General features: G+C 60.1%; 52 protein-coding genes and 5 tRNA genes. 29 read left to right on the top strand and 28 right to left on the bottom strand.

Annotated features, from left to right (window positions below; all coding sequences use genetic code 11):
- Positions 1-463: 463 nt before the first annotated feature.
- Positions 464-697: a hypothetical protein gene (locus ACFSYH_RS14695; protein WP_377468177.1), complete on the bottom strand. Its 234-nt coding sequence runs from the start codon at positions 695-697 to the stop codon at positions 464-466.
- The gene (locus ACFSYH_RS14690) at positions 694-2,019 is read right to left on the bottom strand and encodes an inorganic phosphate transporter (protein ID WP_377468184.1); all 1,326 of its coding nucleotides are present in this window, start codon (positions 2,017-2,019) and stop codon (positions 694-696) included. The genes ACFSYH_RS14695 and ACFSYH_RS14690 overlap by 4 nt, the downstream gene beginning before the upstream one ends.
- 308 nt (positions 2,020-2,327) lie before the next feature.
- Here ACFSYH_RS14690 and ACFSYH_RS14685 point away from each other — a divergent pair, with 308 nt between their 5' ends.
- Positions 2,328-5,003 (top strand): DEAD/DEAH box helicase, encoded by a 2,676-nt coding sequence (locus ACFSYH_RS14685; RefSeq protein WP_377468174.1) that lies wholly within the window; start codon positions 2,328-2,330, stop codon positions 5,001-5,003.
- A gap of 229 nt (positions 5,004-5,232) precedes the next feature.
- Here ACFSYH_RS14685 and ACFSYH_RS14680 read toward each other — a convergent pair whose 3' ends face one another.
- On the bottom strand, positions 5,233-5,514 hold the full coding sequence (locus ACFSYH_RS14680; protein WP_377468172.1) for a hypothetical protein: 282 nt from the start codon (positions 5,512-5,514) through the stop codon (positions 5,233-5,235).
- Positions 5,515-5,520: 6 nt separating this feature from the next.
- Positions 5,521-6,810 (bottom strand): aminotransferase class I/II-fold pyridoxal phosphate-dependent enzyme, encoded by a 1,290-nt coding sequence (locus ACFSYH_RS14675; RefSeq protein WP_377468170.1) that lies wholly within the window; start codon positions 6,808-6,810, stop codon positions 5,521-5,523.
- Between the two features lie 516 nt (positions 6,811-7,326).
- Here ACFSYH_RS14675 and nrdD point away from each other — a divergent pair.
- Together nrdD and nrdG are read left to right on the top strand one after the other, a co-directional pair.
- Entirely contained in the window at positions 7,327-9,567 is a 2,241-nt protein-coding gene (gene nrdD / locus ACFSYH_RS14670; protein ID WP_377468168.1) for an anaerobic ribonucleoside-triphosphate reductase, read from the top strand.
- Between the two features lie 11 nt (positions 9,568-9,578).
- On the top strand, positions 9,579-10,184 hold the full coding sequence (nrdG, locus tag ACFSYH_RS14665) for an anaerobic ribonucleoside-triphosphate reductase activating protein (protein ID WP_377468165.1): 606 nt from the start codon (positions 9,579-9,581) through the stop codon (positions 10,182-10,184).
- Positions 10,185-10,250: 66 nt separating this feature from the next.
- On the opposite strand, the gene ACFSYH_RS14660 is transcribed toward nrdG, so the two are convergent.
- From ACFSYH_RS14660 to ACFSYH_RS14630, 7 genes are all read right to left on the bottom strand, one after another.
- Positions 10,251-10,592 (bottom strand): flp pilus-assembly TadE/G-like family protein, encoded by a 342-nt coding sequence (locus ACFSYH_RS14660; RefSeq protein WP_377468163.1) that lies wholly within the window; start codon positions 10,590-10,592, stop codon positions 10,251-10,253.
- Positions 10,593-10,666: 74 nt separating this feature from the next.
- Positions 10,667-11,050 carry a TadE family type IV pilus minor pilin gene (locus ACFSYH_RS14655; RefSeq protein WP_377468161.1) on the bottom strand — a complete coding sequence of 128 codons (384 nt, stop codon included), beginning with the start codon at positions 11,048-11,050 and terminating at the stop codon, positions 10,667-10,669.
- Positions 11,051-11,052: 2 nt separating this feature from the next.
- Positions 11,053-11,244 (bottom strand): DUF4244 domain-containing protein, encoded by a 192-nt coding sequence (locus ACFSYH_RS14650; RefSeq protein ID WP_377468159.1) that lies wholly within the window; start codon positions 11,242-11,244, stop codon positions 11,053-11,055.
- 176 nt (positions 11,245-11,420) lie between these two features.
- Complete coding sequence (locus ACFSYH_RS14645) at positions 11,421-11,918, bottom strand: type II secretion system F family protein (protein ID WP_377468157.1); 498 nt, start codon at positions 11,916-11,918, stop codon at positions 11,421-11,423.
- Positions 11,915-12,544 (bottom strand): hypothetical protein, encoded by a 630-nt coding sequence (locus ACFSYH_RS14640; protein WP_377468155.1) that lies wholly within the window; start codon positions 12,542-12,544, stop codon positions 11,915-11,917. The genes ACFSYH_RS14645 and ACFSYH_RS14640 overlap by 4 nt, the downstream gene beginning before the upstream one ends.
- A gap of 173 nt (positions 12,545-12,717) precedes the next feature.
- On the bottom strand, positions 12,718-13,878 hold the full coding sequence (locus tag ACFSYH_RS14635) for a TadA family conjugal transfer-associated ATPase (RefSeq protein ID WP_377468153.1): 1,161 nt from the start codon (positions 13,876-13,878) through the stop codon (positions 12,718-12,720).
- A complete protein-coding gene (locus ACFSYH_RS14630) occupies positions 13,865-14,599 on the bottom strand; it encodes a hypothetical protein (RefSeq protein WP_377468150.1) in 735 nt (244 codons plus the stop codon). The genes ACFSYH_RS14635 and ACFSYH_RS14630 overlap by 14 nt, the downstream gene beginning before the upstream one ends.
- Positions 14,600-14,783: 184 nt before the next feature.
- Here ACFSYH_RS14630 and ACFSYH_RS14625 point away from each other — a divergent pair, with 184 nt between their 5' ends.
- Positions 14,784-15,593 carry an HAD family hydrolase gene (locus tag ACFSYH_RS14625; protein ID WP_377468147.1) on the top strand — a complete coding sequence of 270 codons (810 nt, stop codon included), beginning with the start codon at positions 14,784-14,786 and terminating at the stop codon, positions 15,591-15,593.
- A gap of 1,461 nt (positions 15,594-17,054) precedes the next feature.
- Here the strand turns inward: ACFSYH_RS14625 and ACFSYH_RS14620 are convergent.
- Together ACFSYH_RS14620 and ACFSYH_RS14615 are read right to left on the bottom strand one after the other, a co-directional pair.
- Positions 17,055-17,213 carry a hypothetical protein gene (locus ACFSYH_RS14620; RefSeq protein WP_377468145.1) on the bottom strand — a complete coding sequence of 53 codons (159 nt, stop codon included), beginning with the start codon at positions 17,211-17,213 and terminating at the stop codon, positions 17,055-17,057.
- 18 nt (positions 17,214-17,231) lie between these two features.
- A complete protein-coding gene (locus tag ACFSYH_RS14615) occupies positions 17,232-18,602 on the bottom strand; it encodes an L-lactate MFS transporter (RefSeq protein WP_377468143.1) in 1,371 nt (456 codons plus the stop codon).
- Between the two features lie 589 nt (positions 18,603-19,191).
- Between ACFSYH_RS14615 and acs the strand changes: the two genes are divergently transcribed.
- Together acs and ACFSYH_RS14605 are read left to right on the top strand one after the other, a co-directional pair.
- Positions 19,192-21,186, top strand: coding sequence for an acetate--CoA ligase (gene acs / locus ACFSYH_RS14610; RefSeq protein WP_377468141.1), 1,995 nt, complete (start codon positions 19,192-19,194; stop codon positions 21,184-21,186).
- 98 nt (positions 21,187-21,284) lie between these two features.
- On the top strand, positions 21,285-22,166 hold the full coding sequence (locus tag ACFSYH_RS14605) for a hypothetical protein (protein WP_377468139.1): 882 nt from the start codon (positions 21,285-21,287) through the stop codon (positions 22,164-22,166).
- Positions 22,167-22,311: 145 nt separating this feature from the next.
- On the opposite strand, the gene ACFSYH_RS14600 is transcribed toward ACFSYH_RS14605, so the two are convergent.
- Both ACFSYH_RS14600 and ACFSYH_RS14595 read right to left on the bottom strand, forming a co-directional pair.
- Positions 22,312-23,295: a methyl-accepting chemotaxis protein gene (locus tag ACFSYH_RS14600; protein ID WP_377468137.1), complete on the bottom strand. Its 984-nt coding sequence runs from the start codon at positions 23,293-23,295 to the stop codon at positions 22,312-22,314.
- Positions 23,295-23,825 (bottom strand): PAS domain-containing protein, encoded by a 531-nt coding sequence (locus ACFSYH_RS14595; RefSeq protein WP_377468134.1) that lies wholly within the window; start codon positions 23,823-23,825, stop codon positions 23,295-23,297. Before ACFSYH_RS14595 ends, ACFSYH_RS14600 begins: the two co-directional genes overlap by 1 nt.
- Positions 23,826-24,210: 385 nt before the next feature.
- Here ACFSYH_RS14595 and mshD point away from each other — a divergent pair, with 385 nt between their 5' ends.
- The 3 genes from mshD (at position 24,211) to ACFSYH_RS14580 (ending at position 28,638) form a co-directional block, all read left to right on the top strand.
- Positions 24,211-25,185, top strand: coding sequence for a mycothiol synthase (mshD, locus tag ACFSYH_RS14590; protein ID WP_377468132.1), 975 nt, complete (start codon positions 24,211-24,213; stop codon positions 25,183-25,185).
- A gap of 86 nt (positions 25,186-25,271) precedes the next feature.
- Positions 25,272-27,581 (top strand): RNA degradosome polyphosphate kinase, encoded by a 2,310-nt coding sequence (locus ACFSYH_RS14585; RefSeq protein WP_377468130.1) that lies wholly within the window; start codon positions 25,272-25,274, stop codon positions 27,579-27,581.
- Positions 27,582-27,588: 7 nt separating this feature from the next.
- Positions 27,589-28,638, top strand: coding sequence for an NUDIX hydrolase (locus ACFSYH_RS14580; RefSeq protein WP_377468128.1), 1,050 nt, complete (start codon positions 27,589-27,591; stop codon positions 28,636-28,638).
- 221 nt (positions 28,639-28,859) lie between these two features.
- Here the strand turns inward: ACFSYH_RS14580 and ACFSYH_RS14575 are convergent, their stop codons facing one another.
- The 4 genes from ACFSYH_RS14575 to msrB form a co-directional block, all read right to left on the bottom strand.
- Entirely contained in the window at positions 28,860-29,882 is a 1,023-nt protein-coding gene (locus ACFSYH_RS14575) for an inorganic phosphate transporter (protein ID WP_377468127.1), read from the bottom strand.
- Between the two features lie 5 nt (positions 29,883-29,887).
- Positions 29,888-30,508, bottom strand: a complete 621-nt coding sequence (locus ACFSYH_RS14570; RefSeq protein ID WP_377468126.1) for a DUF47 domain-containing protein — start codon at positions 30,506-30,508, stop codon at positions 29,888-29,890.
- A gap of 431 nt (positions 30,509-30,939) precedes the next feature.
- On the bottom strand, positions 30,940-31,623 hold the full coding sequence (locus tag ACFSYH_RS14565; RefSeq protein ID WP_377468125.1) for a hypothetical protein: 684 nt from the start codon (positions 31,621-31,623) through the stop codon (positions 30,940-30,942).
- Positions 31,624-31,740: 117 nt separating this feature from the next.
- Positions 31,741-32,151, bottom strand: a complete 411-nt coding sequence (gene msrB, locus ACFSYH_RS14560) for a peptide-methionine (R)-S-oxide reductase MsrB (protein WP_377468181.1) — start codon at positions 32,149-32,151, stop codon at positions 31,741-31,743.
- Positions 32,152-32,318: 167 nt separating this feature from the next.
- On the opposite strand from msrB, the gene ACFSYH_RS14555 reads away from it, so the two are divergent.
- The 11 genes from ACFSYH_RS14555 to ACFSYH_RS14505 all read left to right on the top strand — a co-directional run bounded on the left by ACFSYH_RS14555 (position 32,319) and on the right by ACFSYH_RS14505 (position 42,906).
- Positions 32,319-33,065 carry a M50 family metallopeptidase gene (locus ACFSYH_RS14555; protein WP_377468124.1) on the top strand — a complete coding sequence of 249 codons (747 nt, stop codon included), beginning with the start codon at positions 32,319-32,321 and terminating at the stop codon, positions 33,063-33,065.
- Between the two features lie 12 nt (positions 33,066-33,077).
- Positions 33,078-33,821 (top strand): glycerophosphodiester phosphodiesterase, encoded by a 744-nt coding sequence (locus ACFSYH_RS14550; RefSeq protein WP_377468122.1) that lies wholly within the window; start codon positions 33,078-33,080, stop codon positions 33,819-33,821.
- Between the two features lie 235 nt (positions 33,822-34,056).
- Entirely contained in the window at positions 34,057-35,109 is a 1,053-nt protein-coding gene (locus ACFSYH_RS14545; RefSeq protein ID WP_377468120.1) for a carbohydrate ABC transporter permease, read from the top strand.
- Entirely contained in the window at positions 35,106-36,008 is a 903-nt protein-coding gene (locus ACFSYH_RS14540) for a carbohydrate ABC transporter permease (RefSeq protein WP_377468179.1), read from the top strand. The genes ACFSYH_RS14545 and ACFSYH_RS14540 overlap by 4 nt, the downstream gene beginning before the upstream one ends.
- Before the next feature lie 88 nt (positions 36,009-36,096).
- Positions 36,097-37,464 (top strand): ABC transporter substrate-binding protein, encoded by a 1,368-nt coding sequence (locus tag ACFSYH_RS14535; protein WP_377468118.1) that lies wholly within the window; start codon positions 36,097-36,099, stop codon positions 37,462-37,464.
- Positions 37,461-38,261: a glycerophosphodiester phosphodiesterase gene (locus tag ACFSYH_RS14530; protein ID WP_377468116.1), complete on the top strand. Its 801-nt coding sequence runs from the start codon at positions 37,461-37,463 to the stop codon at positions 38,259-38,261. Before ACFSYH_RS14535 ends, ACFSYH_RS14530 begins: the two co-directional genes overlap by 4 nt.
- A gap of 180 nt (positions 38,262-38,441) precedes the next feature.
- Positions 38,442-38,514, top strand: a tRNA-Lys gene (locus ACFSYH_RS14525).
- Between the two features lie 343 nt (positions 38,515-38,857).
- Complete coding sequence (locus ACFSYH_RS14520; RefSeq protein ID WP_377468114.1) at positions 38,858-40,564, top strand: alpha-amylase family glycosyl hydrolase; 1,707 nt, start codon at positions 38,858-38,860, stop codon at positions 40,562-40,564.
- A gap of 21 nt (positions 40,565-40,585) precedes the next feature.
- A complete protein-coding gene (locus ACFSYH_RS14515; RefSeq protein WP_377468112.1) occupies positions 40,586-41,593 on the top strand; it encodes a LacI family DNA-binding transcriptional regulator in 1,008 nt (335 codons plus the stop codon).
- A 300-nt stretch (positions 41,594-41,893) separates the two neighbouring features.
- Complete coding sequence (locus tag ACFSYH_RS14510) at positions 41,894-42,694, top strand: SDR family NAD(P)-dependent oxidoreductase (protein ID WP_377468110.1); 801 nt, start codon at positions 41,894-41,896, stop codon at positions 42,692-42,694.
- A 62-nt stretch (positions 42,695-42,756) separates the two neighbouring features.
- A complete protein-coding gene (locus ACFSYH_RS14505) occupies positions 42,757-42,906 on the top strand; it encodes a hypothetical protein (protein WP_377468108.1) in 150 nt (49 codons plus the stop codon).
- 115 nt (positions 42,907-43,021) lie between these two features.
- Here ACFSYH_RS14505 and ACFSYH_RS14500 read toward each other — a convergent pair whose 3' ends face one another.
- From ACFSYH_RS14500 to ACFSYH_RS14475, 6 genes are all read right to left on the bottom strand, one after another.
- Entirely contained in the window at positions 43,022-43,777 is a 756-nt protein-coding gene (locus ACFSYH_RS14500; RefSeq protein ID WP_377468105.1) for an iron ABC transporter ATP-binding protein, read from the bottom strand.
- Complete coding sequence (locus ACFSYH_RS14495; protein WP_377468103.1) at positions 43,774-44,907, bottom strand: iron chelate uptake ABC transporter family permease subunit; 1,134 nt, start codon at positions 44,905-44,907, stop codon at positions 43,774-43,776. The genes ACFSYH_RS14500 and ACFSYH_RS14495 overlap by 4 nt, the downstream gene beginning before the upstream one ends.
- Entirely contained in the window at positions 44,900-45,898 is a 999-nt protein-coding gene (locus ACFSYH_RS14490) for an ABC transporter permease (RefSeq protein ID WP_377468101.1), read from the bottom strand. Before ACFSYH_RS14490 ends, ACFSYH_RS14495 begins: the two co-directional genes overlap by 8 nt.
- Before the next feature lie 120 nt (positions 45,899-46,018).
- Positions 46,019-47,011, bottom strand: a complete 993-nt coding sequence (locus ACFSYH_RS14485; protein ID WP_377468099.1) for a siderophore ABC transporter substrate-binding protein — start codon at positions 47,009-47,011, stop codon at positions 46,019-46,021.
- A 246-nt stretch (positions 47,012-47,257) separates the two neighbouring features.
- Positions 47,258-47,962, bottom strand: a complete 705-nt coding sequence (locus ACFSYH_RS14480; protein WP_377468097.1) for an NAD(P)H-dependent oxidoreductase — start codon at positions 47,960-47,962, stop codon at positions 47,258-47,260.
- A complete protein-coding gene (locus ACFSYH_RS14475) occupies positions 47,955-48,410 on the bottom strand; it encodes a MarR family winged helix-turn-helix transcriptional regulator (protein ID WP_377468095.1) in 456 nt (151 codons plus the stop codon). The genes ACFSYH_RS14480 and ACFSYH_RS14475 overlap by 8 nt, the downstream gene beginning before the upstream one ends.
- Positions 48,411-48,613: 203 nt before the next feature.
- On the opposite strand from ACFSYH_RS14475, the gene ACFSYH_RS14470 reads away from it, so the two are divergent.
- From ACFSYH_RS14470 to ACFSYH_RS14460, 3 genes are all read left to right on the top strand, one after another.
- Positions 48,614-50,164, top strand: a complete 1,551-nt coding sequence (locus ACFSYH_RS14470; RefSeq protein ID WP_377468093.1) for a Re/Si-specific NAD(P)(+) transhydrogenase subunit alpha — start codon at positions 48,614-48,616, stop codon at positions 50,162-50,164.
- Between the two features lies 1 nt (position 50,165).
- Complete coding sequence (gene pntB, locus ACFSYH_RS14465; RefSeq protein WP_377468090.1) at positions 50,166-51,569, top strand: Re/Si-specific NAD(P)(+) transhydrogenase subunit beta; 1,404 nt, start codon at positions 50,166-50,168, stop codon at positions 51,567-51,569.
- Positions 51,570-51,733: 164 nt separating this feature from the next.
- Entirely contained in the window at positions 51,734-51,946 is a 213-nt protein-coding gene (locus ACFSYH_RS14460; protein ID WP_377468088.1) for a hypothetical protein, read from the top strand.
- Positions 51,947-52,154: 208 nt separating this feature from the next.
- Here ACFSYH_RS14460 and ACFSYH_RS14455 read toward each other — a convergent pair whose 3' ends face one another.
- From ACFSYH_RS14455 to ACFSYH_RS14445, 3 genes are all read right to left on the bottom strand, one after another.
- Positions 52,155-53,213, bottom strand: a complete 1,059-nt coding sequence (locus ACFSYH_RS14455; protein WP_377468086.1) for a threonine/serine dehydratase — start codon at positions 53,211-53,213, stop codon at positions 52,155-52,157.
- A gap of 114 nt (positions 53,214-53,327) precedes the next feature.
- Positions 53,328-54,311 carry a UDP-glucose 4-epimerase GalE gene (galE, locus tag ACFSYH_RS14450; RefSeq protein WP_377468084.1) on the bottom strand — a complete coding sequence of 328 codons (984 nt, stop codon included), beginning with the start codon at positions 54,309-54,311 and terminating at the stop codon, positions 53,328-53,330.
- Between the two features lie 83 nt (positions 54,312-54,394).
- On the bottom strand, positions 54,395-54,748 hold the full coding sequence (locus tag ACFSYH_RS14445; RefSeq protein ID WP_377468082.1) for a metallopeptidase family protein: 354 nt from the start codon (positions 54,746-54,748) through the stop codon (positions 54,395-54,397).
- 103 nt (positions 54,749-54,851) lie between these two features.
- Here ACFSYH_RS14445 and ACFSYH_RS14440 point away from each other — a divergent pair.
- The 6 genes from ACFSYH_RS14440 to ACFSYH_RS14415 all read left to right on the top strand — a co-directional run bounded on the left by ACFSYH_RS14440 (position 54,852) and on the right by ACFSYH_RS14415 (position 56,080).
- A tRNA-Glu gene (locus tag ACFSYH_RS14440) sits at positions 54,852-54,927 on the top strand.
- Between the two features lie 56 nt (positions 54,928-54,983).
- A tRNA-Asp gene (locus ACFSYH_RS14435) sits at positions 54,984-55,057 on the top strand.
- A 48-nt stretch (positions 55,058-55,105) separates the two neighbouring features.
- Positions 55,106-55,179 (top strand) — tRNA-Asp (locus ACFSYH_RS14430).
- 26 nt (positions 55,180-55,205) lie between these two features.
- A tRNA-Phe gene (locus ACFSYH_RS14425) sits at positions 55,206-55,278 on the top strand.
- Between the two features lie 236 nt (positions 55,279-55,514).
- The gene (locus tag ACFSYH_RS14420) at positions 55,515-55,766 is read left to right on the top strand and encodes an addiction module protein (RefSeq protein WP_377468080.1); all 252 of its coding nucleotides are present in this window, start codon (positions 55,515-55,517) and stop codon (positions 55,764-55,766) included.
- A complete protein-coding gene (locus ACFSYH_RS14415; RefSeq protein ID WP_377468078.1) occupies positions 55,763-56,080 on the top strand; it encodes a type II toxin-antitoxin system RelE/ParE family toxin in 318 nt (105 codons plus the stop codon). The genes ACFSYH_RS14420 and ACFSYH_RS14415 overlap by 4 nt, the downstream gene beginning before the upstream one ends.
- Positions 56,081-56,266: the final 186 nt, after the last annotated feature.

Raw genomic sequence — 56,266 nt, 5'->3', positions numbered from 1 at the left:
TCCCCACCGGCATACCCCGTGGTGTCGTGCTGACAGATAAAAACATTAGTGGCCCACGACTATGAAAATCAAACCCACACAACGTGACACCGCACACGTTATCCACAGCCGGTCGGTCACATGTGCGCAAATCCCTGTGAATACGCCCTTCTGCTCTCCAGAAAAATGCCGGTAACGATGCACTCTGGTTTGATTTTCTTAAACGCACGCGTGTATTCACGCACTCTATTTCAACGAGAGCGCACGAATAGGCACTCTCGTGAGCACCTGTGCGCTGGAGCGATGCCGGAACGGATTCAACTCGTCGCCAATCAAAAATCACAGCACAGCTAGGACAGCCGTAACAACGTCGTGACCGCAAGACAGCAGTGGCGGTGTCAAACCCAAAGACAGACAAATAAAACTGCCCGGACCACACCAGCCCACAGGGGCGGCACGGACCGGGCAGCAATGGTTCAGCAGATCAGCTATGACCGCCAGCGGCGAGGAAGAACACGCCAGCGATGATCGCGACAATGCAAATGGCAAAGCAGAGGTACGCGACAGCCTTACGTCCAGCGGACGGGGGAACCGACTGACCCGAGTCGGTGGTCTGCGGCGTAAGCATCTTCGTGCCGATCGCATAGAGGGTGGGCAATCCGGCGCCGAGAACGATACCTGCTATTGCCACGTAAATGAGGGCTTCCCAGTTGATCATCGAGACTCACCTGCCTGTGCGGTAACGGATTGTGACGACGAAGTGGCGTCCTCGGCGGCCTCGAGCGCGTCTATGGCGGCTCCAACGCCCACCAAAACGTCGATCTCTGCGGGGTCCTTCGAAGTCGTGACCGCACCAGACTCAATGCTGGCCAGCATGTCAGCGTCGGCAGCGTCCAGAGAGTCAATGCCCTTGTTTGCCGGGTCGCCCGGTACGAGTCCGCCGTCCCAATCCTCATTGACGTTCTCGGAGTTGACCGGCTTGCGGCGCGCGGTGAGGTACATCCACAGCGAAACGGCAATCAGGAGCACGAAGACAGCGATGGAACCGAGTCCACCGCCGATGCCGTCTTGGATCCACATGCACAGTGCGCCAACAAGTCCGGCAGCGGGCAGTGTGACAACCCACGCGACGAACATCTTGCGGGCAACACCCCAGCGAACCTCGGCGCCCGGCATACCCACGCCGGAGCCCATGACCGAACCGGTCGCAACGTGCGTGGTGGACAGGGAGAAGCCGAAGTACGAGGACATGAAAATGACGGCTGCGGAGGACGTTTCAGCGGCCATTCCCTGACGGGAGTCAATCTCCACGAGGCCCTTGCCAAGCGTGCGGATCACTCGCCAGCCGCCAAGGTAAGTTCCAAGTGCCATGAAGAGTGCACACGAGAGAATCACCCAGAACGGAACGCTTGAGTCAGGGGCTGCCTGTCCACCTGCGATGAGCGCGAGAAGGATGATACCCATCGACTTTTGAGCGTCGTTGGTTCCATGCGCGAGGGACACGAGGGACGCGGAGCCGATTTGGCCCCAGCGGAATGCTCGGTCGTTTTGATCCTTTGACAGGTTGCGGGTGACTCGGGCCACGAGCCAGGTTCCAATTGCGGCGACACCAATCGCGAGGATCGGGGCAACGATCGCTGGAACCGCAACCTTGGCAACAACGCCGCTCCACACCACACCGTTAGTGCCCACGTACGCGAGTACGGCACCGACGACACCACCGACGAGGGCGTGTGACGAACTGGAGGGTATTCCGAAGAGCCAGGTGATGAGGTTCCAGACGATTCCACCGACAAGTCCGGCGAGGACGACCTCAAGGGTCACTGCGGTGGCATCGACGATTCCCGTGGCGATAGTCGCTGCAACAGCGAGCGACAGGAAAGCACCGACGAGGTTCAAAACCGCGGATAGGGTTACAGCGGTTTTAGGTTTGAGGGCGCGCGTCGCGATAGACGTGGCCATTGCGTTGCCCGTGTCGTGGAAGCCGTTCGTAAAGTCGAAGGCGAGTGCAGTCATCACGACAAGGACGAGTAGGGTCATCTCGTTCACGTTTCCATGGTGAACGTTAATTTCGCTCTAGGTAACCAAGTTTAGAAACCTTTCTGTGGTTGTTAACCTTTTGTTCATCTTGCCCCGGCGTGTTCATCGGAAACGCCGCTTGGCGTGTCTCACAAAGTTAATGAAGGGTGACGTGGACCACTGATTTCGCGGCCTGCGGCGCTGGTTTTCCGGTTGTTTTGGGCGCATTTGCAGGCAAGCACCTATTGCCGACGAGTCGGTCACCTTCCAGCGCAGGTCACGTCCCTGCGCGTCACTGACCAGACCCCGTAACTGGCACAATTGTCTGAGTGAGACAGTCCGATGAACTCCTGAACATTTTGACGGCCGGTGGCCGCCGTGCGGACCGGTTGCGCCATGTGCACCACATTCCGGCACGTGAGGGAGTGTCGGGCGAGTGGCCTGACTGGGTTCTCCCCGAGTTACTGGCTGGACTTGAGGCGCGTGGCGCGGGCAAGCCGTGGCTGCATCAGGTTCAGGCTGCGAGTTTGGCGTGGTCCGGCACGCACGTCGCGCTCGCTACGTCGACGGGTTCGGGTAAGTCGCTCGCTTACTGGGTGCCTGCGTTGAGTGCGGTGCGCGGCACGGGCGCGGACATGTCGCGGATCGAGTCGGTTCGCGACCGTGGCACGGTGCTGTACCTCTCCCCCACCAAGGCTCTCGCGCAGGACCAGTTGCATTCCGTGACGCAATTGCTACGCGAGTCGGGGATGACCGATGTCGCGGTGGACACGTGCGACGGCGATACCCCGTTTGAGGCTCGGAAGTGGATTCAGGGGCACAGCGATGTGATTCTGACGAACCCAGATTACGTGCACTATTCGATGCTCCCCGGGCACGCTCGCTGGGCGCGGCTCTTCAAGCGGTTGCGTTACGTCATCATCGATGAGGGGCATGCCTACCGCGGGGTCTTTGGGGCTCACGTGGCGTTGATTATGCGCCGGTTGCGTCGTATCGCGCAGTATTACCAGGGAGCGGGTCAGGGGCCGACGTTTATTGTCGCCTCGGCGACGACCGCGGAGCCCGCACGTTCTGTGGCTCGACTGATTGGCGTCGAGGAGTCGCGGGTCGCGGAGGTCACGCAGGACACGTCCCCTGCGGGCCGTAAGATCTTTGCGCTGTGGCAGCCACCGGTTTTGGTTCCGTTTGATAATTCTGTTGCTCCGACTTCGTCCGATGGGTTCACGCGAGCTTCGCAGCCCGATCCCTTCTGGGATCTCGGGCTCACCGACGCGCCGCCGTCCACGTCACCGCCCAGCGACGACCCGTGGGCTATGCCCACGGCTTCCCCTGCCACGCAGTCAGCGGATGGTTTCGACGCGCTGACCGGCTCGTCGCCAATTGCCGACGATTCCCCAGCCACTTCTGCGGCTTTCGTTGATGAGGAACTCACCTCGGGTTCGACCTCGGACGGGCGAATCTTTGACGCGCCGCACGCCGATGAGGTGCGCCGGGCGGCCTCCGCGGAGGCCGCTGACCTGCTGGCCGATCTCGCAGCGCACAGTGCACGCTCGCTGGCGTTCACGCGATCACGGCGCGCAGCGGAATCCGTTGCCACCCACGCGCAGGAAGAATTAGCCCAGGTCAACCCGAGTTTGCCGGGGAAGGTCGCCGCGTATCGGGGCGGATATCTCCCCGAGGAACGCCGAGCGCTGGAAACCGCGATTCGCACGGGCGATCTGTTGGCGCTGTCCACCACGAACGCGCTCGAGCTTGGCGTGGATATTTCTGGGCTCGACGCGGTGCTCATCGTTGGCTGGCCGGGGACTCGAGTTTCCGTGTGGCAGCAGGCCGGGCGCGCTGGACGGGCCGGAGCCGAAGGGCTCGTCGTGTTTATTGCGCGTGAAGACCCACTCGACACCTATCTTGTGCACCACCCCGAGGCAGTGTTTGATGCGCCGATTGAGGCAACCGTTTTCGATCCGCACAACCCGTATGTCCTGGCCGGTCAACTGTGTACCGCAGCCGCGGAACTTCCCCTACGCCTGAGCGAACTCGACATGTTTGGCGGCTCCGTCGCGCTAGGTCTGCTCAACCAACTGACCGAACGCGGCACGCTACGCCGCCGCGAACTGGGCTGGTATTGGACCCACGAGCAGAATGCCGCAGACTTCACGAGCATCCGCGGAGACGGGGGTCGACCGGTTCAGGTTGTTGAACGCGAATCGGGCAGGCTGCTGGGAACCGTCGATTCCTCTTCCGCCGACGGTCAAGTACACAACGGAGCCGTCTACGTGCATCAGGGGTCAACGTACATCGTTGCCGAATACGATCTGCGCGATTCGGTGGCATTCGTTGACCGTGAAGCCGTCGCCTACACAACATGGTCACGGGACGTCACCTCGATCGAGATCACCTCAACCCTGGAAACTACTCGCTGGGACGTAGAGTTGCCCGGCACAGATTCCGGTTCGACGCCACACGTCGAATGGGGTTTCGGGAACGTGGATGTGCACGGTCAGGTTGTCTCGTACAACCGACGCCGGATTCCGAGCGGCGAGATCCTCTCGAACGACCCCCTCGATTTGCCCGTGCGTACGCTTAACACCGCTGCCGTGTGGTGGAGCGTTTCAGCCGAACTGCTTGAGGTTGCCGGATTGGATATGGAGGAAGCACCGGGTGCCCTGCATGCTGCGGAGCACGCATCGATTGGTTTACTCCCGCTGCTTGCAACCTGTGATCGGTGGGATCTGGGAGGCGTATCCACGTCGCTCCACGTGGATACCGAGCGAGCCACGGTGTTCGTGTACGACGCGTTGGCTGGCGGCGCGGGCTTCGCGGAACGCGGTTTTGGAATGGCCCGCGAATGGCTGACCGCGACACTTGAGGCTGTGAAGAGTTGCTCCTGCTCCGCCGGATGCCCCGCATGCGTGCAGTCGCCCAAGTGCGGCAATGGAAACAATCCGCTGTCGAAGGATGGCGCGATCCGGCTACTCGAGACGGTTTTGTTCGGTCAGCCTCAGTAACTTCAGCGCGGGGCTGCGGGCCAATGTTGCGGCTGTGTCGGCGGTGTTGCGGATAGTTTGCGTTACATTGCCGACAAGGCCGCAACACCTGTTTGCTTAGCTTGCAGGGAACTCAGCCACACACTTACGGGACCCGACCTCGAAACGAGCCGTATCGTCGGAAATTTTGATCCATTTCCTCGGTCAGTTCCGAGCCATTTCACCGCGGGATTGGCGACGAGGAGGGGCGTCAGCCCTGCGGCTCGCCGTATTCGCGGCCCTGTTTTGCCATCAACATGACCGCACGCTCAGTGACACCCAGCCACTTCGAGATGCGGTATTGGCTGACCTTCAACTCGTCCCGCAGGCGCGCGACCTCGATGTTTCGGGCACGACGGGCTTCATCTGTGGCCCGCTCCTGCTCAACAAGCTGATCCTGAAGATCCCGCAACGACTGCGGGATCTCCTTCGGGACCTTGTTCTTGGCGCTCTCGGCAGGTGTTGCCTCGTGAGACTCGGGTTCGGCGTTCACTGCGGCTTACTTACCTGCGAGAGCATGCTCGTAAGCCGCATACAGAACACAGGTTGCCACGCCATCCATTGCGTCCTTGACCTCGGCGAGGGTCGGGAACGATGGGGCGAGACGAATGTTGGTGTTGTCGGGGTCGTTACCCAGCGGGAACGCCGAACCTGCTGCGGTCAGCGAGATTCCCGCTTCCTTCGCCAACTGGACAACGCGCTGCGCGGTTCCTGGAACCACGTCAAGCGAAACGAAGTATCCACCCTCTGGCTTGGTCCAGTTTGCTACGTCAAGACCCCCGAGGCGGTTCTCCAAAATCTCAAGGAGAGCATCGAACTTGGGCTTCAGGATGTCCCGGTGCTTTGCCATGTGCCTGCGCACGCCCTCGGCATCGCCGAAGAACTTGACGTGTCGCAACTGGTTGACCTTGTCTGGGCCAATCGAGCGCTTGCTCATGTGCTTTTGGAACCACTGCTGATTCACATCCGAAGCGGCAAGGAACGCGACGCCCGCACCAGCGAACGTGATCTTCGAGGTCGAGGCGACCGCTAGCGGGCGGTTGGGGTTCCCGGCTTCCCGTGCGAAGGCCACGATATCGTGCGCCTTGGGTGCTTCCTCGACCAGGGTGTGCACCGCATAGGCGTTGTCCCAAATGATGCGGAAGTCCGAGGCCGCCGTGGTCATCGACACGAGTTCGCGGGTGACCTCTTCGCTGTAGATGGTTCCCGTTGGGTTTGAGTAGGTGGGCACACACCAGATGCCCTTGATCGCGGGGTCTTCTGCAACGAGTTTCCTGACCACGTCCAGGTCGGGTCCATCCTCGAGCAGGGGCACGGGAATCATGGTGATTCCAAAGGACTCGCAGATCGCGAAGTGACGGTCATAGCCAGGGACTGGGGTGAGCACCTTGATCTCGGCTTCCTTGGACCACGGGCGCGCAGAGTCTGGGGTTCCGTAGAGCAGCGAGTAGACCACGAGATCGTGCATGACCTCAAGGCTTGAGTTACCCAATGCGATCAGGTTGTCGACCTCCACGTTCAACAGTTCGGCGAAGATCTCTCGCAGTTCGAGCAATCCGGTCAGGCCGCCGTAGTTACGGACATCTGTGCCGTTGGCTGAACGAAAATCTCCAGCGGGTAAGTTCAAGAGATCGTTTGAGAGGTCCAGTTGTTCAGCAGCAGGCTTGCCCCGCGTCAGGTCGAAGGACAGTCCCTTCCCCTTCAGTTCCTCGTAGGCAGATGCTGCCGCCTCAAAGGCCTGCTTCAGTTCGCTTAAGGAAAGTGAGTCAACTGCACGCTGGGAAGACATAGTAAACCTCTCGTGGGCGGTGCCTGGATGGTGTCACGACGGCCGCACATGGTCGGCGGCGCGGGTCTGCTCCCCATCTTATTCACTTAGGCTCACAACCACCTTTCAGGACCCACCACTGAGACGACCAAAGTCGCCACGCATCGCCTTTGGCCGTCATCCGCTAAGACTTTGGTCCTTGATGAGAACGCCGTCGAACGAATTGCATGCCGTTACGAGACACGCCGATAGCCTCGCGAGCTTTAAGTGGCATGGAAGGCTGCCTACCCGGAGTTCTCACCGCAAAAACGAACAAGAAACGGCAAGATTCTCGGGGAGAAATCACCGCGAATCGCAGGCACCTCTTTCTGACACCCTTCATCGTTGGGACAATGGTCCCAATCTTCAAAAAACCCAAGGTGTAGTGTCTCCACAGCGACAAGAACACAACATATTGTATTTAATACTGTGTTCAACGCTACGCTCTCAGTCAGCATTCTCACGTCACATAGCGTTATGAGGGAGAGAAATACCCAGATGATCATCGAAACCGAGCAGTTGCACGACCTCGAGACCCTTCCAACTCTGGGCTCACTCAAGGTGAATAAACGCGACGGTCGAATGGTGAGGTTCGAGAAACAGCGGATCACGACCGCACTGCGCAAGGCGTTCCTAGCGGTTCACCCGGCAGCAGACGCGCTTCAAGACCGGACCATCGACTCACTCGTGGACCGGATCGAGATCGAGCTCGCTTCCCGGTACACGAATAGCGTACAGATCTACGAGGTTCAGGCGGTCGTTGAACACGTTCTGCTTGAATCCCACGAATATGACGTAGCCAAGGCGTATATCGACTACCGCGTACAACGCGACCTTGCCCGGAGCATGGCCACGGACATCAACCGTTCCGTGGACCGGTTGGTGAACAAGGACTCGACAGTCGTCAACGAGAACGCCAATAAGGACAGCGACGTCTTCAACACCCAGCGCGATCTGACCGCAGGTGCCGCTGCGAAGGCAATCGGCCTGCGTATGCTCCCCTCGCACGTCGCGAATGCTCACCAAAAGGGCGACATCCACTATCACGACTTGGACTACCAGCCCTACACCCCCATGACCAACTGCAGTCTGGTCGATTTCAAGACCATGCTCTCGGGCGGATTCCAGATCGGTAACGCCCAGGTGGACTCACCGCGCTCGATTCAAACCGCCACTGCTCAGATCACTCAGATCATCGCGAACGTCTCATCGAGCCAGTACGGTGGAGTGTCGGTCAATAGGATCGACGAGTTGCTTGCCCCCTATGCAGAACTCAACCTTGCCAAGCACTTCGCCGAGGCCAGGAAGTGGCTTCCCGATGAGTCAACGCATCGCGCGTACGCGGAGGAGAAGACCCGCAAGGATATCTACGATGCGATGCAGTCGCTTGAGTATGAGATCAACACCCTGTTCACGTCGAATGGACAGACCCCCTTCACATCGGTCGGGTTCGGACTCGGCACTGGATGGATTGAGCGTGAGATCCAGCGGGCGATCCTCAACATCCGTATCCTGGGCCTGGGCAAAGAGCATCGCACGGCGATCTTCCCCAAACTGATTTTCACGCTCAAGCGTGGACTGAATCTTGAACCTGAGGATCCGAACTACGACCTCAAGACCCTTGCCGTCGAGTGTGCAACCAAACGCATGTATCCAGACGTACTCTCCTACGACAAGATCGTGGAACTCACGGGCAGTTTCAAGGTACCGATGGGTTGCCGGTCGTTCCTGCAAGGCTGGACTGATGAAAATGGCAAGGATGTTGTCGAGGGCCGCCTCAATCTGGGTGTGACAACGTTGAATCTACCCCGCATCGCCATGGAGGCGGCGGGCAACAAGGAAACCTTCTGGCGGTTGCTCACCGACCGCCTGGGAATCGCGCACGATGCACTGGTGTACCGGATCGAACGCTGCAAGCAGGCCACCCCAGCAAACGCCCCGATCCTGTACATGCACGGCGCGTTCGGCCACCGCCTGACTCCGAACGACGATGTGGACCAACTGTTCCGCAACCGCCGGGCAACCGTGTCTCTCGGGTACATCGGCCTCTACGAGGTCGCCGCGGCATTTTACGGAGGCGAATGGGAGCACAACCCGGAGGCCAAAGAGTTCACGCTCGATGTGCTCAAATCCCTGTACTCGCACACCAAGATGTGGAGCGACAAGTACGGTTACCACTTCTCCGTGTACTCAACTCCAAGCGAATCGTTGACTGATCGTTTCTGCCGACTCGACCGCGAGAAGTTTGGCGTGGTCACGGACATCACCGATAAGGACTACTACACAAACAGCTTCCACTACGACGTTCGCAAGAACCCAACCCCGTTTGAGAAACTCGATTTCGAGAAGGACTACCCCGTCTACACCTCCGGCGGCTTCATCCACTATTGCGAGTACCCCGTGCTCCAACAGAACCCAAGAGCCCTTGAGGCTGTGTGGGACTACGCCTACGACCGCGTGGGCTATCTCGGCACGAACACCCCCATCGATCGCTGCTACGAGTGCGGCTTCATCGGTGATTTCTCGCCAACCGAACGTGGGTTCGCCTGCCCAGGATGCGGTAACACCGATCCTGCAACGTGTGATGTCGTGAAGCGAACCTGCGGATACCTCGGCAACCCTCAGCAACGCCCGATGGTGCACGGCCGGCACACCGAGATCTCCTCACGCGTCAAGCACATGCCAGGCGCCACCCAACTGGGAGTGGTCGGCATCAGCCCAAACCCATCCTCTAGGTGAGGTGACGCATAATGCCACGTACGCCCAACCCAAGTCAGTGGCGCTCAGAGAAAGTAAGCCAGGGACACATCGCGGACTACAAGCCGTTCGTCATGGTTGACGGCGAGGGCGTACGCTGCTCGCTGTATGTCTCAGGGTGTTTGTTCGCATGCGAGGGCTGCTTTAACGAGGCGACCTGGAACTTCCGCTACGGAACGAGGTTCACGCAGGAACTGGAGGATCGAATCATCTCGGACCTGTCGCAACCCTATGTTCAAGGGCTCTCTCTCCTTGGCGGCGAACCATTCCTCAATACCGGAACATGTATGCGACTGATTCACCGGATGCGCCGCGAGGTCGAACAGCCCAAGGACATCTGGTGCTGGACCGGGTACACGTTCGAGGAACTCCTGCGCGATTCGGACGACAAGCAGGAGTTGCTCGCTGAGATTGACGTGCTCGTGGACGGACGGTTCCTGCAGGACCGCAAGGACTTCTCGCTGCAGTTCCGCGGAAGTTCAAACCAGCGCATCGTGGACGTGAGAGAATCGTTGGCCGCTCACCGGGTGGTTCTCTGGGACCGTATCGCGGACGCAGACCAGACATTCGAACAGATCGAGAAACGCGCCCTCATCTAGGGGATGGGTCTGAAACCGGCCAGTTCACTGATCGCGGGTTGCCTTCCCTCACCAAAACCGTGCGTCCTACGCTGGCCCGGCAACCGAGACAACGGACGATGCACGGAGCATCCCCGGGACGGCTAGCGTCACTCGCAGGTCCGCGCCCACGACCTCACAGGTACTGCGGCTGGCTGAGAACCCCTGGACAGCAAGCAGCGCAGTTACCCGGGCGCAACCATCGCCGCTGCCGTTGTGCAGTTCCATTGCGCCCGCGAGCGCCGAGAGGTCCGCAACGCTCTGCGCCCGCACCAGTGCGAGTCGGTGGTTCAATGGCACGAAGACAGCGGTGAGGAGAACGAAGAGTCCGGCGATCACGGCAACGAGAACGACGGTGATGCTCCCCTGCTCGCATTCTGCCTGCGGCAAGAAGGACTTCCTGTGGTTCCCATCTCGTCGCGAATCTGGCGTATGGCGCGGATGCCCACGCTCACCGCGCACGCTCATTGCGGCACCCCAATGGCCTCTTCAAGGTATCCCGTCGCCGTTTCGGTGAGGGTGATACCAGGCAGTTGCAGTCCAAGCAGCCGCGCCCGGCTGGTCGCCGTCACCGTGACGTGCGGGTAATCGGTGGCTATCTGGAGAGTCCCGGACCTCTCCCCGAGCGCCGCTGAGACCTCGGTTGCCGTCATCCCAACCATGGCGAGACGGGCACCCTGGCGGGCAGTCTCCTGCAGGGAGACGCGGGTCAGAGCTGCCGCGATGAGCGAAACGCACAGGATCGCGACCGCGATCACGGCCGGGAGCGCAACCGCGAACTCAACGGTGGCGCTCCCGGCGCAGGCGTCATCGCGTCGAACACGACGAAGGAGCCTCGCAAGAAGCATGACTAACGGGTGCCCAGAGCGGTCTCGATGATTGAGGTCAGGGCGGCGCGCACGGGTTCGCTCTTGAGGATCACGATGAGCAGTCCTGCGAAACCTGCGGCCGCGATCATTGCGATGGCGTATTCGGCGGTTGCCAGTCCTTCTTCGACATTGGTCTTGATGTGCCGCACTCGTCGCATGAGTTGAGCTTTCATGAGTTGTCCTTTCGATATGGAGAGGGTTGTCGCCGCCCCATGATTGGGCGGCTCTTACACTGTGCTCCACCGATTCGCTTGGTCAGCGCGGAGATTCAAAAACCTGTGGACAACCAGGGTTCAAGAAGCGCAAGCAACCCGGTGGAAAGCACTGCAACCCGCATGAACCCGAGGTTTCACAGGCCAGCGCCCGCAAGAATTGCCACAAGTGGCACAACAGCCAACAAAATGAACGAGGGTAGAAAGCACAGCCCGAGTGGAACCACGAGCCGCACTCCCAGCCGTTGCGCCTCAGCCTTGGCGCGAGCCAGAGCCTCGCGTTCGCTAATCTCGCGCGCGGACCTCAGCGCCTCCGCTGCTGGTGCACCGAACTCCCAGGCATGCACGAGCGCTTCCTCCAGAACCCGGAGTTCCGCCGGAGTTTCTTCCCATGCCTCGCGCCACGTCGCGCCGAGAAGGAGAGAACGTCCGGCGCGCGCCAGGCAGGTCCCCACATCCGTCTCGATTGCCTCTCCGACCGCCACAAGTACCCGCGGTATTGAGCCACCGGAGTGTAGTCCGGCGGCAATCAGCTCAATCATGAGCGAGGTGGGCACAGAGACGCCCGACTCGGTGGAGCGTAGGGCACGGACCCTACTAGAGGGCGGTCGGGCTGGATCAACCACAGTTTTCATGTTGTCGCCTTGGCCTGACGGATGAGTCTGCGGGTCCACGCTCTGCCACTCAGAAGAAGCCCTGTACCGGCAACCCCCACGACCGCTCCGAGTGGACTGGTCAGATACCAGGAGATCGGATCAGCACCCAGTAGATAGGCACCGCCGAGTCCGGCCAGTGGGAGGAGTTGTAGCAGGCGAGCGCTGGCCTGTGGTCCTGCGAGAGAGATGCGGCGTTCCTCCTCGGCCTCGATGCTTCTGCGCAGAGTGCCCTGAACGGTTGCGAAGACCGCCGACAGCGATAATCCGAGTTGCTGCGATACGACTGCCGCCACAACGACGAGATGCGCCAGGCTCCGGGCGAGTTCACGTTCATGGGCAGGCAGGTTCTGTTGGTGTCTGGTGTCAGTTTGGCCTACGTCCCACGCCTGACCAGGGATTCCAGAATGGCCGGAAGACCCGGTGGTTCCATCTGCCAGCCAGAGGAGCCGATACTCGACTGACCGGGTGATCGGGATACCCCGCTCATCCGAATGCACGCCCACGGTCTGCCACGCGTTGAGGGGTGCCAGCCCTACCTTCAGCAGGTCTTCGACCTCGTGGAGCAGCCGAAAACCGGCCTCTCCCACTCCTTTCAGTTGAGGCACTGATTCTTTATGCCCTGGATTGAGTCTCGCGTGGAGTGTTGGGAGGTACTTCTGAATCAGGTGGCTATGGCTCCTGCCCTGTGCCCGTACGATATGGCGCAGCCGTTGATGCCGCATCAACCCGGTCCAGGTCAACAGTGCACATCCCATGAGAGCGATGAGCCCGATCAACGTCATTTCAGGCGCTCCAGCAACTCTGGATATCCTGGCCCGGCAGTCAGTTCATCGCGATTATGCCAGGTGAGTGCGGGGCGGACCTGCAGGGTCCCTCCTACCTGCTCAAGCAAAGCGAGCTCTGCAACATAGCGGGTCGAGGCCCACGCCGGATGCGGTTCCCGGCGCACGTGCAACACGATGTCAATCGCGGCCGCGGACTGCAGCGTAACGGCCTCGGGTGTCATCGTGGATAGTGCGCCAAGGGCATGCAACCGGGCTGGAACATCGCAAGCGGAGTTCGCATGGATGGTCCCGCAGCCACCCTCGTGTCCGGTGTTGAGTGCGCTGAGCATTTCGGCAAGCTCTCCGCCGCGGCACTCGCCAACTACTATGCGGTCGGGACGCATGCGCAGGGCGTTGCGGAGCAACTCGGACTGACCTATTGCGCCGCGTCCCTCAACGTTTGCCTTCTTGGTTTCAAGCGCGATGACGTGTGGGTGATTCGGTCTGATTTCGCGGGACTCTTCGATCGTGATGATGCGCTGCGTCGTGGGGACGAGTGACAGGAGGGCCGACAAAAGCGTGGTTTTTCCGGTTCCTGTTGCTCCCGACACCAGAAAGTTCAGCCGCCTGTCAACAATGGCTCGCAGCACGGGTTCCCACTGCTTCGGTATGGTTCCTGATGCCACGAGTTCGGGCAGTGTTATGGCTCGTTGCCTCAGCGTGCGCAGCGAGATCAACGCTGGGGATTCGCTCACGGGTGCCAGCAGCGCATGGAGTCGCGTGCCGTCTGGCAGTCTGCCGTCCACGGTTGGCGAGGAATCGTCGAGTCTGCTTCCCGCCTGGGCTGCGAGACGGACTGCGAGCGCCCGTAGTTGGTCGTCGCTCGCAAAACCGCTCGGTACTGGCTCAAGCCCTCGCCCGCGATCAATCCAGACAGAGTCACACCCGTTGACGAGCACGTCAGTGACCTGCGGGTCATCGAGGTAGCGTTGCAGAGGGCCAGCACCATATATCTCGTGCCGTGCCGCGGTGGCCAGTTCATGGATCGCTGTTTCTCCGTAGGCGAGGTGTTCGGAACGGATGAGGTCAGCCAGTCCTTGACTCGATGAGGCGGCGAGGTCTCGCCCAACTGCACTGCGTACAGCCGCGAGCGCAGTTGCGTCATGCTGGTTCATGTGTGCTGATCCGATCAGCGAGGTGATGCGCGAAGTCCAGTAGTTTGCGGGTGGTTCGCGGTCCGGCTCCCAACGGCCCTAGCCCGTGTATGATTGCCGGTCGAATCGATCGCAGGATTGGTAGGTATCCGCTGATAGGTATTCCCAGGCTTTTCTCGAACTGCGTGATCGTGAGGTCTGGTGACACAAGCATCGAGGCGACTACCTTGATCTCGATACTGGTTGAAGCGAGGTAGCGCACAAGTTGATGGGTGTTTGCGAGTCCTTGCAGAGTTAGAGGGGACACGACAACGACGTGGGTCCACAGGTCGTGCAGCCGTAGCAGAGCGCTCTTGTCGACGTCGGCCACAACCACGTTCCCCTGCGCACAAAGGCTTGCGATGATGCTGCACGCTGCGGTGTCGTTCGGTGGTCCGGTTTCTTCTCGTCCGCCCAGCACGGTGGGCATATCGCCGTAGGCGGGGCATTCTGCGGCAAGTTGTTGGGCATTGATCTCCCCGCGCGTTCGGTCCAGTTCGCGCCAGCGCAGTCCGGGCTGGGTCTCTGCCCCGATGAGCAGTTCCATTCCCGAGGCTGGCACGAGATCGAGCAGCCAGGTCGCCTCCGTTCTGTTGCAGGCCGCTGCAAGCGCGACGGCGGTGGTACTGGCACCGGAGGCCCCCGCGGCGCCCACCACGGCGATGCATGTGGGTGCGCCCCATCCGCTGCGCGGCTGGAACATGGCTGTCCTTCCCTTGGGTGTGCATGTTGCGCCCACGGTAGTCGTGTTTGCTTTACGACGAGTCGGTTACCCACTGCGGGCATCCATCGCACCGTTCAGCCTGGGTCTTGTAAGACCTGTGGAAACGAATCGGACGCGGTAGTAGGCCGATTACATCGACCGAAGAATCGGGTAGGCTCACTGTGTGACTTCCGACAAAGCGATTCCCCCGGCGAAGGTCGCGGCGTTCTTTGACCTGGACAAGACGATCATTGCGACGTCCTCTGCCTCAGCGTTCTCGCGCCCGTTCTATGCTGGCGGGCTGCTGTCGGGGCGTGCGATTGTGTCCAGTGCCTATGCCCACTTCCTGTTCATGGTTGGTGGGGCAAACGCGGATCAGACCGAACGTATGCGGGTGCAGTTGTCGAACCTCATCACTGGGTGGCCGGTCGAGCAGGTGTCTGCGGTTGTCTCGGAGACGCTGCATCAGTACATTGATCCCTACGTTTACGCCGAAGCGCTCGAACTCATCGAACGGCATAGGGATCAGGGTCACGATATTGTCATCGTCTCCGCCTCGGGTGCGGAGGTGGTCTTCCCCATCGCGAACATGTTGGAGGCGACTCACGCTGTGGCCACCCGCATGGAGATCGTGGAGGGCAAGTACACGGGGACCATCGAGTTCTACGCATACGGGGAGAACAAGGCCAAGGCGATCCGCGATCTGGCCCAGGAACATGGGTACGATCTCGACCGCAGTTTCGCATATTCCGATTCGATCACGGATATCCCCATGCTCGAGGCGGTCGGTAACGCCTATACGGTCAATGCTGATCGCATTTTTCGCCAAGAGGCCCAGGAACGTGGGTGGACTTCCCTGGTGTTTCAACGGCCTGTGGCGCTGCGAAAAGCATCGATGCAGCGCACCACCGCACTTGGCATCACGCTGATCGCAGGGGCAGTCACTCTGGCATGGCTGCTCGCCCGACACCGCCGACGACGCAGGTCCACATAGTGGGAAAAATGTGATCAGCAACACATCACGCGGTGGCGCAACACCGCATTCTGCCGCAGACTTGAGGTATCAGAAAACGCCACAAGAACCCACGCGCGATTGGTCCACGCATAGGACCTACGGTCAAGGGATGAACCTCGATACGTAACCCACTGCACGCTTGATAACTTGTGGCGATCTGGAGGTAAGGGCACCCGATGAGGTGTCCTTACTTTTGCCCTAGGTGTCATGCATCGACCAGCGCGTTCAAAACATTAGGCCGTCCTCATGGTGAGAACTCCCGATTGCAGATCTCGCAGGTCAAGAGGATTATTTACATGTCAGCGCGATCTGATCCGCTGACTGCTGCACGAGAACGCCGTGGGGGTGGGGCTCGTCAGCACATGGAACTTAGTTCCATCGCCGCGCTCGAGGACGCATGCTCCTCGGGCGCGGTTCGTTGTTTTCCATCCTTACGGCAGCAACGTTTCCTCTCTACGACATCCGGGACGGTCCTTCCAACTTCGGCGTCCGTCCCACATCAGAGATCAAGCCTCAAAGATCCCTCTACGGGTTCCCTGCCGAGAGGTTCCGCCCCCTCCGACCTGAGTTGGGCAAGTGGGTGCCGAGGTCCAGGTTTCGCTCGATAACCTACTGATCACAACGGTGGGCACCACTGTTTTAGGTCACTAGGGTGGACAGTCATGAAGATGTCTTGGCCTGCTCCACCCCGGCACATAGGGGCACCATGACATCACAACCAGAACACCACACACAGCTTTGAGGCCACCTTGCCACGCCCCACCCTTGTCGGTGGGGCTTTTTTGTTCCGGGTACGCAACTATTGTGGGTGCAGGAGGATCAAAAAAGCCCCACTGACTTAGGGGGACATGGCGTGAGGCAGGGGTATCGCACTCTCAGGTTGGCCGTAGGGAAGGTACGCCCAGCACCGAGCCAAAAACTGTTGTAACGAGCCGTAAAAGATGAGTCATTAGAACAGTTTTTGTCTCAATGCCGACAGTCAACCACACGTTATGGCCACTAGCCTCCCCCGGTCGTACCCACCCTCCTTCCACTGGCCCAGGGACAGCACGGACCTGGCCACCAGGATTGTGCAACTCAGGTCTGAGTTCAGTGATGTATTCGGGTTTATCGACGAGTCGGTTGCTTTAGGGTAAGCGGGTTACGTATGGCCCTGCCCCAGCGTGGACACACACTCGTTCCCCAACGTTTCGTTGCCTGACACCTCGTAACTAGCGCCTGCCGACATGATCTCGATGTTGCGGTAGCGCCGGCAATGTTCCCGTATTTTCTGGCAACATTCCCGACACCGCCGCAACATTGGGTGGTGGCTGCGTAGTGCTCTACCAGTCTGGTCAGAGCCAGGATGCGCTAGCCAGACTCACCGTTGGCAACACAAAACTGGGTGGTATCTCAATGAGATACCACCCAGTTCAATCCCCGACCCTGCTGGCAGGCAGGCTAGAAGAAGGCTGCTGCCTTCGAAACTGTCTCAAAGATGCCGTAGCTGAGCAGACTGCCCACCACGATCCACAGACCGATCGCAAAATAGGCGATCTTGCCTGAGCCCGCCAAACCCCGGGAGGTGGCGCGTGGAGTTGCTTCCACTTCGTTGCTCATCGTGTACTCCCTTCAGGTTTAGCTGTGTGCGGTTTCAAGTTCGGTGGTGGGCTCATCCTGAGTTGCAGGCCCCTGCTCCGGAATGTCGTGATACTTCTCCGCGACAGGGCGAACCAGCAGATTACAGGTCAGTCCCACAAGCAGGATGCACGTCATCACGAACAGCGATGGCCGATACAGATCAGCGCCCGTCACACCCCGAGCCTGCAACATGTCCGCGATACCGTTGACGAGCAGGGGACCGGCGATGCCGGCGGCGGACCAGGCAGTAAGAAGACGCCCGTGGATCGCGCCGACCTCCAACGTTCCGAACAGATCCTTCAGATAAGCGGGGATCGTAGCGAATCCGCCACCGTAGAAACTCACGATAAGGAAGCAGGTGACGACGAACAGCGCCACAGCGGAACCGCCAACGGAAGCCAACACCAGGTACAGCAGTGAGCCGACGCCCAGATACATGATGTAGATCGGCTTGCGACCAAGTTTGTCCGACACCGTGGACCAGACAAAACGTCCACCCATGTTTGCGAGCGACAGCAGACCCACGAAACCAGCGGCGGTAGCGGCGTCCACGGAGCCAAAGAAGTCTTGGATCATGGGAGAAGCCTGCTCAAGGATTCCGATACCGGCAGTGACGTTCGTGAACAGCACGATCCACAACAGATAGAACTGAGGAGTGCGGACTGCTGCGGAGACTCGGACGTTTGCCGTGGACTGCATCGACTTGGCGGAGCTTGGCTTCGGCTCCCATCCTTCAGGCTTCCACCCCTCTGGCGGCACGCGGATCGCGATGGCGCCCGCAGTCATGAGCACCGCATAGATCGCTGCCAGTGTGAGCATCGTGGGCACGATCGCCTCAGCCTGCGTGTCTCCGAAACGTCCCAACAGCGAGACGGTCAATGGTGATGCGAGGAGCGCTCCACCACCGAAGCCCATGATGGCCAGGCCGGTGGCCAGCCCTGGACGGTCGGGAAACCATTTGATGAGCGTCGATACCGGCGAGATATACCCGATTCCTAGGCCGATACCGCCGATCACGCCGTATCCGAGATAGACGATCCACAATTGATTCAACTGAACGCCTGCAGCGCCGATGAGGAAGCCGCTGACCCAGCACACGGCAGACAGAGCCATGGCCTTGCGAGGGCCGTGGCGTTCCATCCATTTACCGCCAAACGCGGCAGAGAGCCCCAGCATGACAATGGCGAGTGAGAAGATGATCGCGATCGCAGTGTGCGACGCCTCGAAACGATCGATCATCGGAATCTTGAACACACTGAACGCATAGACCTGTCCGATTGACAGGTGAATGGCAAGTGCAGCGGGTGGAATCAGCCACCGGTTATAGGTTGCAGGCGCTACCGTAGCGCCGCGGTCGAGGAAGTTCATCAGGTCGAGTCTTTCGGCCGTGCAGAGCCAGGCGGGCTCTGTCTTGTGGCACTACGCTAATCGACGTAAAGTCGCCCCAGATGGGACCTTTGGGAGCGAATAACGGGCGTTTGCTCCTCCATCTAGGAACAACACATTCGATAACCTTTTCACTGGCAGAAATCGGGAACACGAGTCGAATGCCCGCGCCCACCAACCCCATGAAACAGCGGGACCAGAGAACTCGGCTGCCATGCCCCGGGCGCGTTGCGACACGCTTGGCCGCCCTCCTGTGGCCTCCCTATAGGCGCACCGCCACCAACCTCGGAGCCGCCCAAGCGCACCCTAGGTCCCCTGGGCGCACGCAACCCAACCCAGTGAACAGGTCGACTCGTCGTCAATCTGACATGCCACAACACGGCACCATCCAGGAATTACGGAGAGTATTTAACAAAATATCCGCTTGTGAGCGAGTAGCGCTCCCCAATATTTACCGTCTCACATGCCAAAAATCCTGCCCGTCGACACCCCATTGTGCGCCAAGCCACACTAGAGTGAATGTTGGGACCAAAGTCCCCCGCACCGAGGATGTTGCACTACGGAGGAAACCATGACGCTAGATGCCAGGCAGGCACCTGCGCTCGAAAATATGCTCAACGAAACTCGCACTTTCCCACCGAGCACTGACTTCGCCGCCCAGGCAAATGCCCACCAAGAACTGATCGACCAGGCCCAGACCGATCGCCTCGAATTCTGGGCCGAACAGGCGCGCAAGCACGTTACCTGGAAAGTACCGTTCACCAAGACCCTGGACTGGTCGAACCCACCATTCGCGACCTGGTTCGAGGACGGAAAACTCAACGCCGCCTACAACGCCGTTGACCGACACGTCGCCGCCGGAAACGGCGACCGCGTGGCACTGCACTTTGAAGGCGAACCAGGCGATACCCGCTCCGTGACCTACGCCGACCTACAGCGCGAGGTGTCCCGTGCGGCCAATGCCCTCGCCGCCCTCGGAGTACAGACCGGTGACCGTGTGGTCATCTACCTGCCCATGATCGTCGAGGCAGTCGTGGCGATGTTGGCCTGCGCACGCATCGGCGCCGCCCACTCGGTCGTGTTCGGCGGTTTCTCCGCAGATGCGCTGCGTTCACGTATCGCGGACGCAGGGGCGAAACTGGTCATCACCGCTGATGGCGGTTACCGTCGTGGACGAGCGACCGCACTCAAACCGGCAGTCGACGAAGCGCTCTCGGGCGAGACACCCGTTGAGAAGGTCGTCGTCGTGCGCCGCACCGGACAGGACACCGACTGGACCGATGGCAGGGACGTGTGGTGGCACGACCTCGTCGAAGCGGCCGACATCGAACACACGCCCGTGTGGGTCGACGCCGAGCACCCGCTGTTCATCCTGTACACCTCCGGCACCACGGGAAACCCAAAGGGCATCCTGCACACAACCGGTGGCTATCTCACCCAAACCGCGTACACGCACTACAACGTGTTCGACCTCAAGGCCGAAACCGACGTGTACTGGTGCACCGCCGACATCGGCTGGATCACGGGTCACTCCTATGTGGTGTACGGTCCGCTGCTCAACGGCGCAACCCAGGTCATCTACGAGGGCACCCCCGACACTCCCCACCAGGGCCGCTGGTGGGAGATCATCGAGAAGTACAAGGTCTCCCTGTTCTACACCGCGCCCACCGCGATCCGCACGTGCATGAAGTGGGGCGAAGATATCCCCGGCAAGTACGACCTAACGAGTCTGCGCGTACTCGGTTCCGTCGGTGAATCCATCAACCCCGAAGCGTGGATGTGGTACCGCCGCGTGATAGGTGGCGACAATGCACCAATCGTGGACACGTGGTGGCAGACCGAGACCGGCGCGATCATGATTTCACCGCTTCCGGGCCTCACCTCGACCAAGCCCGGTTCCGCACAGCGGCCACTGCCCGGCATCAGCGCCGAGGTGGTCAACGACAACGCCGAAGCCGTGCCAAACGGTTCCGGTGGCTATCTGGTCCTCAACGAACCGTGGCCTTCCATGCTCCGCGGTATCTGGGGCGATCCACAGCGCTACATCGACACCTACTGGTCCCGTTTCAAGGACCTGTACTTCGCTGGGGATGGCGCGAAGAAGGACGATGACGGAGACGTATGGCTGCTGGGCCGCGTGGACGATGTCATGAACGTGTCCGGGCACCGCCTGTCCACGATGGAGATCGAGTCAGCACTGGTCTCGCACGAGGCTGTTGCCGAAGCCGCGGTGGTTGGTGCATCCGATGACACCACCGGCCAGGCAGTCGTTGCATTCGTGATCCTGCGCGAAGACCACGCCGCACTCGCCCAGAGCGAGGAGGGTTCCGCCCAGGTCCAAGAGACCCTGCGCGCACACGTGGCCAAGGAGATCGGGCCTATCGCAAAACCTCGCACTATCTTGGTGGTGCCGGAACTGCCCAAAACCCGGTCGGGCAAGATCATGCGCCGTCTGCTGCGGGACGTTGCCGAGAACCGCGCGGTGGGAGACGCCACTACCTTGGCGGATTCCTCGGTCATGGATCTGATCGCAGATGGTTTATCTGCACGGGGTTCACGCCGATAGAGAACTTAGAAGAGTTACGCAGGTAACCAAATGCTAAGTTTGGGGGTGGTTCTCTTGGGAACCACCCCCAATGTTTTCACCGTGAAAAGGACTGTTCAATGGCCCTCGAAGCCGAGACCTCAGCCCACGCCCAGATGATCGACTCCCTCGCTCACACTGCGCGCAGTGCAACAGCCGAGGAAACAAAAAACGAACACTGGCGCGACCTGTGGCGCGAGGTTCTGCCTCTTGAGCGCTGGTACTTCATCAAGGATGACTCCGAGGAGGTCACGCCGATCTACCTCAAGGACGACAACAACGTCATCCTCCCCGTGTTCACTGACGTGGAACGCGCACTTGAGTACTCCGAGGACTTCGGCGGCCGGGATCGGGTCTATGCTTCAGCTCCGGGTGGCTTGCTCTCCAACGCACATGCCCTCGAGAAGGCTGGCGTGAACCTCATCGTGTTCAATCCGAGGCAAGAGCCATTCGCGGTCACCCCGTCCACCCTCAAGCAGCTTGCCGAGGGATTCATCTCCTCGGGTGAGGGGCAGATTGTTGGCGTGAACGCCCAGCCTGCACCGGAGCACGAACTCGATGAACTGGCATATCGTTCCCGCAAGAACGTGGACGATGTAAATGCGAAGGCCCAACTGTGGCTCACCACGATGCTGCTTCCCCACTGGTACTTCGTGCCCGTTGGCGAGGGTGAGGAAACTCGTCCATTTGCGGTCAAGGATGAGGGCGGTGCGCGCGTGCTTGCGTTCACCTCCCCGAAGCGTGCTGGCGAGTATGCCGAGATGCGCGCGCTGGGCAAACTTGAGGCGGTTATTCAGATGACCCCGCAGGAGTCCGTGGATGCCTTCACGATGGAGGGTTCCGCTGCGGTGAGTATCCAGTTCGATCCGCAGCACGGTTCGTACTATTCCTCGATTGAGCAGCTTCAGGGCATGTTGGAGGCTTCTCTGGCCATCGCTGCCCAGCACAAGAGTTCACGCTAGTTTCTGCGTGGCAGGCAGATCATCTCGATGGGGCGAAAACGGTCCGGGTGCATACACAAACTATGCGCACCCGGACCGTTTTCGCCCCATCGGTTGTGAGCCTGGGTTTTAGGGTGGAACGATCCGACGACGTGAGCGCTGGGTTTTAGTGGCTGCCGTTGAGTTCGCTGAGGAACTGGTGCACCTTGGCATCGAGTTGTTGGGCGATGTCGGAGAGGACCAGTCCGCTTTGCTCGGTTGAGTAACCGTCACCGATTGTGCGCGCCGTGAGTTCCGCCACCGCGGCCTTCATATGTTCGATGCCGTCGTCGATACTGGTGAGGGATTCCCCCACCTCGGTGATCGTGGCTTGGGATTCGCCGAGTTGCTCCGCGATCTGCACTGAGGCGACTGCTGTTTGATCGGAGAGTCGTTTGACCTCATCGGCCACGACAGCGAAGCCCTTGCCAGCCTCGCCTACGCGGGCTGCCTCGATCATCGCGTTGAGTGCAAGCAGCCTGGTCTGCTTGGCCACGGCGGAAATCATCCCGATGACCTCATGCATCGTGGCGGACTGCTGCGAGAGGTGTTCCATGGATTCGTGGGCAGTCCCTGCGCGGTCCACAACGACGGACGTGTCCTTGCGCAGGGCTTCAACGTTCTCCGCGAGGGTGCGGGCGCTTTCGCCAACTCGGGTGGACATGCCAAGGACTTCTCGTTCAAACCCTTCAACGAGTCCTGTCCGTGTCGCCTCGACTTCTGCAAGCGACTGCGCGTTTTCCTCAAGGTGGGCACGGACCTGGTCGATGTTCTTCGCCTGCCGCGAGAGTTCTCCGCGGAGACCGGTCTCAAGGAAGCGGCGTTCAAACTTTCCATCGACTGCGCTCAACAACGCTGCCGCGGCCTCGCGAACGAATCCATCGGACATGTCGAGGTAGTGGTTTATGTGATTGCGGGTCTGTTCGATAATAGGGTATTCGTGCATCCCCGGACTCGCCTGTATTCGAGTCTCAAGCTCACCGTTGGCAAGATCTCTTGCGGCAGCCGCGAGCGTTGCGTAGCCGACCTTGTAGGCCTCAAGTTCTGCACGTATCTGCGCCTCACGTGATGCGGCGCGGGATCGGATGAACCGTTTATTGGTGTCTACCATCAGTGGTCCTCCACGATTCGCCAGATCCATTGGCTGTAGGTGAGATCTCGTTCGGCGAGAAGGGCACGGAGGCACGCGAAGGATGCGTCCGCTCTGGCCCGCCCGGTGAGGCCGGTTTCCGCTGCTCGCATCTGTGCGTAGACCGGTTCGATCTGAGCGATTGCCCCTCGTGAGGCGCTACGGCGCATTGAGTGATAACCCACGTGTTTCCCGTGTTTGTCGTAGGAGGGTGTCGCGTGTGCGAGTACCCAGTAGTGGGCGCCGTCGAGCGCCAGGTTCTTGACGTAGGCGAACAACTCTTGCCTGGTGCTGATTGAGTCCCAGAGCAGTTTGTAGATCCCCGCAGGCATGTCCGGGTGTCGAATGAAGTTATGTGGGCTGCCGAGTGCTTGTTCCTCGGCAACGGCGGAGATTTTCAAGAAGACATCGTTGGTGTAGGTCAGGTGACCTCTCAGGTCGGTTTTGGTCACGATGATGTCCTCTTGGGACAGCATCCTTTCAACCCCCGTAGGTTGTACCACAAGCGTCATTGCCCGCTCTCCCCCTTCTTTTTATGACGACTATCACTCAATATGTACGTCCAAGTGGTTTAAGTCATTAACGTTTACTGATTTTTCTTTTCCAGATCCAATATTTTGATAAACAAATACCTGTAAAATATTCCCCCTGTTCCCGCGACGATAGAAGGATCCAGCGCTGTTCAAGAAACAAACTCAGACATGCGATGCGAAGTAATTTGGTATCCCTGAAAACAATCCGGGCCGTCATGTGGCACACCTATCTCGATGTAAATACTGTTTTACCGCCCTACACGCCCATCAGCCTGCACGGACGCTCTGGTGCCGAGGAGGTGAAATCCTGGCAATAGTCCTCTAGCCTTTGAGAACGCTGGCCAGCCGTGATGCAATCAAGAACATGGAAACCCGACTCCTCACTGCCGTGGGCCCCATCAGCGAGCAGACCGCGCAGGCGGTCCATGAGTTGGTGCGATTGTGCACTGACAAAACCGGAGTCGCCCCGATCTCCGAACAGCCTCTCCTGTGGCTCCATGATCCACGAGCACACGTCGCTCACATCGTCGCGACCAAGGACAACGCACTCGTTGCCTATGCCCAGGCCGATCTCTCCGATCCCACGGAGATCACGATCGAACTCGCAGTTCACCCTGACCTGACCGATCTGGTTCTTGAACGCCGTCTCCTTGAGGCGGGCGCATACGTCGCCGACGAGAATGCCTCCGCCTACTCCGTGTGGCTACACGGCCCGTACAACGACTACATCCAACTCTTCGAGGAAAACGGGTTCTCAGTTGTCCGATCCATTTCGCGCCGCGCTGCGCCGCTGCAGATTGTCGACGATACCCCAGACCCGGCAATCCCAGCCGACCCAGCACACAACGTGGGGTTTGGTCGGCACGCGGCCGACTCGTCGGCGAACAGGCACGTCATCCGCGCTTTCCAGCCTGGCATTGATGACGAGGCATGGGTGCGGGCAAATGCCGAGGCCTTTGCCTGGCACCCTGAACAGGGCAGACTGACCCTGCACGATCTGCATGCACGTATGCACGAACCGTGGTTTGATGCCGCCCTGTTCCTCGTGGCTCCCAGTGAAACCCGTCCCGACGAACTCGATGGATTCTCGTGGCTCAAGGTGCCGGAAGGCGCAACGAGCGGGGAGATCTACGCCCTCGCGACAGTCCCGGAGGCTCGCGGACGGGGACTTGGCCGCGAACTGCTCACCCACAGTCTCGAACTGCTGCACGCTCGCGGACTCGGCCGGGTTGATCTGTACGTGGAGACCACCAACGACAGGGCGCTTGCACTCTACGATTCGTTTGGATTCGAGCAGATTGAGTTGCATTCAAAGATGACTCGGCCACCGCGCGTGTAATACTCGGGTGAACAACAGGAAAACTTAAGTACATTGGTGGCGGCGTCACCTGCCCCAACCAGCCCATGAGATGGCACCATTGAGATATGACAGCAAGCAATGACACCGCCGACCAGGCAGCCGGCTCACACCCCAGCGAGCAGGGTGAGCTACCGACCTCGCAAGAGCTCGCCGAGTACATCGCGGAGCACATTGCCGAGGTAGACCACACATCTGCTCCACTCGACCTCGCGGAACTGCCGGATGACCGGTTTGCCGACCGCGAGTTGTCGTGGCTGTCATTCAACGAACGCGTATTGAGCCTCGCCGAGGACCCTCATCTTCCGCTCCTGGAGCGGGTCCGGTTCGCAGCGATCTTCGCGTCAAACCTCGATGAGTACTTCATGGTCCGTGTCGCTGGCCTCAAGCGCCGTATCGCAACCGGTCTCGCTGTCACGTCCGCATCGGGTATGAGTCCACGCCAGACCCTCGACGCGATTTCGGCCCGCGCGCACGAACTGATGGACCGTCACGCAGGACTGTTCGAGCAAACCCTGACTCCGGCTCTCGCCGAGGAGGGCGTCACGATCGTGCGGTGGGATGAACTGTCTACCCAGGAGAAGGACCGTCTGCACAAGTTCTTCCGCAAGCGAATCTTCCCGGTGCTGACCCCTCTCGCGGTTGACCCTGCACACCCGTTCCCCTACATCTCTGGTTTGTCGCTCAACCTGGCGATCATGCTCACGAACCCGGCGACTGGCAAAGAGCACTTCGCACGAGTCAAGGTTCCCCCACTGCTGCCGCGCTTCATCGCAGTTGACGCCAAAGGCCGCCCAAGCGCACCGGACACCCAGTCCCTCGAAAAGGGTGCCACCTCGTTCGTGCCACTCGAGGACATCATCGCCCACCACCTGGATTACCTGTTCCCCGGCATGGAGATCAGCGAGTACCACACGTTCCGCGTAACCCGTAACGAGGACGTCGAGGTTGAAGAGGACGACGCGGAAAACCTGCTCAAGGCGATGGAGAAGGAACTCCTGCGCCGCAAGTTCGGACCTCCTGTCCGCCTCGAACTCGCGCAGGGCATCTCCAGTCGCATCCGACGCCTGCTCGTGCGTGAACTCGGCGTCACAGAGGATGAGGTGTACACGCTACCTGCACCACTCGACCTGACGGGTCTGAACCTGATCGCAGACCTCGACCGGGCAGACCTGCACTACAAGGCCTTCGTCCCCACGACGAACCGCCTTCTCGCCGAGGTCGAGAGTGCCACTCCAAGCGACATCTTCGAGGCGATCCGCCGCAACGACGTCATGCTGCACCACCCCTATGATTCGTTCTCGACCTCGGTTCAGACCTTCCTCGAGCAGGCTGCGGCCGATCCGAACGTGCTCGCGATCAAGCAGACGCTGTACCGAACCTCCGGTGACTCACCTATCGTGGATGCGCTGATCGACGCGGCTGAGGCGGGCAAGCAGGTGCTCGCGCTCGTGGAGATCAAGGCACGGTTCGATGAGCAGAACAACATCTCGTGGGCACGCAAGCTCGAACAGGCTGGCGTGCACGTGGTCTACGGAATCGTCGGACTCAAAACACACTGCAAGCTCTCACTTGTCGTACGCCAGGAACCAGATGGACTGCGCCGTTACTGCCACGTGGGAACCGGAAACTACAACCCCAAGACCGCGCGCCTATACACCGACCTTGGGCTGCTCACCTGCGATCCAGACGTCGGTCAGGACCTGACCCGCCTGTTCAACCAGTTGTCCGGGTATGCGCCCCAGTCCCAGTTCCACCGGTTGCTCGTTGCCCCACGCACCGTGCGCACGGGTCTCATCGCCCGCATCGACCGGGAGGCGGAGGCCGCACGCCGTGGCCTGCCCGCCTGGGTCAAGATCAAGGTCAACTCGATCGTGGACGAGCAGACCATCGATGCGCTCTACCGTGCGTCGCAGGCAGGCGTACAGATCGATCTGATCGTTCGCGGTATCTGCGCGGTGCGCCCAGGAGTCCCAGGACTCTCCGAGAACATCCGAGTGCGCTCGATTCTGGGCCGATACCTCGAACACGCCCGTATCTTCGCGTTCGCCAACTCGTTGGTGCGTAACGGCGAGGAGGAATACGTTCTCAAGGGCTCCGCCAGGATTGAGGACCAGCCGGACGTGTTCATCGGCTCTGCTGACCTCATGCATCGCAACCTGATCCGCCGAGTGGAGGCACTCGTCTCGATCAGCGATGAATCCCAGATCCAGAACCTCATCAAACTACTCGATATCTCGATGTCTGACGAGGTGGCCACATTCCACCTGCATCCGGATGACACGTGGACGCGCGAGCACCTCGATGCCGAAGGTAACCTCAAACTCGACCTGCAACAAGAGTTGATCAACCGTCAGCGCAAGCGCCTGTCGCTCTAGGACCACGTTGAGTATCGATCCACCAAAGAAAAAAGTTCAGGGTGGCAGGGTTCACGGCACGACCGGTGTCGCGAGTCCTGCCCTTGAGAACACACCCGTCATTGAATGTGCGGGGGCCCTCGTCTGGCGGGTGCGCGACGGAGAACTCCAGGTTCTCCTGATCCACCGCCCCAAGTACAACGACTGGTCGTGGCCAAAGGGAAAGGTCGATCCCGGTGAGACTCTTGCTGCCGCCGCGGTGCGAGAGACCAAGGAGGAGACCGGAAAGTACGTGGCCCTTGGTATCGCGCTTCCTGGGCTTCAGTACATCACCCCTGAAGGCGCTTTGAAGCGGGTGCACTACTGGGCAGCCTCCGTCATCAAGAAGTCCGATGCTTCGGTAACCGCTCGCGCACCGGTTGCGGAGGTTGACGTATCCGAGGTCGATGAGACCAAGTGGATGAGCGTCGAGGACGCTGCGAAGAAGCTGACGAGGGAAGCCGACCGTGCACCTCTTGCCGCATTGGCGAAGGCCTACGGTCAGGGCGATCTCGACACCCGTGTGCTCGCTATCGTCCGGCATGGCAAGGCCTTGGCTCGCTCTCAATGGCAGGGCGGAGAGGCGAACCGGCCTCTGACGCCGCTCGGAGTCGCACAGGCCAGCGCGCTCGTGCCCGTACTCGCTGCATTTGGGATCGGGAGGATAGTGACGAGCGAGTGGCTGCGCTGCGCTGACACGATCGCCCCTTACGTGCGGGCCGCGGGGGTGCTCAGCACGGAGTCTGACCTGTTCACGGAGGCCGCTCACGAACGCAACCCCAAGGCGGTGACCGCTGCGCTCACCAGGTTGATTCAGGCTGATTCGTCGAGTGTTCTGTGTAGTCACAGGCCTGTTCTACCCACGATATTCAAGACGATGGCCAAGGCCACTCCGAGTTCCACGGTGCGTAGCGCCTATCCCTCGGCGGACCCGTATCTATCCCCTGGGGAGATTCTGCTCGCGCATGTCGCCCCCGGTGAAGACCCCGGCGATGCACGGATTGTCGGTGTGGAGTTGGTGCGCCCGGCGATCCATTAACACTCGATGGGGTGTTTTTGGCCCGGTTGCACAGCATTTTGGTGTGCACTCGGACTATTTTGGCCCCATCGGTTGTGAGTGGATTCCAGTACCTGTAACTGCTGCACTTGTTAGCCTAGTTTTCGTTTTCAGTACGGAGAATCCTGGGGCAGATACGACTGTGGCTTCCCACCCCTGTTCGGTGGGAAGCCACAGTCGTATCCGTATAGCAGTTAGGGGCGCTATAAGCCCAGCACGAAGTGCAAAAACTCGTACATGACCCAGCCGACCAGCGCCGCTGCCGGCAGCGTGAGTATCCAGGCAACCACAATCGACTTGGCGACACCCCAACGCACTGCGGATAGCCGCTTGGTTGCGCCCACACCCATGATCGCCGTGGTCACGGTGTGCGTGGTCGACACGGGCGCGTGTAGCCCCATCGCCATGACGTACAGGACAACGGCGGACACCGACTCGGCGACGAACCCACGTGGTGGGTCCACCTCAATGATCTTGCGGCCGAGCGTACGCATGATGCGGCCACCGCCGGCTGCCGTTCCCAGCGAGATGGCGGCTGCGGCGGAAAGTTTAATCCAGATAGGGATATCCTTCGTAGCATCAGCCCAACCAACGGTGTAGGCAGCCATGAAGATGACACCCATGGTCTTCTGGGCGTCTTGCAGGCCGTGGCCAAGGGCAAGTGCGGCGGCCGATGCGGTCTGTGCCAGACGGAAGCGGCGGTTGGTCTTGGACGGCGCCGCCTTGCGGAGCAACCATAGGACCGCGCACATGATCAGGTAGGCGCCGCCGAAACCGATCAGTGGGGACAGGAACATGGGGATGACCACCTTGTCGGTCACGTTGCCCCACTGCACCGAGGCGGCACCAGCAATACCCGCACCGACCAGACCACCGATGAGTGCGTGGGTTGACGAGGACGGCAGCCCAAACCACCAGGTGATCATGTTCCACGTGATGGCACCGATAAGGGCTGCGACCACGATCACGAGGGCATGGTGGTTCGTTCCCTCAGCGGCTGTCAGATCATCGAGCCGCACAATGTCTTTGGCGATCGTGTTGGCAACAGTCGTGCCGAGGAGGGCACCCACGAAGTTCAGCACCGCAGCCATGCCGAGTGCGATCTTCGGGGTTAGCGCGCGCGTGGACACCGAGGTGGCGATCGCGTTCGCAGCGTCATGGAAGCCGTTGGTGAAGTCGAAGCTCAAAGCGAGCACGACAACGGCTATGGCGAGAGCGATTTCCACCTGGCTCAGGACTCCTTGAGCGCGATGGTCTCGACCATGTTCGCCACGGTCTCAAACGCGTCCGCCCCACTCTCAAGCGTCTCCACGACCTCTTTGAGTTTCATGAGCTGGATGGGGTCACTGATTTCGTCAAACATCTTGGCCAGCAGTTTGCGGTGTAGTTTGTCTGCCTGGTTCTCGAGGCGGTTAATCTCAACCCAGTACTCGTCCAAGTCTCGCATATCGGCCAAAAGCGGCATTGCCTCAGCAGTAAGTTCTGCGCAACGCTGCAAGATAGCGACTTGGTCAGAGACTCTAGGCGGCAACTCATCCAACTTATACAAGATGATCAGGTCGGAGGCTTCCTCCATGAAGTCGAGGCAGTCGTCGAGCGCCGACGTAAGGCCCGCAAGATCATCCCGGTCAAGTGGCGTCACGAAGGTAGAGGAAACCTTACGCATGATGGCGTGGGTCACGTCATCGGAGTTGTGCTCGGCCTCGCTGATGAGTTTGCCGATTGCTTTACGCTCGGAGCGAGATGCCCCTAGAAGTTCGCCAAGTAGATTGGCTCCCGTGACCAAATGGGAGGCCTGCTCAGCCAACATGTCATAGAAAGAGGTGTCTCGCGGGGTCAGACGAAAACGCACGGCGTGCTCCGTTATCGAGTGAACTAATGGTTACCGTTCAGTAGCCATGGAAATCCTTTTGATTCATTTACCAGCGTAGGGCTAAACCCTGCAATTCACACAACCTTACGTTGCGAATTGCCTATGAATCCCAGATGTCAAACACCTCGTGGAACGGCACTTTTACGGCCATTTAGGTCCCACGTCCCAGGACGTGCGTCTGCAAACTCACACTCGATGGCGACAGCGAAAGGCAAACGATTGATGAACAGGCCCAGCGGATGACTGTATGCAGGGTGTGCGTCGGCATGAAAAAACGAACGTCGGACCGGGAGCGCCTCTCGGCGCGAGGCCGCTCGTAGCGGCAAAAGTTGGAGCCCGGGGCTACCGCAGCCCGACGTTCGCGGCTTTCAGTCTACTGCCCGTCCATGGGCATTTCCTGTGCGGGGGTGTCAATCGAGGCGTCGTCTTCGCCACAGTGTGGCGGCTTCCTCAAGATCGCGGGCGGTCCCTTCAAGTGAGGACGCGCCAGCGGTTATCCGCCGTGCTGCCTGTGCGCCACGGCTGATCGGCTGATCTGCCAGATTGCCGACGATTCCCACCGCCTCTCCATCGGGTCCGCTTCCGGCGCGGTCAAGGGAGTCGGCGTCATGTGTCGCACCGACTGCGACGACCCGGCAGAACGCGGCCGCTCGTTCGAGGGCGACATCGAGGTCACCGACAAACAGACCGGAGAGCACCCGGTCGGCGAGGTCGGCGACATCCCGTGGATTCGGTGGCGAGGAGACTCCTGCAATCACATGGGAGACCTGTGCGGACTCACTGCCGAGACGATAGTGCAGTGCGAAGACCTCTGGGGCTGTGCGCACCCATTCACGCAGCAGGTACATCCGCCACAGCGCTCCGGGCAGCGTGTTCGCGGGCGAGGACGCCCACATCTCAGCAACCGCATCGATGCCCTCGCGGTCCACGAGAGTCACGAGGCGTTCAAGTACCTCCGGATCTGCCTCAGCTCGCCCGCGATGCACGACCACATCGGCAGTCAGGTGTGCGATCTCCTCAAGCGCAGCAGGGTCGGGGCCAGCGGGAATCGACTCGGCCATCATCTGGTCGAGACTCGCTGGACGTCGCGGCATGGCGCCCGTGGACACCCATCGCTGTGAAATCTTGGTTCTCCTTCCGATCAAGCAGTTGTGCCAGGTTGAGATACGTCGCAGCGTAGCGGCCGCCAACCGGGCTGTGCCGGTGGCGAACTAGTCCTGCGAACTGTCTGACTCGTCGAAAATCAGCGACACGGAATTCATGCAGTACCTGTTGCCCGTCGGAGTCTGCGGAGCATCTGGAAAAACGTGGCCGAGGTGCGAACCGCACGCCGCGCACAACACCTCAACGCGGACCATGCCCAACGAAACATCCTCGCGGTGAATCAGCGCATCAGACGAACCCGCCTCATAGAAACTCGGCCAACCGCAATGCGCATCGAACTTCGTGTCCGAACTAAACAGCGCAGCGTCACACGCACGGCAGCGGTACGTTCCCGTACGCGACTCATGCAACAACTCGCCCGTTCCCGGTCGTTCGGTGCCAGCCTCACGCAACACGTGATATTCGAGTTCATTGAGTTCACGGCGCCACTGCGCATCAGACTTCACAACCTTGAACATGTCGCTCACGGGTTTGCTCCTCACTTCTCATCTGCGCACAGGCACGTGTGTGGGCGCGCGGAAATCACAACGCCTTGGCCTTCCAGCATATTCCTGCTCTCGTGCGTTGGCAGCCTGCTTACCGCACAACCCTGCGGGCTCATAGGTAGATGTGATGCAATTGCACCGTGCCTATTCAACAGTCGATACCCGCAGAGATCTGGGAGCAGATCAAAACCTCGACCGACCCGCTAACCGCAGGCCCTGCGCTCCTCGTCGTGGGCGTGGTTGCAGCGCTCGTCATCTGGCATCCAACCTGGCGGGTGCTACGAAACGTCATCACCATCGCACACGAGGGGGCACACGCATTCATCGCCCTTTTGGTGGGACGGAAGTTACAGGCAATCACGCTACACTCCGATACCTCCGGCCTGACCGTTTCGCGGGGCAAACCACGCGGTTTCGGCATGATCCTCACCGCGTTTGCCGGATACACCGGTCCCGCGGTAGTCGGCCTAGTGGGTGCGTTCCTCGTTGGACGCGGATTCACCCTCGCATGGGTGTGGGCGTTCGTGCTCGTGCTGATCCTGATGCTGTTCAAGATCAGGAACCTGTTCGGCGCATGGACCCTGGTGGCGACCGGTGCGGTCATCGGGGCGACAGCGTGGTTCGCCCCAGACGAGTTCCGCGTCTACCTCGCCTACGCTCTGGCGTTGCTGTTCCTGCTCGGAGCGCCCAAAGCCGTCGTGGAACTGGGGCACACCCGCCGTCGCACCCGGAGCGGAACCACCGACGCCGACATCCTCGGCAAACTCTCCTGGTTCCCGGCAGGTCTGTGGTACTTCATCTTCGTACTCTTTACTTTCGGCACCCTGATCGTTGGCTTCTGGCTCCTCGTCCCCACCCTCTTCACCGATATTGCAGCACTGTTCTAGAAGGTAATACCCATGACACTGCCCCTCATCGTCGCGCACCGCGGCAACAAGTCCGTCACCCCGGAGAACACGCTGCCAGCCTTCGCATCCGCCCTCAACAGCGGCTGCGACGGAATCGAGATGGACGTGGTCATGACCGCCGACAACATACCCGTGGTCATCCATGACGAGACCGTGGACGGCACGACCAACGGCTCAGGCCACGTCGGTCAGATGACACTGGCGCAGATCAGGCAATTGGACGCGGGCTCGTGGTTCTCACCAGGGTTCGCAGGCACACGCATCCCCACCTTTGCCGAGTTCGCTGGGCTCATGGCCGAGGCCCCCGGCGTCGAGATCCTGCTCGAGTTCAAGGGACACTGGACCGCCGCACAGGCATCGGTGGTCCTTGAAGACGTGAAGGCCCACGAACTGACCGACCGTACGATGCTCCAGTCATTCCACCCGCTGACAATCGGTGCACTGCACGAGATCGCGCCGGGATCGAAGCGTGGCGCACTTCTGGAGATCGTGCCGGACGAACTCATCGCCTCCGCACAGGCACTCGGGCTCTACACCGTCAATCCCGACGTCAACCTGGTTCTCAACGCCCCAAACCTGGTCCAGCTCATCCATGATGCAGACATGAAGATACAGGTCTGGACCGCAAACACCACCGAGCAGTGGGAACGCCTCGTCGAACTCGGTGTCGACGCCATCATCACCGACCACCCCGACCGACTCGCAGGATGGTATGACGGACGCGGACTACGCTAGCCCGCGCTGAACCACTCGTACCTGAGGTCTCCCGCGCACGCCGGTTCACGATGACAGCCGGCACCGGTAACATCCACGTGGCCGCAGCGTTGCCGGGCAAATCTCGAAAACACGCCGACTAGCGCCCGCGCGAACTTCGTCTAAACAGTTAGTTAAAGACCGTGAAAAACGGTTTTTGCGCCGAAAAACCCTAATAAGTTAACTCCAGAAACATGCCCGCACTTCTGGAGTCACCATGACAACCCCCGTAGTCGGAGTTCAGGATCCAACGCCACAGGATGTTCTACATCCAACTGAGCCCTCGCCCGATCGCACGCAGCAGGACAAAGCCGCCGAATCGTCGCCAATCAATACTGAACCAGTCGACAGCAAAGTCCCAGGCCATCGTAAAACCACCCGCGTCAAGCAATTTGATCGCACCAAATGGCGGCAGTACCTCGCCTTCCTCGCACTCGCGGGACCAAACCTGGCACTACTGCTGATCTTCACATACAAGCCACTGATCGAATCGTTCCGGTTCTCGGTGCTGCAATGGAACATCGGATCGCCCCGCGCACGATTCGTTGGCCTGCAAAACTACGTCGAGTTCTTCACCGCTGCACGCTCCCTGAACGTCCTGTGGAACACGTTCGTGTTCACCATCGCAACCGTCGGAGGCGCGCTCGTCATCGGCCTCGCGCTCGCCTTGCTGCTCAACCGCAAACTCGTGGGTCGCGGCCTCGCCCGTACCGTGACCTTCGCACCCTACGTGCTCTCCGGGATCGCGGTCGGAATCCTGTGGCTGTATATCTTCGATCCACGGTATGGGCTGCTTCGCACCGTCCTCGGCTGGTTCGGCATCAGTTCCCCGGACTGGTACAACGACGGAGGCTGGGCGATGGCCATGATCATCATCGTCTACCTGTGGAAGCACGCCGGATACGTGGCGCTCATCTACCTTGCCGGACTACAGGCAATCCCGCAGGACCTCTACGACGCGGCCTCGCTCGACGGCGCAAGTAAACCGCGCATCCTACGCTCCATCACCGTCCCCCTACTCGGGCCGACAACCTTCTTCCTGCTGATCACAACCCTGCTGTCATCGTTGCAGTCCTTCGACCTCATCCACGCGATGACCAAGGGCGGACCACTCGGATCAACCACCACGCTGATGTATCAGATCTACCAGGAGAGCTTCGTGAACGGTCGCGCAGGATACGCCTCCGCAGTCGCAACCATCCTGTTCGTGATCCTGCTCGTCATCACGGTCATCCAGCTGAAGTACGTCGAGAAGAAGGTGCACTACTGATGGTCGCCCTGCCCACGAACCCGGTCAAGACCCGCCGCCCCACACCCCGCAACGACGGCAACCTCGGACTCGGAAAACGTTCCCCACTGCTGGACGCAGGCGGATACCTGACCCTCGTCCTCGCAGTCATCGTCATGGCCCTGCCACTGATCTGGATGTTCTTCGCAAGCTTCAAGCAACCCAGCGAACTCTATTCCGTACCGCTTCAGTGGCTCCCCCAGTCCTTCGACGGAGCGAACTACCAGCACGTTGCCGAGCGCCTTCCCGTGGGACGTCTGTTCATGAACTCCGTCATGATCACCGCGCTCGGTGCCGGACTCAAAGTAACACTCGGCCTCACCTGCGCGTATGCACTCGTCTTCCTTGAATTCCCCTACAAGAGGATCATGTTCGCGATCGTGCTCTTCACGCTGCTCGTGCCCCAACAGATCACGATCATCCCGAACTACACACTCGTGGCCTCGCTTGGCTGGCTCAACACCTACCAGGGAATCCTCGTACCGGGCCTCGCCAGCGCGTTTGGAACCTTCCTGTTCCGTCAGCACTTCCTCACCCTGCCGATCTCGGTCCTCGAGGCAGCCGCCCTGGACGGCGCAGGCCACTGGCGCAGGCTCTGGGGATTCGTGATCCCCATGTCCTACCCGACGATCGCGGCGGTGGGGCTCATCTCCATCGTCGCCGAATGGAACGACTACCTGTGGCCGTTCCTCGTCATCGACGACGCCAGCAAGATGACGCTCCCGCTCGGACTCACGCTCCTGCAGAACGTCGACGGAATGAACAACTGGGGCGTACTGCTCGCCGCAACCGTCCTCGTCACACTCCCAATGCTTGTCGTCTTCCTCGTCCTTCAGCGTCGACTCGTAGCCGGTCTCACCGCCGGCGCGGTCACGGGCTGAACCATCCAGCCCGCGGCCGGCAATCGACCACTCTCACCCCTCACGTTCCGGTGTAAGCACCGGAACCCAACCAACATTGGAGAAACCCATGTTCCGTGCGAAATCCGCGCAACCACACGGCAACCGCCGTTCGGCACTCACCAGGGCACTCGGCCTTGGGCTCGTCGCAGCAACCGTGGCCGCCTGCTCCGGTCCAGCCACCTCCAACGAGGGCGGCTCCAACAACGAGACGCAGTCCATTGACTGGGCCTCCATCGAACCAGCAAAGGAGATCACCTGGTGGTCCAACCACCCCGGTGCATCCAAGGACATCGAGGAGGAACTCGCTGCGGCTTTCACCGCAGAGTCCGGCATCAAGGTCAACCTCGTGACCGCTGGCGCGAACTACGACGAGATCGCACAGCGATTCCAGGCCGCAGCAGGAACCGACGCCCTCCCGGACCTAGTGATCTCCTCCGACGTCTGGTGGTTCCGCTACTTCCTCAACGGCCAGATCATGCCACTCGACGATGTCTTCGAATACCTCGAGGCAGATGTGGACGACTTCAACGAGACCCTCTACAACGACTACCTCTACGACGGACAGCACTGGGCGGCCCCATATGCACGTTCCACGCCGCTGTTCTACTACAACAAGGAACACTTCGAGGCTGCTGGTCTTCCCGACCGTGGCCCTGAGACCTGGGCAGAGTTCGAGGAGTGGGCACCAAAACTCGCTGAGGTGGCACCAGCAGACGGTGCACCTCTCGGCCTCGCAACAGGAACCTCCTGGGCAGCCTGGTGGGGTTCAAACATCATGTGGACCAATGGCGCCAACTTCTCCAAGGAATGGGACGTCACCCTCGACACCCCAGAGGCCATCGCGGCCGGAGAATGGCTCCGCGGCCTCTACCACGACAAGAATTTCGCGTCCGTTGGAAACGACAGCCAGGCAGACTTCGCTGCGGGCTACTTCGCCACCTTCATCGGTTCGACCGGATCCCTCAAGGGCATCCTCGACGCCGCGACCTTCGAGGTCGGCGCTGCATTCCTCCCAGAGGGCGAGGCAGGCCCCGGCGTCCCAACCGGCGGCACCGGCCTCGCGATCCCGAACGGTCGCACCCCCGAACAGCAACTCGCCGCAGCCACCTTCCTCAAGTTCCTCACCAACACCGAGAACACCGCAAAGTTCTCTCAGGCAACCGGATACGTTCCAGTACGCACCTCCGCAGGTGAGAGCGAGACCATGAAAGCCCTCTACGAGGAGGTCCCACTGTACAAGGTCGCCATCGAGCAACTCGAGACCAAGACCCGCAACCAGGACTGGGTCCGCGTATTCGTACCGGGTGGAGATGCAATCCTCACCGAGGGAATCGAGGAAATCGTCCTCAACAACACCCCGGCAGAAGAGGCATGGAAGCAGATCACACCACGCCTTGAGCAGGCATTCGAGGAAAACGTGGAGCCATACCTGTGATCCCACAGATCATCGCCCACCGCGGGAACAGGTCGGTCACGCCCGAGAACACCCTTCCCGCATTCGCAGCGGCCATCGCATCCGGCGCGAAAAGCATCGAGATGGACATCGTGCGATCACGCGAGGGGACGCCCGTGGTCATTCACGATGCAACCCTGGACGGCACCACCTCCGGTGTCGGCCAGGTTGCTGACCATACGGTTACCGAGATCCAAACACTGGACGCAGGTTCTTGGTTCAGTCCAGCTTTCGCCGGTGCCCAGGTACCAACGTTCGCTCAGTTCGCTGCCTTCATGTCGCATCATCCCCAGGTCGAGATACTTCTCGAGTTCAAGGGAGACTGGGACATCGTGCAGACCGGGCGGGTCGTCGACATCATCGATGCCCACGACATCCGCGAGCAGACCATCCTGCAATCGTTCAACCAACTCACCATCGAGGCTCACGAGCAGGTTGCACCCGATATGCGCCGGGGCGTTCTCGTCATCTCGCGGGAAGCACTCGAACGCCTGGCACCCGCTCAGGATCATTCCTCGGCTCAATCACTGGTTGGCGTTGACGAACTCATTGAGCAGTGCACCGCCCGAGACATCTACACCCTGAACCCATTCGTTGAGGATGTGTTCGAACTCCCTGGGGTGGTCGACCGAGCCCACGACGCAGGGCTCAAGGTTCAAACGTGGACCGCCAACTCTCCAGACCAGTGGGCAAGGCTCGTGGAACTCGGAGTCGATGGCATCATCACCGATCGTCCAGACGCACTCAACGGCTGGTACGCCGGCCGCGGGTTGCTGTAGACATCGGTTTTCCGCTCTCGGGGTGTGGTGACAGGCCAACTTAGTGTTGTCTGTCACCACACCCCTTCTCTGCGACTTCCACGCAGGCTGTGGCCCGGTTCACACCTTTGGCCCGTTTTTCTTTTCGCGCCGATATTGCGTATCCTTGATCTGTTGACCTTTAGGTCAGCGACCCAGAGTGGGCCTTTAGCTCAGTTGGTAGAGCATCGGACTTTTAATCCGCGGGTCGCGGGTTCGAGTCCCGCAGGGCCTACCGCACGAAAAGCGGGCCGGACGTGTCAAAACGTCCGGTCCGCTTTTGCCGTTTTCGGGACATCGCACGTTTTGTGCGGTGAGAATGCGATCTACCGCCAAAAAAATCTGACGATGACACCCCACCTCCCAAAACCGCAACACTGAAATCACACTGAGCAACCCCACACCGTGAGCTTGAGGCGGAACGCAACCAACTCGTCGGCAATATGAGGCAAAACCATTGACCCACCGGAACCAGACATGCCACGATAAGGGCAGAATCGACGCGCGTCGATGATCAGCGTCGATCACTTCCCTCATGCAGTCACTCCCATACCCTCTACACACCACGCGGACGAATGATGACAACCAGCGCTCTGCCTGCTCCACCTGAATGGCTCAAGGATGCGGTGATCTACGAGATCTATCCGCAGTCGTTCCTCGACACGAACGGCGATGGCATCGGCGACCTTGACGGTGTGATCGAGAAGTTGGACTACCTGAAGTGGCTCGGGATCAACACGATCTGGTTCAATCCCTGCTTCGATTCACCGTTCCGCGACGCTGGATACGATGTGGCCGATTACCTACGGATCGCTCCGCGATACGGCACCAACGAGACCATGGAAACGCTCGTGCAGGAAGCCAGGAGACGCGGAATTCGAGTGTTGCTGGACCTCGTGGCCGGGCACACGTCTATTGAGCATCAGTGGTTCAGGGATTCCTGTGCGGACCAGTCGAATCACCGCTATGTGTGGGCCCCAGCGGACGGGGACACAGCAGCCACCGTCTCAGGTGACGCCTATGTGCCTTCGCCCGGCCCGCGCACGGGCTGGTATCTCAAGAACTTCTTTGCCGAGCAACCCGCATTGAACTTCGGTTACGCCAGACTCGACCCGAGCGAGCCGTGGCGGCAACTGCCAACGGACGAGTGGCCTCGCCGTAACCGGGAGGCGCTCAAGGAGATCATCGGGTTCTGGCTTGATCGGGGTGTGGCTGGGTTCCGGGTGGACATGGCGTTCTCGCTTGTGAAGGACGATCCAGGACTCGTGGAGAACTCTGCCCTGTGGCGCGAGATCTCACGATGGATGCACGAGAACTACCCGGATGCCGTCCTGCTTCCTGAGTCAGATGAGCACCGCACTCTCGCGGCGGGTCAGAGTGGCGGGTTCGACGGCGACTTCGCACTTGTGATCCAGCAGGAACACTCTGCGTTGTTCAACAACGGTTCCGTGGGGAAACTGCCGTGGCAGGAGGATGACGATCCCTGCTATTTCGACGCTCACGTGTCCCTTGCGGATGGCTCGGCGGCACTCAAGAGGTTCCTCGGATACTGGCAGGATCGTTGGGATGCGTGTGGCGAGGATCGGCTGATTGTGCTGCCCAGTTCGGATCACGATTTTTCACGCGTGGTGACCGGGGAGCGCGGGATCGAGCAGTCATTTGCGGCGTTCACCTTTCTGTTGACGTGGGGTTCTGTGCCGTCCATCTACTTCGGTGACGAGATCGGTATGCGCAATCTTCCTGATGCGCCCGAGAAGGAGGGCAGTCGGTGGAACCCGAAGTTCGATCGCTCGGGTTGCCGCACTCCGATGCAGTGGGATGGCGGGTTACCCAACGCGGGCTTCTCCTCGGCGCGCCCTGAGTACCTGTATCTCCCGCAGGATCCGTCCAAGGACAGGCCGACGGTTGCCGCTCAGCTAAATGATCCAGACTCGCTGCTCAATCACGTGCGCGCCCTGCTCGCGCTGCGTGAAGATCATCCCGAGCTGGGCGCGGGCACCGCCGCGCGAGTGCTCAACTCCTCCTACCCATTCGTGTTCCAACGGGGCGAGTCCTATGTCGTTGCGATCAATCCTCGCGCCGAGACTATGACAGCACGGGTGGAGTGTCCAGCAGGAGATCCGGAATTACTGCGTGGCAGCAATGCCACGATTGGCGACGAGCAGGCCAGTTCCAGCATCGCGTCCGGTTCCGGCGACGATGCCGCGGTCACAGGGCCAACCGAAAGTTCGCACCTGATCGAGGTTGGCCCGTTCGGCTACGGGATCTTCCGATTCAACCGATGAAGCGGCCTCAGGGAGGCGAGGATGGCCACTCGCGATGATGTCGCGCGTCTGGCAGGGGTGTCGTCGAGCACCGTGTCGTATGTGATCAGTGGTCGACGCCCGATCTCCGCGGACACTCAAGCCAAGGTTCGCGCGGCCATGAGGGAGTTGAACTACACGCCCAATGCGTTCGCGCGCGGTCTGGCCGGTGCACGGCGAGGCGTCATCGCGCTGCACTATCCGCACAGCCCACAGGGAGTGTCGTCAACTGAGTTCGAGTACGTGTCTGCCGCCGCCGAGAAGGCGCAGGGACTGGGTTACCACCTGCTGCTGTGGACCCAGCCGCTCTCGGATACCGAGGGCCTGAGGAGTCTGGTCGATCAGGGAATGGTTGATGGCGTCATCCTGATGGAGGTGACGCCAGATGATCCGCGTATTGCTCCAATGCGCGATTCGGGAACGCCCTTTGTTCTGGTGGGAACCCCTGATGCCGCCGACATTCCGACATATGTGGACAACGATTACGCCGATCAGGCTGATCAGGCCGTCGCACATCTAGCCGCTAGGGGATGCGGTGACTTCGTGTTCCTCGGGCCAGACGGGACGAGTGACTCTCGTGGTTTCGGCCCATCCCTTCGCATCCGCCGTGAACTGGAACGAGCAGCGCTTGAGCATGGCGTCTCGTGCGCGGTTCATCTGACCCCGGCGACCCCCTTGGCGGGGCGAACCGCCCTGCACGCCATCCGCGCACAGCACACAGCACCTCTGGCGGTTGTCTCCTTCAACGAGTTGGCTGTCGCAGGCATGCTGTACGAGGCGGCACTGATCGGACTCGCCGTACCCAGGGATTTGATGGTGCTCGCGTTGAACATGGGGTCCAACGCCGCTGAGTTGGCCCAGCCACCGGTGACCACCCTCTCCCCGGAACCACATCAGATCATGAGTCAAGCGGTCAAGGCACTCGTCAGCACCACGTCGACTGGTCTCAGCGAGGCTCCGCGCGTTCAGCTTCTGGTTCGGTCACGTCTGACGCTGCGCGCTACCACCTAACCTGCTTGGCGGTTACTCTAAACTTTTCTGACACCAATTTGTAGAACGACATAAACGGACATAAGCGTCCGTTTTCACCCGATCTCTCGAGCAGTGTATAAAGCGTAAAAATCGCATGATCTAGCGGATAGAGAACCTCTTCTTCGACCGAGGTCCCGCCGAAGAAAAACTCCTAGGACTTCAGTCCGCTGTGTGTCAGGTTTCTGACACGTAGGATTGTGGCTGAGGTGGAGGTGTCCAACGGCGGGCACAGATCACTCCCCCGGAGCAACCCCGCAACAAGGCGAAAGTGAGCGCGACATGGAGATCAGGAACAAAGTATTCGTTGTCACGGGTGCAGGCAACGGCATTGGACGCGAGGTGGCGCTGCAATTGCTCGCCGCTGGTGGCCGAGTGGCTGGCGTAGACCTCAACGAGACGGGTCTCAAGGAGACCGCTGAACTTGCTCAGGTGGGCGACCGCTTCTCCGCGCACGCGCTCAGCATCACAGACCGCGAGGCGATGATGGCACTTCCCGCACAGGTCGAGGACTTGCACGGAAAAGCCGACGGGCTGGTCAATGTGGCTGGAATCATCCAGAAGTTCGTCAAGGTCGTGGATCTTCCGCTTGAGGAGATCGAGAAGGTCATGAACGTGAACTTCTACGGAGTCATCAACACCTGTCAGGCATTCCTGCCGACACTCATGTCACGGCCCGAGGCGGCTCTCGTCAACGTGGCAAGCATGGGTGCCACGGCTCCGGTTCCAGGTCAGAGCGTGTACGGCGCGTCCAAGGCGGCGGTCGTACTGCTGACAGAGGGACTATACGCGGAGCTCATCGACACACGCGTTGCCGTCACCACGATCTACCCTGGCGCCATCGCCACGAACATCGCGGGCAACTCGGGTCTTGCTGGCCGTAGTTCCGATGACGCCAGCGCCTCGAAGCACAAGATGACGAGCGCGAAAGACGCTGGAGCCGTGATTGTTGATGCAATCGTCAAGGGGAAGTTCCGCGCAACAATCGGTTCGGACGCAAAGATGATGGACCGGCTGCACCGCCTGGCACCGAAGAAGGCCACGGAAATCATCGCCAAGAAGATGGCAGATCTGATCAAATAGCCTCGTTGTACGCATCCAGCCTCGCTCTTGCCCGCAACAGTGGGCAGGGCTAGATTTGGTTCATGGGAAACGAAGAACTCATGACACAGTTCATTCCAGACAAGCAGTTGCTTGAGGAAGAACTGGCGGCACCCACGATCGTCGTGGAGAAACCGCCCGCCTTCACGCTTCCAAAAGGCTTGCGCCTGGCCTCTGAGGAGGATGACGCCTAGCCGTCCCGATTACCTTGTTGACGACGAGTCCCCTGATTCCAGTTTTGGCCCACCATGACGTGGGTGGCGCTGGAAGCAGGGGACTCGTCGCACATCAGGGCGGAGGTTATGCCGGTCAGTAGTAGACCGCGAGCGGCCCGTTGGGGCCGTCGATACAGGAGACCGGGGTATCGAATACCCTGCTGAGTTTCTCGGATTGGAACAGGTCGCGCGCCTTACCGTACTCAACCACCTTGCCGTTTTTGACGGCGCAGATGCGGTCGGCATACTGGCCCGCGAAGTTGATGTCGTGCAGCACGATCACAACGGTGCGACCAAGCTCGTCGGCAACACGGCGTAGATGTTGCATCATCTGCACGGAGTGGCGCATGTCGAGGTTGTTCAGCGGCTCGTCGAGCAACACATACTCGGTGTCCTGGCACAACACCATCGCCACATACGCACGCTGACGCTGCCCACCCGAGAGTTGATCCAAGTAGCGGTCCTGCAGTTCCGTGAGTTCGAAGAAGTCGATTGAACGGTCGATGATCGCCTCGTCCTCCCGGTTCAGTCGTCCGCCCGTGTATGGGAAGCGGCCAAACCCAACGAGTTGGCGAACCGTGAGTCGCGTGATGAAGTGGTTCTCCTGCCGCAGGATCGACACGATCTTGGCGAGGTCCTTGGACTTGGTCTTCGCCACGTCGTACCCGGCGATCTCGATGGACCCCTCATCGGCGCCGAGAAGGCGACCAATGATGGTGAGCACGGTCGATTTTCCCGCACCATTTGGGCCGACGAGTGCCGTGACGCCACCCGCGGGGATCTCAAGCGAGATCGGGCCGATCGTGACTTCGGAACTGTAGTCCTTGCGAACGTCCTTGAGGGTAATCACAGCCTGCCCTTTCGAAGAATGAGAATGAGGAATGCGGTACCACCGACCGCCTCGATAATGATCGAGACCGCACCTTCCGCGTAGAACACGTTCTTGAGGATGAAATAGGCACCGCTGAGGATGGCAAACCCCGTGGCAATGGCTATCGGGAACACGTACCGGTGGTCGTGAGTTCCCGCGATCTGGTAGGCGAGGGTCGCGATCAGGAATCCAAGAAACGTCATCGGCCCAATCATGGAGGTGGTGACCGCCATGAGGATCGAGACAAGGAACAGCACCTGCATCGTCTCGCGCCGATGATTGATGCCAAGATTTGTGGACAGGTCCCTACCCAGGGCGATCACGTTCAGACGACGCGATTTCCAGATCAAGGCGGCGGTTACGATGATGCACAGGGGTATTGCAACTGGGAAGTACTCTGGCCGGGCCTTCGCAACCGAACCGAACAAACGAGCGACAAGGACATCGAACTCGCTGGGCGTCAACAGACGCTGCATGAACGTGGAAACTGAACCCAACCCACCGCCAATGATGATTCCCACCAGCAGCATGACTTGAAGGTTGCCGTACTTACCGGACAGCAGCCATCCGTAGAGCGCGAGTGAGAAACCAACCATCAGCACGATCATCATGATGAACTGCGGCAGGCCCTGCACCGCAGAAACGCCAGCAACCCCAAGGAAGTAGATGGCCGAGGTCTGCACCGCAACGTACAGAGACTCGAATCCCATGATGGAGGGCGTGATGATGCGGTTGTTGGTGACCGTCTGGAAGGACACCGTGGCCACGGCCTGACAGGTGACCACGAGAAGGATCACGACGAGTGCGGTCGTGCGCATGTCGATGATGCGCCAGAACCCAGCAGTTCCAGCAGGGACGGGGATCGCCCAGGTCAGGTTCGCGACTGCAAAGAAGGCACCCAGTACGACGAGTGCACTGAGAGTCCAGAAATAGCGACGTTTGGCCTTCCTTGTGAGGAAAGCACCGGACTTCCGTGGCTCCTGACTCGGTTGCGGAGCAGCGGACGCGGATCCTGTTGTCGGTTCATCGAGGTCATGGTTGGCAAAGTGAGCCTGCGCTGCGTCTATGACCTCATCTGCCTGCGTGGTACGTGCCGTTGGTTCAGGCATTGCGACGACTCCTCAGGAGCAGGGCAATGAACACGACCGCGCCGACCACCCCGAGAATCAGTGAGACCGGTACCTCGAACGGCATGATGATCGTGCGTCCGATGAGATCGCACACCGTCACTATTGCGATTCCGAGCAGGCACACCCACGGGAGATTACTGCGCAGGTCATCACCGCGAATCATGGACACGACGTTGGGGACGATAAGCCCAAGAAATGGAAGATTACCCACAACAACCGTTACCACGCCGGTCGCAACTGCAATCAGTCCGGTGCCCAACAGGATGACCTGGTTGTAGTTCAGGCCCACGTTGGTAGCAATGTCCTCACCGAGGCCTGCGACTGTAAAGCGGTCCGCTGCGATAAACACCGCCACTGCGACAAACGCCACGATCCACAGTGCTTCGTACTGCCCCCGGAGCACGGAGGTGAAACTCCCCGCGAACCAGACACCGAGGTTCTGGAGTTTGTTGGTGACCAGGGCCAGGTAGGTGCTGACGGAGCCGACGACCGCACCAATCATGATTCCCACAATCGGGACGATCAGCGAACTGGTCAATTGCACTCGGCGCAGGAACAGGAAGAAGATCATAGTGCCCACGAACGACGCGATGATCGCCGCAACCATCTTCGTCATGAGGCTCGCGTTCGGGACCAGAATCAGCATGAGCAGGAGACCCAGGCCCGCCCACTCGGTCGTTCCAGTGGTCGTCGGCTCCACAAAACGGTTCTGCGTGAGCAACTGCATCACCAGACCGCACATCGCCATGGCAGCGCCTGCGAGAACGAGGGCAATCGTGCGCGGAATACGGGTGATCGCAAACATCTCAAGTCCGAAATCACCGTTGAAGATGTCGTACACACCCGTGAAAAGGGAAACGACGAGCAGTAAACCAACCGCGACAACACCGATGAGGAGTTTCCAGTCGAAGAGCTTTTCGCGGGTGCGGTTGCGCGGTTTCTGTTCGGTGGGAGTGACCGTTTGGGTCATGGTATTCCTTGGGTCTTATGACACCGGCGCCCCACAGGCATGATCGCTTGTGGGGCCCGGTACGGTAGTCGCCGCTAACGCGTCAGTGTCGACAAGACGCTTGGCGGGACTCCTGCCGAATCAGTTCTTCTCAAGCAGATCTGCAAGTGAGTTGAACAGTTCGGTGTATGTCGAGATGCCCTCGTTGAGGTAGGTGTCCTCTGGGAAGTACGCGATGTTGCCGTTCTGGACTGCAGTTACGTTCTTGAGCGCTTCGGAGTTCTCAAGGATCTGGGCTGCCGGCTGGTAGTCCTCACCGCGGTCTGCCTCGGCGAAGCCACCGTCACGGTCCATCACGATGATGAGATCTGGGTTGGACTGTGCAATGGCCTCCACGGAGATGTCGTCGCCCTGATGGTCATCAGACCCATCCACCTCAAGCGCTGGGGTGAATCCGAAGATGTCAAACAGTGGGCCGATGGTACGGCCGGTGCTTGGAACGACGTAGCCGATGTTGCCGCCGGAGGTGATAACACCCATGACCTTCTGGTCGGGGCTGTAGGCAGCCTTGACACGTTCAATCGAGGCGTCGAAGTCGGCAACAAGCTGTGCAGCCTCGCTCTGCTTACCGAATACCTCACCGAGCACGGTGACCTGGCGCTTGAGTTCAGCGTCAAACGGCTGGCCCTCGCGTGGGTCGAGTTCAAGCACGACTGCATCTGGGGCCGCCTTGACGAGGTCTTCGTGGAACTGCGAGAACCGCTGGCCGTTCACGATGACCTGTGGAGCCGTTGCAACGACGGCTTCGAAGTTTGGCTCACCGTGGTTACCCAGGTCAGCGATGGCGTCGTTGTCCTTGTAGCTCACGTTGCTGTGCATCAGTGCACGAGCGCCCGCGGTCAGTTCAACGCCCCACGAGTCAAGCACCTCAAACGTGCGGTTGTCGGTTGCTGCGACCGAGGTGAGAGGCAAGTTGATGGTGTGCTCACCGTTGTTGTCCTCGACAACCACCGAGGTTGGGGTGGTCGCGTCTGTCTCTGGCTGGTTCTCCTCAGCGTTCGATCCGCAAGCGGAAAGCGCGAACGCCGCGATGACTCCAAGCGCGAGGCTGCGAGTACGGAAGTTTGCCTTCAAAACCTTGTCCCTTCACATGTGTTTCTCTTTGAAGCGGCCTTAGTTAGGTTCTGCTAAGAAAGGCCCGCCTAACCCTTGAAACCCTATCCTGATCCAATTACGAAACAACAGCATGATCTAAACCATTTATCTGACATCCAAGGCCCCGCCGGCACCGAACGGACCCTCTCGCCCTCAAATCCACGAGTCGACTGAATGCCTTTTCTGACATGTGAGGTGCCCCACTGTCTCGAATTTTTGACGTTTTTAACGTCCGAGACGATTTCGTCTGCGTTCCAAGAGCCGCGCATCCACCCGAGCCCTCTCCGCAACCTGGAGCAACCATCGGGTGCGCACCTTGGGTTCTGAGGAACGGACCGGGGTGAACACACTCGAAGGCAAGGGCTTCACCCCGACATAGCGCAGCACCGCACGGTTCAACGAGGACATCATCGCGTTGCGGTACCACATCGAATTCCACCACTTTGGCGAGTCCATGGTCGCGAAGGCTCGTGATGTCTTTCCGCCCCACAGCCCTTTCGGAAGCTTCTCGTCATAGACGAACGCCACTCCCGACAGAAACACCGAGTCAATGAACGCCTTGAGCACCGCCGGATAGGTCCCCCACCACTGGGGAAAGAACCACACAAGATGGTCAGCTCTTTCCACGGTTTCGAGCCAAGCCCGGACCTGTGGATCGAGATGATCGCGCCCTGCCTTGGCGCGCAACTGTTCCCGCGCCGGATGGACATGCATGGGCACACGGGTCTCGGCGAGGTCAATCACCGAGATCATGACATCGGCTCGCGACTCGCCGTGTAGTTCAGCCACGTATCGCGCCGCAAGGGCGTGACTGAGCGAACCTGGGATGGGGTGTCCGATGATGACCACAATCCGCATTGGGCGCCCTCCTCCATCTGAGAGGTCTTGCCCCTCAGACATCTGGGTGGAAACGGTATTCATGCTACTCATCCCCGTCTTCTAGAACAGAAACCAACACTTCAAGCTGCCTGGCCAAGAGGTCAGCGTCCAACGGCAAGCCGGAATGCTCGAGTTTGGCATGCAGGAGCGCCTCGAGTTCTGGACCAGCCTGAGCGAGTATCCCTCGGGTCTTATCTGTCAGGGTCACAGTCAGGCTTCGCTTGGAGTGCTCGGCCGGAACGGCAACCAGGTACCCAGCCTCTTGGAGGCCCGGCAAGCGCTTGGATACGGCAGCCTTCGAGACGTTGAGGCAGGCAGCGAGCGTTGTGAGGTCCGTGGGCTCTTTCTCCGACAAGACGGCAAAGAGCACGTACTGGTGGTAGGTGATCGCGAAGTTCTTGCGCAGATACTCATCGGCATGGGCTTCCAGAAGCATCGCGGCATGGGTTGTCAGCTCTGCGATTTTCACCGCAGGCCTGGTTGTGGGTTCTTGATCCATACAAGATAGTTAACCAGTTAACAATTCAGACTGTCAATGGGTTAACAATTTGCAGGTCATTCGCGATCGCATATGGCACCATTTGCCCTCATAGTGAGACGATAGGGCTCGGTATGCGTCATTTTGAGGACCGAGGTCCCGACCCCAAGTCATCCCACGTTGATAGAAATGACTGGACCGTAATCTTTCTAATGGAGAAGCCCGTGCGTATTGGAGTACCCAGAGAAGCAGCCGCAGACCAGCGGCTCGTTGCGGCCACACCGAAAACCGTTGAGCAACTCATCAAGCTCGGCTACACCGTCGCTGTCGAAAACGACGCCGGAGCCCGGGCAAGCATCACCGATCAGGCATATCTAGACGCCGGCGCTGAGCTTGTTGAGTCCTCGCAGGTGTGGCAGAGCGACATAGTCATTACCGTTGACGCCCCCGACCTTGCAGCGGTCGCGAGTATGAACAAGGGCGCCACCCTTATCTCTCGCCTCTACCCAGACGACGCACCCGACTTCGTCGTTGCTGCCAAAGAACAGGGCATCACGGCTCTCAACCTCATGTCCGTGCCACGCATCTCGCGGGCACAGGCCCTCGACGTACTCTCCAGCATGTCCAACGTGTCGGGATATCGCGGCATCATCGAGGCGGCTGAGGCGTACGCAGGCATGTTCGCCGGTCAGGTCACGGCAGCAGGCTCGACGCCACCCGCACGAGTCTTCGTCATCGGCGCGGGTGTCGCAGGCCTGGCGGCGCTGGGTGCAGCCGGATCACTCGGAGCCGATGTGCGCGCCTATGACGTGCGCTCAGACGTGGCCGAACAAATCGAATCCATGGGCGCCACCTTCGTTCGCGTGGATGCGGCAGCCCAGGAGTCGGCAGACGGATACGCATCCGAACTGACTGACGAGCAAGAAGCCGCGACCATGCGGGTCTACGCTGCCGAGTCCGCCGCTGCAGATGTGGTCGTGTCCACCGCACTCATTCGCGGTAAAGCGCCCATCACCATCACCGCCGAGATGGTCGCCAACATGAAGCCCGGCTCCGTCATTGTGGACCTCGCCGCCTCCAGCGGAGGAAACTGCGAACTCACTGAGCCCGGCAAGAAGATCGTCACCGACAACGGTGTCACCATCATCGGATACACCGACCTGCCGGGACGCATGCCAAAGCACACCTCGCAGCTTTACGGCACGAACATCGTCAACCTGCTCAAGCTCATGACCCCCGAGAAGGACGGCGAACTCGCGGTAGACCTCGAAGACGTGATCGTACGTGGCATCACCGTGACCCACGAATCCTCAGTCCTGTGGCCGCCGCCGCCCGTCCAGGTCTCGGCAGCGCCCGCCGTCGCACCAGCTTCAAACCCTGGCACGCAGGCCACACCGGAACCCGCGGTATCGTCGCCAAGCCAAAACAAAGGCCGCGGCCGACTCGTCTCAGCAGCAATCGCAGCCCTCCTACTCGTTGCCGCCATAACATTCTCCGCGCCTGCTTTCGCGATGCACTTCACCGTGTTCGTACTCGCCGTCATCATCGGCTTCTACGTCATCAACGGAGTCAGCCACGCGCTGCACACCCCACTGATGGCGCAGACCAACGCAATCTCCGGCATCATCCTCGTGGGCGCCCTCCTGCAACTCGGAAGCACCGACTGGCTCGTCACCGCACTTGCATTCGCCGCCGCAACCGTCGCATCCATCAACATCTTCGGTGGATTCCTCGTGACCGGCCGAATGCTCGAAATGTTCCGAAAGGACGCCTGACATGGAAAACCTCACCCAATTCGTGCAGGCAATCTACCTGATCGCAGGTGTCCTGTTCATCCTCTCCCTCGCAGGGCTCTCCCGTCAGGAAACCGCCCGCGCAGGAAACCGAGCCGGACAGGCAGGCATGGTCCTCGCGCTTGCCGCAACCGTGCTCCTCGCACTCGACCGTTCCGAACGCGAAGTCGGCGTCACCGCCGCCCTGATCTTCGGTGCCCTCGGAATCGGTGCGCTCATCGGCTCGTGGCGGGCACGCAAGGTCGAGATGACCCAGATGCCGGAGATGATCGCGATCCTCCACTCGTTCGTGGGTCTCGCTGCCGTCCTCGTCGGCTTCAACTCCTACCTGACCGACACCACGCACGACACCGTCCACCTCATCGAGGTGTTCCTCGGAGTCTTCATCGGTGCGATCACCTTCACCGGGTCGATCGTGGCGTGGCTCAAGCTCGCTGCCAAGATCAAGACCGCACCGCTCACGCTGCCTGGCCGCCACTGGCTCAACGCGGGTGCCGTCCTCGCCTCACTCGGGCTTATGGCCTGGTTCATCGCCTCGCCGAGCATCATCCCGCTCATCATCATGACGCTGCTTGCACTCTTCGTGGGCTGGCACCTGGTCATGGCCATCGGTGGTGGAGACATGCCCGTGGTCGTCTCGATGCTCAACTCGTATTCGGGTTGGGCGGCGGCCGCGGCCGGATTCATGCTCTCGAACGACCTGCTCATCATCACAGGTGCACTCGTCGGTTCGTCCGGTGCGATCCTCTCCTACATCATGTGCAAGGCGATGAACCGCAAGTTCATCTCCGTTATCCTCGGTGGATTCGGCTCGGACGGTGGCTCACCAACCGGGGCAGTCGTCGAGGGCGAACACACCGAGGTCACCGCGGAGGAAGTCGCAGACCTCCTCAAGACCGCCAAGCGCATCCTCATCACGCCCGGATACGGCATGGCCGTGGCAAAGGCGCAATACCCTGTCGCTGAACTGACCACGCGGCTACGCAATGAAGGCAAGGAAGTCGTCTTCGGCGTCCACCCCGTCGCAGGCCGCCTCCCTGGGCACATGAACGTGCTCCTCGCAGAGGCCAAGGTTCCCTACGACATCGTGGAGGAACTCGAGGAGGTCAACGAGGACATGGCCGCAACCGACCTAGTTCTTGTGATCGGCGCAAACGACACCGTCAACCCTGCCGCCGAGGACGACCCAACCTCCCCCATCGCGGGAATGCCGGTCATCCAGGTGTGGAATGCGAGACAAGTCATCGTGTTCAAACGTTCCATGGCCGTCGGCTATGCGGGCGTCCAGAACCCGCTGTTCTTCAAGGAGAACACCTCCATGCTGTTCGGTGACGCGAAGGAACGCGTCGACGACATCGTTCGCGCTCTAGCGACGCTCGTTCCTTAAGCGAGCGTTCACGTTCTCCGCCCGTCGGCGTTCATTGCCTATACAAAAACTGTCGAGACCACCCGTTATTCACGGGTGGTCTCGTCGCAAAACGGGTGGGTAATACCTCAGATGGCCGGGGCACGGTTTCCCAGACATCACATGCTCAGGGGTAGGCTAGGTTCATGCCTCACAACGATGACTTGACCCCGGAGCAGCGCCGCGAGATCGAAAAGCAACACCAGCAGGCGAACTGGCTCCTCGGTGGCATCATCATCGTTGTGTGCTTCGCGGCAGGCAACGCGATTTCGATGGCCACCACCAACCGCATGTTCATCGTGTTCGGCGTGAGTGTCGGTGCCATAGCGGCATGGGCGATCAACCGGTACGTCAAGTAGTTCAGGCGTTTCACGCCTTATAAAACCTCAGATTGGCGACGAGCCCTCGTCTTCCAGCGCACGTTGCGCTGGAAGACGAGGGCTCGCATCATATCGGGTCATGTCGGGGCTGCGTTCATGTTGTCACGGAACTCCCCTACGTGCGCGAGGACCACACTGGCGGCAATGCCGGCCGGTCCCCGACTCGTCGGCAATCAAATCTGTGACGCTAGACGGCTACATCGCTGGGGTCGGTGTTCGCCCCGCAGAGCACAACGGCAACCTTCTCACCGCTGTCAGGCCGATATCCACTGGCATGGGTCAGCCCGGCGAACGCCGTTGCGGCAGCGTGCTCGACCAGCAGACGATGTTCTGCCCACAGGTATCGGCGTGCATTGACAATCGCATCATCTGGCACAAGCACGGACTCAACGAGCGGATGCTGAGCCGCCCGCAATGCGGTCTCGGAGACGGACCGGGCGCCCAGCGAATCGGCGGCAACCGAGTTCACGGGCACCTCGGTCACCTCGCCACGGGTGAGTGCTTCGTTCAATGCCCGACAGTTTTCCGGCTCCACGGCGATGGTTCGAATGCCGAATTGTCGGGCCACGGTTGCGATGCCCGCAAACAGTCCGCCGCCACCCACAGAGACGACAACGGTGTCCAACTCTGGTTGCGCGGCAACGAGTTCAAGCATCAAGGTTCCAGCACCTGCCGCGATCAACGGGTTGTCGTAGGCGTGTGACACGAGCGCACCGCTCTGCGCGGCAAATTCGTGACAGGCTGCGAGCGCCTCAGCGTACTCGTGTCCGATCAGCCGCACGTCCGCACCATATCCGTGTAGTCTGTCGGCCTTGACCCGGGGAGCATTCTCCGGCAAGAAAACGGTCGCGGGGATTCCCTGCTGTCCGGCAGCCCACGCGCACGCAAGCCCTGCGTTGCCGCCGGACGCAATGGTCACTCCGGCTTTCGGGAGCGTACCTGAAGCCCGATGGGCTTCAAGGAAGTTTTGCGCTCCACGAGCCTTGAAGGTGCCCGTGTATTGCAGAAACTCGAGGCCAGCAAACACATCGCCAGCTATCCCGGCCACTTCTCCGAGTCGGGCCACGGTCAGCGGGCGCACCCTTCCGGTAATGCGCTGTGCTGCCGCCTCAACGTCGGTAAATGTGAGTTCTGCGGGCTCTAGGGTCACGGCTGAGGCTCCTTGGCTCTGGTTGTTTTCGGCCGATGTGCGACGAGCCCTCGTCTTCCAGCGGGCATTGCGCTGGAAGACGAGGGCTCGCGTCATAACCGGATCATGTTGGGGCTGCGTTCGCGTTGTCGCGAAACTCCCCTACGTATGCGAGGACCACACTGGCGGCAATGCCGGCCGGTCCCCGACTCGTCGGCAATGAAACTGGACCTACAGTTCGATCCGGTTCGGGCCTGCCTGCCAGGCGGACCACGCGGAGTTCAGGATGTCGTCGAGGTTCTTCTCGGCATGCCAGCCGAGTACCTCGTTGATGCGCTTGGCGGAACCAATCAGGTGCGGCGGGTCGCCTGCGCGGCGGTCGCGGATCTCAGCCTGGATATCGATTCCCGAAGCCTTCGCGAGACCATCAATGATGTCCTTCACCGATGCCCCTTCACCGGTCGAAACGTTGAACACGTCAACCGAACGCTCGTCCTGCTGCAGGTAGTCAAGCGCGGCGATGTGCGCCTTGGCTAGGTCGAGCACGTGGATGTAGTCGCGAACGCACGTTCCGTCCTCGGTGTCATAGTCCGCGCCGAAGATCAGTGGGGCCTGACCCTTGGCAACCCGATCAAGCACCATCGGGATGAGGTTGAGGATCGCTGGGTCGCCAAGGTCATCCCAACCAGCACCGGCAACGTTGAAGTAGCGCAGGCCCGCAAACCGCAGGCCGAATGCCTTGCCCGCAGCGCGTCCCATCCACTCACCGATGAGCTTGGTCTCGCCGTACGGGTTGATCGGCTTCATGTCGACGTCTTCAGTGACCACAGCGACGGGAGGCATACCGTAGGTCGCCGCCGATGAGGAGAAGACCAGGTCGCGTGCACCTGATGCCTCCATCGCGGAGATGACGTTGGCCATGCCACCCACGTTCTGCTCGTAGTAGAACATTGGGCGGGCAACAGATTCACCGACCTGCTTCTGGGCCGCGAAGTGAATGACAGCGGTGACGCCGTGCTTCTTCATGGTTTCCGGGAGAAGGTCCTTGGCTTCAGGGCTCGCTACGTCGAGTTCCACGAGCGTTGCGCCGCCAATGCGATCTGCGCGCCCGGTGCTCAGGTTGTCCACGACCACAACGTCGGTTCCCTGTTCCTGCAGGAGCCGTACAACGTGGGCCCCAATGTAGCCTGCTCCACCGGTTACGAGTACTGCCATGACTTCACCTCTCGTCTGGGATTCCGCGTCTGCCATACGTCGTGGCTTCCGGAATCTCTATTATTTTCATCGTGGAATTAAGTCTATGCCCAGCCTAGTTCATGCAGCCGGTCATCATCAATACCGAAGTAGTGGGCGACCTCATGCACAACTGTGACGAGAACCTCCTCAACCACTTCCTCCACAGATTCGCACATGCGCAACGTCGGATTCATGTAGATGGTGATGCGATCAGGAAGTGCCCCAGCACCCCACATGAAACCCCGTTCAGTGAGGGGAACACCGTCATAAACCCCCAGCAAATCAGGCGTTTCCGCAGGTGGCTCACCTTCAACGAACACCACAACGTTATCAATATGGGGCACGAGATCAGCCGGCAGTTGATCCAACGCGTCCGAAACCGCCAGTTCAAATTCCTCACGAGACATCTCGACCATAGGCCAATCTTCGCAGAAAACCGTTTTGCTTTTTGAACAGGTTTACCCATATGATTTTTCAGCAGGCACGGGCCGCTGGGGTACAGCAGACCGTGAAAGCAAAGCCCCCATCGTCTAGTGGCCTAGGACGCCGCCCTTTCACGGCGGTAACACGGGTTCGAATCCCGTTGGGGGTACCAGTTGATTCACATCAACTAACCGCCAGTCTCACTGGCAAAGGCAAGGCCTTAACTAAGGCCCCGTAGCGCAGTTGGTTAGCGCGCCGCCCTGTCACGGCGGAGGTCGCGGGTTCAAGTCCCGTCGGGGTCGCTCTTCATGAGCGATTGAGTTTGTGAAGCGGTCTAGATAGATCATCTAGGCCCCGTAGCGCAGTTGGTTAGCGCGCCGCCCTGTCACGGCGGAGGTCGCGGGTTCAAGTCCCGTCGGGGTCGCGGTTCATACTAGTATGGACAACCAAGGCTCTGTAGCTCAGTTGGTAGAGCGTTCGACTGAAAATCGAAAGGTCACCGGATCGATGCCGGTCGGAGCCACAAGATGAATCCCCTGCTCAGGCAGGGGATTTTTCATTTCTTCCGCAAGTTTAGCCCCGGTGTACGGGGTTAGAGGGCTAGCACCCCCGACATGGTGATTTTCCGGTGAGAGTGCGATTTTTCATGGTGGGTGATTCCGGAAAACCACCATGTCGCATTTACCTACGCATGTAGAGGCTTGGTGGGCGTAAGCCTTGGGCAATGTCAGGGGTGCCGCGTACACTTGGAGTATGTCGATGACCGTCGCTGAAGTAGAACAGGCGCTGCTGTCGTTGGATCGCCGCGACCGCGCCGAAGTGCTGCATCGTGGCATTCTCAGCCTTGACCTTGACGATCACACGGGCTCGGATCAAGTTGAAGTTGATACCGCCTGGCACACGGAGTTGCGTCACCGCATTGACGACATCAAGAGCGGCAAAGTCGAGATGCTCGATGTGGATGAATCCCATGCGCAGCTTCGCGCCGAACTTGCCGCACGTCGCAAGTGACCCTCGTCAAACGAGAACATCCAGAAGCCCGCGCCGAACTGCGTGAAGCTGCGTTCTGGTACGACGATCAGCAGTTGTATCTTGGTGACGACTTCTATGACGCGATCGACGCCACGATCCAGCGTGTACTTGATTGGCCGGATGCCGCACCAGTGTTCCCGGGTTGGGATGAACTGCCCGTGGTGCGAAGTGCAAGCGTGAGCGTGTTTCCCTACCGGGTGATCTATTACCTCACCGACACGAGCATGGTGATCCTTGCTTATGCGCACCATCGCCGTAAGCCAGGGTATTGGCAGCATCGTCTCGACGGTTAAATCCGGGATATTAGCGTCGGGTTTTCGGCTTATCTGGAGAGTAGAGCATCCTAGTTAGAGGGCTGCCTCTCCAATGTCGTCTTTCCGGTGAGACGCTTCTATAGTTGTCAAGTTGTCGCTGGGGTGTGGTGCAGTGTGTTGAGTGTGCGGTAGAGGTCTCGGGCGATGTAGCGTTTGAGGCATCGT

This window comes from Populibacterium corticicola, from assembly GCF_042683685.1.
Classification (GTDB): domain Bacteria; phylum Actinomycetota; class Actinomycetes; order Actinomycetales; family Cellulomonadaceae; genus Timonella; species Timonella corticicola.
The sequence above is the reverse complement of the archived record's forward strand: the minus strand, read 5'-3'. Positions and strand labels throughout refer to the sequence as shown.

Coding starts and splice junctions, on each gene's coding strand:
- ACFSYH_RS14695 (WP_377468177.1), bottom strand. CDS start 697: ATGATCAACTGGGAAGCCCTCATTTACGTGGCAATAGCAGGTATCGTT.
- ACFSYH_RS14690 (WP_377468184.1), bottom strand. CDS start 2,019: ATGACCCTACTCGTCCTTGTCGTGATGACTGCACTCGCCTTCGACTTT.
- ACFSYH_RS14675 (WP_377468170.1), bottom strand. CDS start 6,810: ATGTCTTCCCAGCGTGCAGTTGACTCACTTTCCTTAAGCGAACTGAAG.
- nrdD (WP_377468168.1), top strand. CDS start 7,327: ATGATCATCGAAACCGAGCAGTTGCACGACCTCGAGACCCTTCCAACT.
- nrdG (WP_377468165.1), top strand. CDS start 9,579: ATGCCACGTACGCCCAACCCAAGTCAGTGGCGCTCAGAGAAAGTAAGC.
- ACFSYH_RS14655 (WP_377468161.1), bottom strand. CDS start 11,050: ATGCTTCTTGCGAGGCTCCTTCGTCGTGTTCGACGCGATGACGCCTGC.
- ACFSYH_RS14650 (WP_377468159.1), bottom strand. CDS start 11,244: ATGAAAGCTCAACTCATGCGACGAGTGCGGCACATCAAGACCAATGTC.
- ACFSYH_RS14645 (WP_377468157.1), bottom strand. CDS start 11,918: ATGAAAACTGTGGTTGATCCAGCCCGACCGCCCTCTAGTAGGGTCCGT.
- ACFSYH_RS14635 (WP_377468153.1), bottom strand. CDS start 13,878: ATGAACCAGCATGACGCAACTGCGCTCGCGGCTGTACGCAGTGCAGTT.
- ACFSYH_RS14630 (WP_377468150.1), bottom strand. CDS start 14,599: ATGTTCCAGCCGCGCAGCGGATGGGGCGCACCCACATGCATCGCCGTG.
- ACFSYH_RS14620 (WP_377468145.1), bottom strand. CDS start 17,213: ATGAGCAACGAAGTGGAAGCAACTCCACGCGCCACCTCCCGGGGTTTG.
- ACFSYH_RS14615 (WP_377468143.1), bottom strand. CDS start 18,602: ATGAACTTCCTCGACCGCGGCGCTACGGTAGCGCCTGCAACCTATAAC.
- acs (WP_377468141.1), top strand. CDS start 19,192: ATGACGCTAGATGCCAGGCAGGCACCTGCGCTCGAAAATATGCTCAAC.
- ACFSYH_RS14605 (WP_377468139.1), top strand. CDS start 21,285: ATGGCCCTCGAAGCCGAGACCTCAGCCCACGCCCAGATGATCGACTCC.
- ACFSYH_RS14600 (WP_377468137.1), bottom strand. CDS start 23,295: ATGGTAGACACCAATAAACGGTTCATCCGATCCCGCGCCGCATCACGT.
- ACFSYH_RS14595 (WP_377468134.1), bottom strand. CDS start 23,825: ATGACGCTTGTGGTACAACCTACGGGGGTTGAAAGGATGCTGTCCCAA.
- mshD (WP_377468132.1), top strand. CDS start 24,211: ATGGAAACCCGACTCCTCACTGCCGTGGGCCCCATCAGCGAGCAGACC.
- ACFSYH_RS14585 (WP_377468130.1), top strand. CDS start 25,272: ATGACAGCAAGCAATGACACCGCCGACCAGGCAGCCGGCTCACACCCC.
- ACFSYH_RS14565 (WP_377468125.1), bottom strand. CDS start 31,623: ATGCCGCGACGTCCAGCGAGTCTCGACCAGATGATGGCCGAGTCGATT.
- msrB (WP_377468181.1), bottom strand. CDS start 32,151: ATGTTCAAGGTTGTGAAGTCTGATGCGCAGTGGCGCCGTGAACTCAAT.
- ACFSYH_RS14550 (WP_377468122.1), top strand. CDS start 33,078: ATGACACTGCCCCTCATCGTCGCGCACCGCGGCAACAAGTCCGTCACC.
- ACFSYH_RS14545 (WP_377468120.1), top strand. CDS start 34,057: ATGACAACCCCCGTAGTCGGAGTTCAGGATCCAACGCCACAGGATGTT.
- ACFSYH_RS14535 (WP_377468118.1), top strand. CDS start 36,097: ATGTTCCGTGCGAAATCCGCGCAACCACACGGCAACCGCCGTTCGGCA.
- ACFSYH_RS14520 (WP_377468114.1), top strand. CDS start 38,858: ATGACAACCAGCGCTCTGCCTGCTCCACCTGAATGGCTCAAGGATGCG.
- ACFSYH_RS14515 (WP_377468112.1), top strand. CDS start 40,586: ATGGCCACTCGCGATGATGTCGCGCGTCTGGCAGGGGTGTCGTCGAGC.
- ACFSYH_RS14510 (WP_377468110.1), top strand. CDS start 41,894: ATGGAGATCAGGAACAAAGTATTCGTTGTCACGGGTGCAGGCAACGGC.
- ACFSYH_RS14505 (WP_377468108.1), top strand. CDS start 42,757: ATGGGAAACGAAGAACTCATGACACAGTTCATTCCAGACAAGCAGTTG.
- ACFSYH_RS14495 (WP_377468103.1), bottom strand. CDS start 44,907: ATGCCTGAACCAACGGCACGTACCACGCAGGCAGATGAGGTCATAGAC.
- ACFSYH_RS14490 (WP_377468101.1), bottom strand. CDS start 45,898: ATGACCCAAACGGTCACTCCCACCGAACAGAAACCGCGCAACCGCACC.
- ACFSYH_RS14480 (WP_377468097.1), bottom strand. CDS start 47,962: ATGAGTAGCATGAATACCGTTTCCACCCAGATGTCTGAGGGGCAAGAC.
- ACFSYH_RS14475 (WP_377468095.1), bottom strand. CDS start 48,410: ATGGATCAAGAACCCACAACCAGGCCTGCGGTGAAAATCGCAGAGCTG.
- pntB (WP_377468090.1), top strand. CDS start 50,166: ATGGAAAACCTCACCCAATTCGTGCAGGCAATCTACCTGATCGCAGGT.
- ACFSYH_RS14460 (WP_377468088.1), top strand. CDS start 51,734: ATGCCTCACAACGATGACTTGACCCCGGAGCAGCGCCGCGAGATCGAA.
- ACFSYH_RS14455 (WP_377468086.1), bottom strand. CDS start 53,213: ATGACGCGAGCCCTCGTCTTCCAGCGCAATGCCCGCTGGAAGACGAGG.
- galE (WP_377468084.1), bottom strand. CDS start 54,311: ATGGCAGTACTCGTAACCGGTGGAGCAGGCTACATTGGGGCCCACGTT.
- ACFSYH_RS14445 (WP_377468082.1), bottom strand. CDS start 54,748: ATGGTCGAGATGTCTCGTGAGGAATTTGAACTGGCGGTTTCGGACGCG.
- ACFSYH_RS14420 (WP_377468080.1), top strand. CDS start 55,515: ATGACCGTCGCTGAAGTAGAACAGGCGCTGCTGTCGTTGGATCGCCGC.